Origin of the sequence: Rhodococcus sp. HNM0563 (genome assembly GCF_012726195.1) — a bacterium.
Taxonomy (GTDB): Bacteria; Actinomycetota; Actinomycetes; order Mycobacteriales; family Mycobacteriaceae; genus Rhodococcus.
The window spans coordinates 285,637-342,301 of sequence record NZ_JAASAF010000003.1; the positions used below are offsets into that span (position 1 = coordinate 285,637).

Sequence of the window (56,665 nt, forward strand, 5' to 3'; positions counted from 1 at the left end):
TCAGGAGAGCTCCGACGATTCGTCACCGGGCTGACGCTGAGCGAGATCCCGCTTCCGGAGCATTGAGACGCTGCCGCACCTTCGCAGCTATTGTCCGGTGACGCTGTAGGCGGCGAGGAACATGTCGATGAGTCCGTCGATGACCTGTTCGTCGACCGGTCGCGGGGTCAGGAGCAGCCGATAGTAGAGCGCCCCGGCGAGCACCTCGGCGGGGATCGTCAGGTCTACGCCGGACTCGAGCTCGCCATGTTGCTGTGCGAGCCGGATGCGATCGAGCGTCCTCTGCTCGACTGTCGCAAGGAACCGCTCGTGCAACGTCTTCCGCAGTTCCGGATCGGCCTGGGCCTCGGCGATGACCGCTCGGTAGACGGGGCCGATCGGCGGTGTGGAGAGAGCGTGAACAGACCGGCGGAACTGTTCGCGTAGATCCGCGCGGATGCCGCGCGTCGTGTGGTAGTCGAGTTCGGTGATCCACACGTGGTTCAGTGCGTCCAGGAGCAGCTCGGGCATCGACGACCAGCGGCGGTAGATGGTGTGCTTCCCGACTCCTGCGCGCTGCGCGACCGCTTCGATTGTCAGACCGCGGTAGCCCGCCTCGGTCGCAAGCCCGAGCGTGACATCCAACAACTGACGGGTCAGCGCTTCCCCTCGGCGCCGCGGCGCCCTCGCTTCCGGCGACGAGTGCTCTCGATCATCCATACCCTCATGATATCGGCACGCATCGTGCCGTTGACATCACCCAACCCTCGAGCGCACACTTATCCGTAACGGCACGAACCGTGCCGTTACGAGTCGGAAGCGGAACAACACGGGAGGAACGACGATGAGCACCGACACAAGACACACGACTACCGACGAACAGCAGACATTCACCGCCGAAGAGCGAGCGGCCATGAAAGAGCGTGCGCGCGAGGCACGCGCGTCGACGAAACACGTCTCCGCCGACCGGAAGGCCGCAGAGGACGAACAGGCCGTACTCGCCAAGATCGACGAGATGCAGGGGCGCGATCGTGAGATCGCCGAGAAAATCCACTCACTCGTCACAAAGAGCGCACCGCAGCTCGCACCGAGAACCTGGTACGGCATGCCTGCCTACGCACTCGACGGGAAGATCGTCTGCTTCTTCCAGAACGCCGCGAAATTCAAGGCTCGCTACGCAACTCTCGGGTTCAGCGACGAAGCGCAACTCGACAACGGCGCCATGTGGCCTACAAACTACGCCATCACCGAGATGACCGACGACGTCGAGATGCAGATCATCACACTCGTGCGACGTGCCGTCAGCTGAACCTCCCCCACACCCCACCTCATTCGAAGGAGATCCGATGAAATCCATGACCTGCCGAGAGCTCGGAGGGCCCTGCGACACAGACCTCCACGGCGAAACAGCCGACGAGATCATCAAGGCGCAGGACCGTCACCTACGGGAGTCCGTTCACAGTGGCGACACCGATCACGTTCCGGCACACGAGGAGATGAAGAAGCGGTGGAAGCACCCGATCAAGGCGATGGGCTGGTACAACGACACCAAGAAGGCATTCGCGGCACTCCCCTGATCGGGTGAGCGTCCCTGAACTCCCTTCGTTCAGGCGCGTTCGACCGGCAACCCCGGCTCACCGGTAACGGTGCACCGGAAACCACTGCACATTCGAGGGCGGCGCCGCTCGACGGGTCCGGCGCAACCACCACGGTCGGACGGAATCGCTCCGTCGCGGTCGCCGCCCTCGCCCGGCTGAGGCACGCGACCAGAGCCTTTACTTTGCCTACAAAGTAATATCGTCCCTTATGCCTGATATCCCCCACTCTCCTGGACAGGAGAGTGCCATCGACTATTCGGCGCTTCCCGGGCCGGGCGGAGGCAGATCCAAGATGCCCGCGCTCGATGCGCGGGCGTGGACGCTGAAGGTGGCGCTCTCCCAGCGCCCGTGGAGCTTCGTTGCGTCGGCAGGCATGGCAGCCTCGTTCGTCTGTAACGGTCTGACGCCCGTGGTGGTGGGCAAGGCCGTGGACGAAGCCATCGCCACCTCGTCACTCCACCGGCTGGGTTTCTGGATCCTGATGCTGGGCTGCCTCTTCGTGGTGGCCATCGGCGTGAACTGGATTGCGCGTTTCATGCTGATCCGAAGTCAGCAACTGGTTAGTCATGACCTGCGCACCATGGTGACCGACCGCATCCAGGATCCGCGTGGGTTCGCCGGTCGCGAGCGCACCGCCGGCGGCTTACTGTCGATCGCGTCGTCCGACACCAACCGGGTCGGTGACATCGTCATGATGACGGTCATGCCGGTGGCCGAGGCTGCAGCCATCACCTACGGCGCCATCATGATGTTCACCATCAATCCCTGGCTGAGCCTGGCAACCCTCATCGGCGGGCCCCTCCTCGTGGTCGTTGCGCTCGCGGTGGCCCGGCCGCTGCAGAGTCGTTCGGTGGCACGTCAACACGCAATCGCGCAGGCCGCGGCGACCGCCACAGATGTGGTCCAAGGGCTGCGCATCCTCAAGGGGCTGGGCGCAATCGTCACTGTCCGGAATCGCTATGACGAGGTCTCGGACATCGCCTATCGCAAGACCGTTCGCGCCAACGGGGCTGAGGCGAGCCTCAACGGTGCCACCGAGGCGGCCGGAGCGATCTTCGTCTCCGCCCTCGGCATCGCCACCGGCGCGCTCGCACTCAATGGAAAGGTCACCATCGGTGAACTCATCACGGTCGTGGGCCTGACACAGTTCCTCATCACTCCGATGACGATGTTCGGAAGGAACCTCGCCTCGCGCTGGGCTTCCGCCGAGGCATCCGGGCGGCGCATCCGCGAGGTTCTCGGAGCAGACTTCGAGCGCACCAGCGAGGTCGACGCGGCCGAGGCCACCCGGTTCATGGCGACCCTACCGACCGGCCTCACCGTCGTCCGCGGCACCGATCACGAGCTGGTCGCCCGACTCGAGTCGCTGCCCCGGACCAGGGTGATCGTCGTCCCGCACGCGGCCGACCTGTTCGACGGCAGTGTCGCCGACAACGTCCACCCCGACCGGGCCACGGCCGAGGAAGCACTCCGCGTCGCCTGCTGCAACGACATCCCGGAAGGTCCCGGCAAGCGCGTCGGCGAGAACGGGCGGATGCTGTCCGGCGGTCAGCGCCAGCGCGTGGCCCTGGCGCGCGCAATCGCCTTCGACCCCGAACTCCTCGTACTACAGGATCCGACCACCGCGGTGGATTCGGTGACAGAACAGAACATCGCCGAACAGGTGTCCCGCCACCGGGCGGGCAAGATCACGCTGATATTCAGCGAGGCCCCTGCATGGAACGCTGTCGCTGCCAACCACCTGAGTGCGGAGGATCTGAAGGCCACAACCGAGGAGCTACTGGCAGGGGCCACCGTATGAGTTCGCCGACGAGCCCGACCCCACCCGTCAAGGCCGACACCACCCTTCGATTTCCCCTGGCCACCCTGAGTCAGGTGCGGCGCGAGGTAGCGCACCAGTTGGGGCGGGTCCGCCACGCGAAGCCGTTGTTCCTGCTCGCACTCGTGCTGCTCGGCCTCGGCGCCTACGCCGGAGTGCTGGTGCCGCAGCTGATGGGCCGGATCGTAGACGTGGTGATGGGCGATATCCAGCAATCACTGTGGCCGATCGGCGCAGGCCTGATGTCGGCGGCGATCGCCGGCGCGGTCATGAGCGCCTGCGGTTTCTATCTGGTGGCCCGGCTGTCCGAGCGGGTGATCGCGAACCTCCGCCAGGACATGGTCGGCACCGCCCTCGGGCTGCCCACTCACCGAGTCGAGGATGCAGGCACAGGTGACCTCGTCAGCCGGTCCACCGATGACGTCGCCGAACTGTCGGCTGCCGTCACCGAGACCGTACCGACGCTCTCCACCTCGTTGTTCACGGTCATTGCCACCGTCATCGCCCTGTTCACGCTGGATTGGCAGTTCCTGATCATCCCGGTCATCGTCGCGCCGGTGTACTACCTTGCCGCGCGTCTCTACCTCAGCAAGGCGCCCAGACGCTACGCCGACGAACGCGCGGCAATGGCCGAGCGCGCCCGCCGCGTTCTGGAGGCCATCCGGGGTCGAGCGACAGTGCGTGCGTTCTCGATGGAAGGCCGCATGCACACCGAGATCGGGAACGCCTCGTGGAGCGTGGTCCGCAAAGGGATCAGGGCACGCACCACCATGCTCGGCCTCAACGCCTGGATGCTCGGCGCCGAGTTCCTCATGTTGACGATCGCGCTGTCGATGGGATATCACCTGGTGTCCACAGGCGCCCTTACCGTAGGTGCCGTAACCGGCGCGGTCCTCATGATCATCCGGCTGCGCGGTCCCTTGAACACGTTCATGCGCGTGCTCGACGTCGTACAGTCCGGGTATGCCTCGCTGGCGCGTGTCGTGGGAGTGGTGACGGATCCACCGGTGCCGGTACCCGACAGCGGCGTCGATGCTCCGCAAGGTCGCGTCGAGCTGCGCGCCGTCAGCTTCGGTTACGGCGATTCCTGGGCGGTACGCGATATCGACGTCACCATCGGCCCGGGCGAGACGGTCGCCATTGTCGGTGCATCCGGAGCCGGAAAGACCACGGTGGCAGCGCTTGTGGCGGGACTGCGAGTACCCGATGCCGGTGTGGTGCTCGTCGACGACCGCCCCGTGTCCTCGCTGTCCGACCGTGAGCGCATCGCACGTCTCGCCATGGTCAGCCAGGAAGTGCATGTCTTCTCCGGAACCCTGCGCCAGGACATGACTCTCGCCAAGCCCGATGCCACCGACGCAGAACTCCTTGCGGCACTCGATCTGGTTCATGCGCGCCCGTGGTTCGACCGGCTACCCGAAGGTCTCGACACGGTGGTCGGTGCGCGGGGAATCCAGCTCGATCCGGTGGCCGCGCAACAGCTCGCACTGGCTCGCGTCCTGCTTCTCGACCCGGCCGTCGTCATCATGGACGAGGCAACCGCCGAGGCCGGCTCTGCCGGGGCGGGGGCGTTGGAAGATGCTGCCGACGAAGTGACCCGTGGTCGTTCCGCACTGGTGGTTGCGCACCGCTTGGACCAGGCCGCACGTGCCGACAACATCCTCGTCATGGACTCGGGTCAGGTTGTGGAGCAGGGCACCCATGACCAGCTGCTCGCTCGTGGCGGCATCTATCACCGATTGTGGTCCGCGTGGACTGCCGGTCGGCAGGAGACCGACGACGTGCGCGCGGAGAAAGTACACGCGCACCGCAACTGATCCGCGCGAGGGGGTGGTTGTGTGCGAGATTCCCGTCGGACTCGCACACAACCACCCCCTCGTCGCAATACACAACGGGAGGCGCGTCAACGCTGACGTCGAAGCGGAACTGCCACGGCAGCCGGATCCAATCTGTGTTCCGGTCCAAACCTATTCTCGAATCAGGTCTTTCGCACGATCCGGGCCCTCATGCCGAAACGAGACTGCCGTTCGTGGTTCCATTGACGAATGACCGATTGGGCACAATTGGACGATGCATACGGCTCAGCCGTGCATGTTCCTGCTCTGCTTGCGGCTGCCGAGCAATCCGGCGTCACCTTCGGACCGGCGTGGGACGACGTGTGGAGTCACCTCTGCCACCAAGGAACGGTGTACAGCGCGAGCTATGCGGCCATCCCGCTCCTGGCCGACATGTGTTCGCGACAACCGGTGCGCGGCTTCATCCCTGGACTCCAACTGGCCGGCTCGATCCTTGCTTCCACGGACGGGCCGGCGAACCCGAATGTGATGCGAGCAACCTACGCTCCCGCAATTTCCCGCCTCCGCGACGTTGCTGTCTCGGCGTTGCAACTGGCTGAGAGTGACACCGAGTTCATCTACGGCCTCGAAACGCTCGCAGCCTTCGAAGACCTGGGCGTCTGGCAACGAACTCTCGCCTACCTCGCCGATGGTGAGGCGCCACTCGAGTGTGGAGGCTGTGGGACACAGCTGCTCCTTCGGTTCGATGACAGTCCGCCAAGTGTTACGAGCGGGAACACAGCGGAGGGCAAGCGAGATGTGGTGGGAGCAGAGCCCACCGAGGGAACTCACGAAGCTCGGCTCTCGAGCCTTGCCGACATCCACGGGCGGGCGACTGTGGCCGAGAACCTTCACTACTACTTTGGCGTATCGACTTGCCCCGCGTGTGGTGCGGAGCTGGCAATCGCCGATTCCTTCGCGTGACCTGGTCCGCGCCGTCATGCCACGAGCCGACCAACAGGTCACTTACCGGCGGCTTTGCCACCTGATGTCGTTTGAAAACAGAACTCGACCACGTCGCCACACATAGCAACCTATGACTCGCCGGCTGGAGGCTCGGGTCGATAATCGGCGCGGCCTGCCGACGCAGGAGGACGTGTCCGGGCTTTGGTAATTTGCCGAGATGCTCGATCATGACGAGGTCCTGCGACTGTATGGACCATGGAAGCACCGCACCCCGCAGGACGCCGCCGACCTGCTCCGCGACTATCCCGGCCGATGGTGGATCGCCGGAGGCTGGGCAATCGATGCCTTTGTTGGTTCGGGCCGCGAGCATGGCGACCTCGATCTCGGTGTCCCGCGCGAAGAGGTCGAACAGTTTGTTGACTTCGTCTCATCGCGTCTCGATGTGTGGGCCGCGTCCGGCAGTCTGACTCCGATCCTTCCGAACCGAAGTACACCGATCTTGGACGAGTGCGGAAACCTTTGGCTCCGTGTGAGCGGGGCCGAGCCATGGGAGTACGACGTACTGCTCGAGAATGTCCGAGGCACCACCTGGCACTACAAGCGAGCTCCGCACGTCACGAGGCCACTTGATGAATGCCTCTGGAATCGCGCCGGAATTACTTACCTGCGCCCCGAAGTCCAACTTCTCCTGAAAGCCAAGCATGCTCGAGCCAAGGATACTTTCGACCTCAATCGCTGCCTGCCACTTCTTGATGAAGCGAGCCTCGCATGGCTCGGAGAAGCTCTCCGCGAGGAGAGCCCCGACCACCAGTGGCTCGAGCTTCTCGAGTCCCGCCATCGCGGCAGGGGTTAAAACGCAAGCCGGAACTCGACCGGATTACGCGACCGATAAACGTACGCCGTCAGCGTTCCCCGATCGTGACCGCATAGCTGCGTTGAATGTCGGCGGTGGCCCTTCCCCACTCACTGTTCGCCACTCGCTGCTGGTGGAAGGCGAACGCCGCCTCGTCGACAAATCTCTCGTCAACCCGCCAGACCAGCGGATCGTCGGTCCGGTCGACCACGAAGGACAAACAACCCAGCTCGGCCCGCGTCAGGTCGAGGTGACGCGGTAGGAGCCGTTCGACACAATCGGCCTCGTCGGCGTTCACACAGATCAGGTATCCCGAAAGGAGGACCTCGGCCGTCATGCGGACTCCAGAGGTGAGATCGCGTCGAGTTGTTCGCGCAAAACTCGGCGCGCGATCCGCAACTCGTAGTGCGACTGCAGGTTCATCCAGAACTCGGCGGACGGGCCGAAGTATTTGCTGAGGCGCACGGCTGTATCGGCTGTGATTCCCCGCTTGCCGTGCACGATCTCGTTGATCCGCCGCGGCGGGACGCCGATGGACACGGCGAGCTTGTTCTGAGTGATCCCGAATCCCTCGATGAAATCCTCCATGAGGACTTCGCCCGGGTGGATCGGCTCGATCCTGTCGGTGGTAGTCAACGATCTCCACCTCCTCCGGTCCAGCGTCTGTCCACACGAAACAGATCCGCCACTGGTCATTGATCCTGATGCTGTGTTGTCCGACCGGAACTCCACCGGGTTCCGGCACGGAACAACCTCTGATTCATGACACAGACCTCGAGCATCGGGGATCTTCACCCCTCGAGGCTCGTCAACGTCGGGTAGACGTCACGTCTGTCCCCGCCGAGACGACCATGACGAGGAGTTCGTCATCGTGGATCTCGTAGATGACTCGCCAGTTCCCCGTCCGAACACGCGAGGCGTCACGGCCGGTGAGCTTCTTCGATGCTGGCGGTCGAGGCTCCTCAGCAAGCAGGGAGAGCACGGCAACGATTCGCTCCTGACCATCACGCGGGAGCTTGCGGATCTGGCGACGCGCGGCGGACGCGATGCGAACCGCGTAGGTCACAGGCCAAGCTCGCGCCGGAGCTCGTCCAGCGTGACGCCGCCTCCACCCTCAGCCTTCGCCGCATCATAGGCCGCGACGTCCTCGAGCTCCTCGGCCGCAGCCATCAGCCGATCGAGGGTGTCGGCATCCACGATCGCGCCCACCCGCCGACCATGACGAGTGAGATATACGGGTTCGCTGTGCGCGCGATCAATCAGCCGACCAAGCTGGTCGCGTGCCTTGGTTGCTGTGATCTCCATGACCAGATGGTACCCAGAAATGTACATTCTAGGGGAGTCGATGCCCGGGAGCCGGACTACACATTGAACCGGAACTCCACCGCAGTCCGGCACAGCATCGGAGGGACCGACGAGTCGACCATTGATGGCGTGCTCGGGACGCGAAGGGGATGCAGCGCGAGTGCGGAGCCGGCGCGCATGGAGGCCGGCGGGGGTTGGGTCATTCTCCCACCCGCCGAGGGAGTGCTTGATCTGATCAATGTCGAGCGCTAGCCCGATACCGCTCGCTCAGAGCGTGCGCCACAGCGGATTTCCCCGAACCAGGAGCGCCGTTGATGAGGACGACCCGCGTCATGTGACTCACCCACACTTCCGTGATCTCCGTCTGCACGACCGCTCCCTCTGCCCACCATTGCTCGCTGAGGTGCACTGGCCGGGTTCGTTGGTCAGCTCTCGCGATCAGCGGGACCTTGCCGACGGGGGCTGTCGGCCTTGCGCTCTTTTGACGTGGGCCAGGCGGGTTGCGGCGTTGCGTCGGGTGGACCCCGAGTTGTAGTGGGGGCGAATGCGTCTCGACACTGTGCGGGGTCAGCTGCTACACGCGTCCACATTCCACGGGTCCACCAGTTCGACGCCGGTGTGCTGGAAGTCCTTCACATTGCGCGTAGCGCAGGTTGCCCTGTGTGCCAGGCAGATCGCGGCGATCTGGGCGTCAGCCGTACTGACCGGCGCACCTGCTGCTTCACGAGACGCGAGCACCTCCGCGTATCGCTCCGCCGCTTCTTCATCGAATGCGAGCACCGATCGGCTCCCCCGATACGGCGCGACCGCTTCCTCGATCCCCTGTGCCAGCTCGTCTTTGCGTCGGCCGTCCGGGAGCCTGCGCACACCGGCAAGCAACTCCGCGAGAGCCATAGAGGTGATCGCGACGTCGCCCGTCAGGGACACGAGCCACTCCACGACACGTGGCTCCGGCGAGGGCCGAAAGATCTCCGAGATGACATTCGTGTCGAGGACGATCATTCGAAGTCCACCGCCCTTGCGACGTCATCGCGCGTCGGAATCGGCAGCTCATCGACCCCACCGACGTCCCGCGCCGCAGACAGCAAAGCCATGCCGATGTGCGGCCGTCGAGCGGCCTTCGTCAGGATGTCGCGAACCTCGGCCTCCATGGACCGCCCGTGCTCCTTCGCCTGCGATGCGAGCTGCTGCTTCACGCGGTCATCGAGACCGCGCACGATGATGGATGACATTAGGGCCGCCTCCTTCTGCTATCAACTATGATAGCTCTGATTTCTCGATGCGAAAGACCAGGACGAGACAACGAAGCCCCGCCGATCAAGAAGATCGACGGGGCCCACGAAACAGGATCAGCTCACATCACACGTTGAACCGGAACTCCACCGCGTTCCGCCACCGAGGACCATCATTGACTCCGACGCTCCTCAGCCCCTGATCCCCGGGGAGCCTCCTCAGGGTTCTTCCAGCCGACGTCACCGAGCACTCGTTCGAGAGCATCGTCGGCGCTGATATCCGCACCGAGAACAGCCTCGTCGAGCTCCGGCACGCGATCGATGCTGCGGTACCAGGAGGCGACGGTCTCCTCGGTCACCTCGTCCGCCAGGGTCTTGGTGCGGTGCCTTCTCAATGTCTCGTCCAGCTCGAGTTCATAGCAGTAGGAGCGAGTCACGCCTCGATGGTCGGAGCGCAGGCGCGCGAGCATGGCTCCGTAGATCTCGGAATTCAGGATCCCTTCGACGATGACGTGGAGACCGTGCTCGAGGGCGAAGCGTGCCGACATGTCGATGTAAGGCACGCTCAGGGCACCCGGGTGATCGCGCACGTGCAGGATCTCGCGACGCAGAACGTCGTGACCGATGATCGCCACACCGCGCGGGCGAGCTGCACGGATGGCCTTCGCGAGGCTCGACTTCCCGCTGCCAGAGTTGCCTCGGATGATGATCAGCCGTGAGGCCTCGGAGCCGACGATGGTCGCGACTGTTCCGTTCACGCGGACTGCAACGGGGTGATCGCCTCGACGCTGTCATGGAGCGCCCGCCGCTCCATCCGCAGTTCATAGTGCGACTGCAGGTTCATCCAGAACTCCTCGGACGTCCCGAAGTACCGCGCCAGACGGATCGCCGTATCAGCCGTGATACCCCGCTTGCCGTGAACGATCTCGTTGATACGCCGCGGCGGCACACCGATGGACACGGCGAGCTTGTTCTGTGTGATCCCGAAGCCCTCGATGAAATCCTCCATCAGGATCTCCCCCGGATGGATCGGTTCGATCAGATCGGTCTCAGTGGTAGTCGACGAGTTCGACATCTTCTGCACCTCCATCTCTCCAGACGAAGCAGAGACGCCATTGCGCGTTCACGCGGATGCTGTGCTGGCCACGACGGTCACCGGAGAGCCGCTCCAGGCGGTTCCCCGGCGGGATCCGGAGGTCCTCGACGTCCCTCGCGGCGTGGATCAGCTCGAGCTTCCGCATGGCCGCTCGTTGCACGGTGCGATCAACGCGCTTGACGTACTGCTCATGCCAGATGCGCTCGGTGTCCTTGCAACCGAACGATCTGATCACGGGTTCAGTGTATGACGGAGTCCGTCAATAACGCTAGACGTTAAACCGGAACTCCACCGAGTTCTGGCACATATGCACATCAAGCGCACCACAGGCAAAGCAGCTTGCGCGAGTCGCTCGCCACACCCTGCATCACGGGTACCATGCTCACGGACCGACCTCGTGACCCCACGGGTTGATGACAGCGACTTCGAGAGAGTCGAAGTCTTTGACGTTGCGCGTGACAACAGCAAGTCCGTGGACGGTCGCTGTGGCAGCGATGAGGGCATCGCGCTCCGGCCGAGGATCGGGCACATGCAGTCGGGCAGCACGACGGGCGACCGGCACATCCACAGGCAGGATGCGGTCTGCGAAAGCGTCAAGCAGCTCCTCGTCAAACCACGCCTGCAAACGGTCCGCCTGCGCCGGGTCACGCCTGGAAAGCCGCCCGATACCGACCTCAATCTCGAGCACGGTGATCACTGAGAGGTACAGGTCAGAGGGTGCCCGTGCGGCGACCCAAGTTCGCACGCCGACATCAGCTCGCCGCTCGGACTTGCGCAGCTCGCTGATGACGTTCGTGTCCAGCAGATGGCTCACAGTTCAGGAACCTTGAGCCCGATACCAACGGGCTCGAACTCGATGTCGAGGTCGTCATCCATGCTCAGGCGCTCGATCAGCGACGCACCTCGCTCGCCGAAGCGGCGGTAGTCATCAATGGACAGCAACACATAGGCTGGTTCGCCTCGGTCGGTTATGACGACAGGCCCGCGACTGGCCTCACGCTTGGCGGCACTGACGTCACGGTTGAACTCTCGCGCTGACATCATGGTCATGGTGACCGCCTCCCTGCAAATTGTAGGTACGTACCTACATTACTGTGCCAGAAGGGCAACAGCAAGGGCGAGGCCGACCAAACGACCGCCGGAAGAATATGACGAGCTGTAGACTTAACTCCGCGGGATGCCCCGATGTCACACGTTGAACCGGAACTCAACCACGTCGCCGTCGGCCATGACGTAATCTTTGCCCTCCATGCGGACCTTGCCCTTGGCCTTCGCCTCGGCCATCGATCCGGCCGCGTCGAGATCCGCGAACGATACGATTTCGGCCTTGATGAAGCCCCGCTCGAAGTCGGAGTGGATGACACCGGCCGCCTGCGGCGCGGTCGCGCCCTGCGGGATGGTCCAGGCGCGCGCTTCCTTGGGGCCTGCGGTGAGGTAGGTCTGCAGACCGAGAGTGTGGAAGCCGACGCGCGCGAGCGAGTCGAGTCCGGCTTCGTCCTGGCCGATCGAGTCGAGCAGTTCCTGCGCTTCGTCGGGTTCGAGTTCGATGAGCTCGGACTCGACCTTCGCGTCGAGGAACACGCAGTCGGCGGGCGCCACAGCCGCACGCAGTTCCTGCTTCTTCGCGTCGTCGGTGAGCACCGACTCGTCGGCGTTGAACACGTAGAGGAACGGCTTGGTCGTCATGAGGTTGAGCTCACGCAGCAAGCCGAAATCGAGGGTGTCCTTCTTCGAGAACAGAGTGGCACCCTCGTCGAGCACGGCCTGCGCTTTGAGCGCTTCCTCATGCTGCGGCTTGAGTTCCTTGTTCTTCTTCGCTTCCTTCTCGAGGCGCGGCACAGCCTTCTCGAGGGTCTGAATATCGGCGAGGATGAGCTCGGTCTCGATGATCTCGATATCACCGAGCGGGTCGACGCGCCCGTCGACGTGGACGACGTCGTCGTCGGCGAACACGCGCACGACCTGGCAGATTGCGTCGGCTTCGCGGATGTTGGCAAGGAACTTGTTGCCGAGCCCTGCGCCTTCGGACGCGCCCTTGACGATGCCCGCGATATCGACAAACGACACGGTGGCGGGAAGGATGCGCTGCGAAGTGAAGATTTCGGCGAGCCGATTCAGCCGCGGATCAGGCAGTTCGACGACGCCGACGTTCGGCTCGATCGTCGCGAACGGATAGTTCGCGGCGAGCACATCGTTCTTGGTCAGCGCATTGAAGAGCGTCGACTTGCCGACGTTGGGAAGTCCGACGATTCCGAGGGTAAGGCTCACAGGATCAAGAGTCTACGTGGTCGTCGCGACGCCCATTCATCCGCACGCCACACGCACCAGTTGCGCGATGCGGGCCGCCTGATCTTCGGTGGGAACCGCCGAGCCGTTGGTCGCGAGCTCTCCAACTTTCGCGTTCACCTCGGCGTCGTCGGCGCCGTCTTCGATCAGCGGGCAGGTTTCGGTGACGATCGCTTCGATCGACTGGGTCTCGCGGTCTGCCGACAGGTTCGGGTATGCGGCACGGAATGCAGTGACGAATGCGCCGAGTTTGGCGTCGTCGAACCAGTCCCCTGCCCGTTCGGCAACACTGGACGCTGCGCTCTGCACGGATGAGGCTGCGCCCTCCGCGCCTTCCTGGACGGAAGTGACCGCGACACCAGCCGACGAACGTACGCCCTCCGACGTGGCCGAGTCGTCCTCGCCGCACGCACTGAGGACTCCAGCACATGCGACGGCGGTGATCACACACAAAACCCTGCGAGAAACGAGATTCTCGATGTGCAGAAACATCCATCGAGGATGTCACGTGTTCGCGCTGGACACGGGCGTATCCGGCAAAACCGCATCCCCCGGCAGATCCGGCACTCTGGCCGTAGATTGGCGAATACCGATCGAGGCGATCAATACATTCGCGCGGAAGGACCACCGTTGAGCGAGGCGAAGAACACCTCCGACCACAAGGCAGGCGACAAGGCCGCGAAGCCGGATCGCGGCACCCTACTCGGCGTCGGTGGAATCTGGTTGGCGAAGTGGTCGGGCTGCCTCGTTCTCATCGCGGCCGCGGCTGTAGTGCTCGGCTGGGTCATCGAGAAGATGTGGGTGATCATCCTGCCGGTGGCCCTCGCAATCGTCGTTTCGACGATCCTGTGGCCGCCGACCCGCGGGATGACCAGGCGTGGGGTTCCGCCCGCGGCAGCAGCCGGGCTGACCCTCGTGCTGTTCTTCGCAATCGTCGCCGGGATCATCGCCGGCATCGTCCCGTCCGTCGTGGCGCAGGTTCCCGACCTTGCGAACAAGGCCACCGAGGGCATCAACACCGTGCAGGACTGGGTGCAGGGCCCGCCGATCAACCTGCAGGACGAACAGCTCGACAACGCGGTGCACGTCGTCATCGAACGTCTACAGGGCAGTGCCGCCTCGATTGCCGGCGGCGTGTTCTCCGGGGTGAGCACGGCAGGATCACTGCTGGTGACTCTGGCTCTGGTGCTTGTATTGACGTTCTTCTTCATCAAGGACGGGCCGAGGTTCCTGCCGTGGCTGCACTCGGTCAGTGGCCGCAGGGCAGGTCGTCACCTCGAAGAAGTACTCGAGCGGATGTGGGCCACCCTCGGCGGATTCATCCGCACCCAGGCGTTGGTGAGCTTCATCGATGCATTGTTCATCGGCATCGGCCTCGTCATCCTGGGGGTCCCGCTCGCCCCGGTACTCGCGATCCTGACGTTCATCGGTGGGTTCATACCGATCGTCGGTGCGTTCGTCGCAGGCGCACTCGCGGTATTGGTCGCTTTGGTCGCGAACGGGTTCACCACAGCAGTGATCGTGTTGGTCCTGATCATCGCGGTGCAGCAGATCGAGGGCAACGTACTGCAACCGGTGCTGCAGTCCAAGAGCATGAAATTGCACGCCGTGGTGGTGCTGCTCGCCGTGACGGCCGGCTCGTCGCTGTTCGGGATCATCGGCGCCTTCCTGGCTGTCCCGGTCGCGGCAGTCGGCGCGGTGGTTATCCGCTACATCGGCGAACAGATCGACGCACGATCGGTGGAGCGCGACGACGGCGAGAACGAGGACGAGGACGAGGACGAGGACGACGGAAAGGTCTTGCCTGCGCCGGGCGACACTTCAGCGCCCGACCCGAACTCGTCGCCGTCCAACCCGTAAGAACCGCTCAACCCGCCACCTGCACGGTGGAGCCGGTTCGACCACGCAACACGTGCAGGCGGCTCGGGATTCGTTGCCGCAGTTCGTCGACGTGGCTGACCACACCCACTACGCGCCCACCGGCACGCAGCTCATCGAGGACCCCCATCACGGCATCGAGCGCGTCGGCGTCGAGAGTGCCGAAACCTTCGTCGATGAACATGGTGTCGATCACCACTCCACCGGCCTCTGCTGCGACGACATCCGCGAGCCCGAGTGCCAGCGCCAGGGATGCCTGGAACGATTCGCCACCGGACAGTGTCTTGGTGGACCGCACCGAACCCGTGTACTCGTCGTGGATGTCGAGTCCGAGCCCGCCTCGCTTGCCGTGGCTACCGGCAGCGTCACTGTGCACGAATTCGTAGCGGCCACCGGACATCCTGCGCAGCCGCTCGGACGCCGCCTCCGCCACCTCTTCGAGGCGCGCAGCAAGCACATAGGAACGCAACGACATCTTGCGGTTGTTCGCCCCTCCACCGGCGACGACGTCGGCGAGTGCCGTGAGCTCGGCCTGCTCGTCGCGTAGCGGCACCAGTGCCTCGTAGGCCCGCTCGAGACGGCTCGCGTAGGATGCGATGTCGGCGTGACGGCGGTGTGCCTCCGTCGCGGCAGCGAGTGCGGATTCGAGTGCTGCAGCACCGGAGTCGACCACCGCGCGCGCGGTCTCGACATCGGCGACCTCGTTGCCGGTGAGAGCAGCGATCCCCGGTTCGGCGAGCACGGAGGCGACGATCGCCTTGCGGTTCTCGGCGTCGCGGATCTCGTGATCGATCTCCGCGATTCTCGATGCGGGGCGCATCGCGGCACGCGCGTGTACGAGATCTGCGAATCCGCCGTCGGTTGCGGCGGCCTCCGCTTCACGAGCGCGCTGCTGCGCAACCGAACGCACCTGAACCACCCTGAGCCGGGCATCGAGCCATGCGGTGGCAGCGCGCACCACAGTGGCGAGGTGCTCCCGTTTCGCTGACAACGATTCACTGCCGTCGACTGCCGCCGCGATTCGACGGCCGGTCTCGTCGGCCTCCGATGCGAGTACCGCATCGTCGCGGGCAATGGTTGCCAGGACGGTCTCCGCCTCCCGCTCTCGGGCCTGAAGCGCAACGTCGCGTTCGTGAAGATCAGCGACCGCGCGGCGGCGCCCCTCCAGCTGCGTTGCCGCAGACTCGGCCGTGTCGTGCGCCCGGACGGCGTCCGCGTGCGCCGCGGCCGACTCGTCTTCACAAGAGTCGCCGCTGCGTTGCCGCAGGATCGCCACCGCGCTGGTGGCATCTCCGACCGCTGCACGCACCTCGGTGAGCGCCTTCGCTGCTCGCTGCTCGGCGGCATGGGCGTTCTCTTCGTCGTCCTCGGTCGCGGCGTCCGGTTCGGGCTGTGCCGGCGACGGATGTGCGACTGCTCCGCACACCTCGCAGGGATGCCCCTCGACCAGCCTGGCAGCGAGTTCCGCCGCCATGCCGGCGATTCGGCGAGCACGAATATCGAGCAGGGCCTCGTGCGCCAGATTGTGATCCGAATGGCGCTGCGCCGCCGCCTTCTCGAGTTGGTGAAGTTCTGCACTGCGCGAGCGCAATTCACGAGCAGCGGCAAGCGCGTCGGCGGCGCGGTCGCGGGCATCGCGCAACCCCGGGAGCGACGCTGCAGCCTTCTCCGATTCGGCGACCGCGGCCGCCGCCTCCGTCACCAGGGTGGGCAGGGCAGCACGTTCCGCAACAATACCTTCGAGTTCTTCATCGACGGTCTGCCGTTTTCCCTCCAAGGCCTCACGCCGCGAGACGATCTCGGAAAGACGCCGTTGCTGGTCGATCAAGACGTCGAGTGTGGTTATCTCCCTCGACCACTGCTCGCAGCGGGGACGGATCCGCACGCGGTCGGATTCGTCGGGCGGCCCGGGCACCTCGTCGAGCAGGCCGCGCCCCTCGACCGACTTCGCGAGAACCGATGAAGTGGAGTCGAGTTCAGACTGAGCAGACTCCGATTCAGCAGCAGCCCCTGCCGCTTCACGATCGAGAACCGCCACCAGCTGCGCACGATGCGCTGCGTCGCGTTCGGCGAGAATCGCGCTGCGCTCCGGCTCGGTGACGTCGAGCCGGGCTCGGTCCGCGAGTGCGTCGCCGCGTCGCCGGATTCGTTCTGCCAGCACGACCGCCCGGTCGAGTGCGGCGCGGTTGACGCGATCGGTCTCGCGGGCGTCGGCGTGCACCGCCTCGGCCGAATCCCGGACGTCGGCGGCATCGGCCAGTAACCTGCGGGCCCATTCGACCGGTTCGGCGTCGGCTCCGGCCTCGATCCCCGCAGCTGCCGCCACCTTCGCTGCGAGCACGTCGACGGCCTTCTGCTGTTCGGCAAGCGCTTTCGCGCCGGACCCTCGACGCTCGCGGAACCATTGCTCGACGTCGCCGAACCTGGTGGTGTCGAACAGTCGCTCGAGAAGTTTGCCGCGCTCGTCGCTGGCCGCCCGCAGAAATTTCGCGAATTCCCCCTGCGGCAGCAACACGACCTGGAAGAACTGTTCGGCGCTCATCCCGAGCAGCCCCTTGACCACATCGCCGATCTCGGGGATGCGCGACAGGTTCTCCCCGGTGCCGTCGAGCCACAACAGGGTGGCTTTCGCCTGCTGCTTGACGGTGCCGACCCCGCGCTTTTTCGGGCGTTCGAATTCGGGACTGCGCTCGATGCGTAGTCGCCGACCACCGATCGTCGCCTCGAGGCAGACCTTCGGTGTAGCACCCGTGGGCGCGTGGTCGGACAGCAACCTGCGCCCATCGGCGCGGGCGCCGGGCACCGTGCCGTAGAGCGCGAACGCGACGGCATCGAGGATCGATGTCTTCCCCGCACCGGTCTGTCCGTGCAGGAGGAACAGCCCGTCGGCCCCGAGATCGTCGAAATCGACGGCGACGGTGTCGGCGAACGGCCCGAAGGCGGTGACCTCGATCGAGTGCAATCTCATGCCGGTACGTCTACCCGCTGGTCGTGACCGGAGTCGTTGCCCCGCGACTCATCGCCGACGCCGCGGCGGCGATCCTCGTCGCGGAAGGCCTGTTCGAACCATTCCCTTTCGCGGGTGGACGGCTCGGAGCGGACGTCGGTGAGAAACGACGATGCGATCTCGAGGTCGGTGCGGCCTCGTACCTTCTCCCGGTAGCTGCCGTCGGATCCCGAATCGGGACGTTCCCATTGCACGTGCACAGCATGCGGGAACCGCTCCTGCAGCCGTCGCATCGCGTCGACCGGGCGAGCCCGGTCGGTCAGGACAGCAGCGACGTAGTGGTCCTCGGCGGCCTCGTGAGCCGAATCCGCGAGTAGATCGTCGAGATCGCCGGTGAGCTGGGTCAGCTCGCGCACCACGGGCAGGTCGACGCGGTCGACGGAGGCGAGGCCGGTCTCGTCGAGCTCGACGAGCCACACCGCCTTGCGATGAGAACGCTCACCGAACGAATAGGGCAGCAACGACCCCGAGTACCGGACGTGTTCGGACACCGTCTGCGGCGAATGCAGGTGCCCGAGCGCCACATAGTCGGCGCCGTCGAAAGTGGCCTTGGACACGGTCTCGACCCCACCGACCGAAATCGACCGTTCCGACTCGGTCGGCTCCCCGCCCACGACGAACGCGTGCGCCAGCACCACGGTGCGGACGCCGCGCTGGGCGGCGTCGGTCTGCACCCGGGCCATCGCGGCGTCGAGGATATCCTGATGCGACCGTGCACCGGGGACGTCGAGTTCGGTGCGGGTGATCTCCGGTTCGAGATACGGGATGCCGTAGAACGCGACCGGCCCGTGCTCGTCGTTCAGCACCACGGGCCGATCAACCTGCGAGACCCGTGTGATCAGGTGCAGTCCCCCGTGCGCAGCAAAGGCTGCACCCGCGCCGAGCCGCACGGGCGAGTCGTGGTTGCCGGAGGTAGCGACGATCACTGCACCGGCGGCACGAATGGCCTCGAGCCCGGCATTGCACACTGCGACGGCGTCGGCACTGGGGATGGAGCGGTCGTAGATGTCGCCCGGTACCACCACCACGTCCACCCCACGCTCCGCGACGAGTTCTGCGACGGCGGTGAGCGCGGCGGCCTGGTCGGCGAGCAGGTCGACACCGTGGAAGGTGCGACCGATGTGCCAGTCGGAGGTGTGCAGGATCCGCATGTCGTCAGACGGTAGAGGAAGGGACCGACACGCTCGGGTTCCGGGTAACTGTCACCGCGGTGCGGCATCATGCGGCTCATGTCAGCTCTCACGGCTCTGGGTCTCGTCGTCGCACTCGCCCTCGGGGTGGTGCTCGGCTGGCTGCTGCACGCATCGCGCAGCGGCGACCGCGCAGCGCGTGCCGAAGCGCAGCTCGCTGCCCTCGAGGCCAACGAGTCGCAGTTGCGGCAATCGTTGAGCGCAGTGAACGAGGATGCCGCGCGTCGGCATTCCGGCGCCGTCGGCGAGCAGGTATCGCGGTTGGTCGGGCCCCTGCACGAGGCAGTCGGGGCGCTGTCGAGGCAGGTCGAGAACGTCGAGCGGAGCCGGATCCACGCGTATGCCGGTCTGACCGAGCAAGTGGAAGGGATGCACCGCGCCTCCCAGTCACTGTCGACGCAGACCCAGCAACTCGTCACGGCGTTGCGAGCGCCGCAGGTGCGCGGCAGGTGGGGCGAGATCCAGCTGGAGCGGGTCGTCGAGCTGGCCGGGATGGTTCGGCACTGCGACTTCGACACGCAGGTATCGAAGGAGGGCGTACGCCCCGACCTGTTGGTCTACCTCGCAGGCGGCAAACAGATCGTGGTGGACGCCAAGGTGCCGTTCGCCGCCTATCTCGACGCGGCGCAGGAGGAGGACCCGGCTCAGCGCGAGCGACATCTGACCCGCCACGCACGTCAGTTGCGCACCCACATCGACCAGCTTTCCGCGAAGTCGTACTGGGAGTCGTTCGATCCGACACCGGAGTTCGTGGTGCTGTTCGTACCGGGCGACCCGTTCCTCGATGCAGCCCTCGGCGCCGACTCGGATCTGCTCGAGTACGCGTTCGCACGAAACGTGATCCTCGCCACCCCGACCACGCTCGTCGCTCTGCTGCGCACGATCGCCTTCACATGGCGCCAAGAGGCCCTGTCGCGAGACGCCGCGACCATCCACAGGCTGGGTAGAGAGCTGTATCAGCGCCTCGGCACCGTGGGCGATCACCTCGATCGGCTCGGCGGACAATTGGGCAAAGCAGTCGATTCGTTCAACCTCACGGTGTCGTCGATGGAGACACGGGTGGGAGTCACCGCCCGAAAGCTCGATGAGCTGGAACTTTTCGATGGCGACGTGCCCGAGGTCCGGCGTGTCGACTCGTGGCCGCGACGCAGCACACTCGCAGAAACTGCGGAATCCGACGGTCCTGTCGACGAAGCAAGCTGATTCCGTCGGGTTACTGTTTACCTTGTGTCTGCATCCCAACGCGCTCGCTCGGCAGTGCCGCTCGATATGCGGTCGTTGGTCCCGTCGCTTCCCGGTGTCCCCTGGTGGGGTGCACCGCTCATCGCTGTCGGTGTCACCCTTGTCGGGCTGCTGATCGATGCAACCGGCGGCGACCAACTGACGTCCACATTCACTGTCTTCTATGTCCTCGGATGCATCGCGGCGGTAGCCGCGGTCCGCTATCGCGGATTGTTCACCGCGATGGCCCAGCCGCCGTTGTTGCTGCTGCTGGCTGTACCGATCGGTCAGGAGATCCTGGCCTCGGGCAGCACGAGCGGCCTCAAGGAATTGGCGTTAAACGTCGCATATCCACTGGTCAATCGGTTCCCGGCCATGTTGCTGGCCACCGTGGCGGTGTTGGTGATCGGCGCCGCACGGATCTTCCTCGCCAAGCAGAACGTCGGTGTTCGCGCGCGCGCCCCGCGGTCCCGTCGAGCGGCGCCTGCGCGCGGCGCCGCCGCAACCGCACGCCGACGCAGTACCGCGCAGCGTCCCGCACCGGAGGAACCGAATCGGGCCGAGGCTCCCCGCAAGGCTTCCTCGCCGCGCACCTCCGCGGTGCGCAGCCCCTCGGCACGCGCGGAGCAGGGAGAACCGCCGAGGGCGAAGGCCTCGGTCCGCGACGTCGCCGATTCACGCGGCCGTGCCGCAGCACCGCGGCGGCGGAGCACCCCGCCACCGGTGAGCGACCCGGTGGCGCGCGCAACACCTGCGCCGCGCCGTGGCGATATCGATCCGAGGCGCGACGCCCCCCAGCGGCGACGACCCCGACCCGAGGACGCCTCCTTCCGCACACCACAGCCCACACCCATGGCCGGCGCTCCGAGGCAGGTCCCCGGGTACCGGCCACCGGCGGTGCGCTACCGGGATCGCGTCGACGACTGAGGTGCGCGAAGTCCGCTCAGCGGCGGGCGTCCCTCAGCTCGCGTGGCAGCGCGAACACGAGGGTCTCGTTGGCGGTGGTCACCGACTGCACAGTGTGGAATCCGTGCTCGTCCAGTAGATCGATCACGCCACGCACGAGGATCTCCGGCACGGATGCACCCGAGGTGATACCGATCGTCTCGACGCCGTCGAGCCATGCGGGGTCGACTTCGCGGGCGTAGTCCACCAAGTGCGCGGCCTTCGCGCCTGCGCCGAGCGCGACCTCCACCAGGCGGACCGAGTTCGAGGAGTTCCGAGAGCCGACCACGATCACCAGGTCGCATTCGGGTGCCATCGCCTTGACCGCGACCTGACGATTCTGGGTCGCATAGCAGATGTCGTCGCTCGGCGGATCCTGCAACTGCGGGAACTTCTCGCGCAACCGCTGCACGGTGGTCATCGTCTCGTCGACACTCAGGGTGGTCTGCGACAGCCAGATCACCTTCGACGGGTCTCGTACCGTCACGGCATCGACCGCCTCGGGGCCGTCGACGAGCTGAACGTGGTCGGGGGCCTCTCCCGCAGTACCTTCGACCTCCTCGTGGCCTTCGTGGCCGATGAGCAGGATGTCGAAATCGTCGCGGGCGAAACGCTTCGCTTCCTGGTGCACCTTCGTCACCAACGGGCAGGTCGCGTCGATCGTGTGGAGGTTGCGGACGGCCGCGGCCTCGTGCACCGCGGGCGAGACGCCGTGCGCCGAGAACACGAGGACCGATCCCTCCGGGACCTCGTCGGTCTCGTCGACGAACACGACACCTTGCTCGGCAAGGGTCTCCACGACGTGCCGATTGTGCACAATCTCTTTGCGGACGTAGATCGGAGCACCGTGCTTCTCGAGAGACTTCTCGACGGTCTCCACTGCACGGTCCACACCGGCGCAGTATCCTCTCGGCTCGGCGAGAAGGACGCGCTTCCCCGGCGTCGATGTGCCGGGTGACCGTGTGATTCCTAGTTCGAGCGGGACAGGCGCAGACATGTCTCCAGAGTACGGGCCGAGCGGTCACACCGACCTGCTCGGCTACCAAAGACACCGATCGTGAGGCAGGGTGAGGGAATGATCCGTCCACCGTTCATGGCACGGGTGGCCGCCGGCGTGGCCGTCACCGCGTACGAAGAAACTCTCCGACTTCCGAGTACTGCGGTTGCGCTCCCGATGACCACGGTGAGCCAGATCCTGCAGACTGCGATGCGGATGCAGCAAGTGATGACCGGCCTGGCGATCAAGGGCGATCAGCTTTTCGAGGTGTTCGCGTCGACGCCCTCCGAGGAACCCGAGTGGGCAGTGTTCGACGAGGACAAAGAGCCTCCCACCAGCGCAGAGGAACCTGCGAAGCGCGCCGATACCCCGGCCCCCGCCACACCTGCGGCTTCGGCGTCCGGCCGGTTCGCGCTGTATTCGGTGCCGCCGGGTGAGGCTGCGGGCAGCCCTGCCGTGACCCCCGCCTCGACGGAGGCGCCCGTCGCGACCCCCGCACCGTCCGCTTCGTCCACCGCCGAGTCGAAGGCTCCCGCTGCTGCCGGGGCGAAGAAAGCGCCTGCGAAGAAGACGGCCGCCAAGAAGGCCCCTGCGAAGAAGGCCTCGGCCCCGCGCCCCTCCGCCGCGAAGGCGACTGTGACGAAAACCTCACCGGCGAAGAAGTCGGCGGCCGCGAAGTCTGCGTCGAAGTCCACACCCGCCTCTGCGCCCAAGCCCACGCAGCCGGCCGAGATCGCCGAGTACCTCGACTACGGCACGTTGACCCTCGCGCAGCTGCGTGCTCGTCTCCGCACGTTGTCGGTAGAAGACCTCACCGCGCTCCTCGCCTACGAGAACGCGAACGCCGGGCGCGCACCGTTCGTCACGATGCTGTCCAACCGGATCTCCAGCGCCGAACGCAAGTGAGCACAGATCGGACCGGTGGTCGCACCAACTCGGCGGAGAACCCGTGGCCGGTGCGCACCGTGTCACAGAAAATCTCCGGCTGGATCGACAAACTCGGCACCGTATGGGTGGAAGGACAGCTCACCCAGATCAATGCCCGGCCGGGGACCCGGACTGCGTTCCTGACCCTGCGCGACCCGTCGGTGGACATGTCGTTGCAGCTCACCTGCGACCCGCAGCTGCTTCGCGCATCCGAGGTGCCGCTCACCGAGGGCACCAGCGTCGTGGTGTTCGGCAAGATCACCTTCTGGCCGGGTCGCGGCAGCCTGGCGTTGCGGATCACCGAGATCCGTCCCGTCGGAATCGGCGAGCTTCTCGCACGCCTCGAGCGATTACGCAAACTTCTCGCGGCGGAAGGTCTTTTCGATGAGCGGCTCAAGCGCCCCTTGCCGTTCCTGCCCCAACGCATCGGGCTGATCACCGGCCGGGCCAGTGCCGCCGAACGCGACGTGTTGTCGGTTGCGGAGCGACGGTGGCCGGCCGTTCAGTTCGACGTGCGCAACACCCCGGTTCAGGGGCCGACCGCGGTGCCACAGATCCTCGAGGCGCTCGCCGCGCTGGACAAGGACCCCGACGTGGATGTGATCATCCTCGCGCGCGGCGGTGGCAGCCCCGAGGATCTGCTGCCGTTCTCCGACGAGGCGCTGTGCCGCGCGATCGTCGCGTGCACGACCCCCGTCGTCAGTGCGATCGGGCACGAACCCGACAGCCCGCTGTCCGATTACGTCGCGGACCTGCGGGCCGCGACACCCACCGACGCTGCGAAGTGTGTGGTGCCGGACGCCGTCGCCGAACAGGATCTCGTCGACGAACTCCGGTCGCGATCTGCCGGTGCGCTGCGGAACTGGGTGCGACGGGAAGAACATGTGATCGCACAGCTGCGCGACCGGCCCGTGTTGGCCGATCCGTTCGACGCACTCGACCGGCGTGCTGACGAGATCGAACGACTCCGAGTGGCCGCACGCCGTGACATTTCACGGACGGTTGCGGCCGAGGCAACGACCGTCGAGCATCTGCGTGCACGCCTGTCCACACTCGGACCTGCGGCCACCCTCGCTCGCGGCTACGCCGTGGTGCAGCGGGTCGTGGCCGACGGCGATCACGAGGTGGTGCGGTCGGTGGACGATGCCCCGCCGGGCACTCAGCTGCGGGTACGAGTGGGTGACGGCGCGGTGCGAGCGGTCGTCATGAGTCGAGAAAAGTAGAGGATGACGCTGTGAGCGACACGAATTCCGACGTTGCCGAACTCGGCTACGAACGCGCGCGCGACGAGCTGGTGAACGTCGTCAAGATGCTCGAGCAGGGCGGGCTGGATCTGGACGATTCACTCGCGTTGTGGGAGCGGGGTGAAGCACTGGCCAAGCGGTGTGAGCAGCACCTCGCAGGCGCACGTCAGCGGGTAGAGAACGCCCTGGCGCACGCCGACGACGAAGACGACAGCGAGGAAGACTAGCCGGTCAGGGCTCCAGCGGCTCGGCAACTCCGACCGCGGTGGCGAGTTCGGTGAACTCTTCGTCGGTGCCCGAACCACCGACCAGGATGCGGACGTCGCCGAAGTCCGATACCCACAGCGCTTCGACGCCTTCGCCCCCGTAGACGGTCCAGTCCCGGGTACCGATCTGCTGCGCGCCGGTGACGCGACGCGATTCGCCTGCCACGAACCGGACGAGTTCGTCCTCGCCCGCGTCGGACTGCGTGAAACGCACATAGCGTCCGCCGGCGGTGACGAACCCCACGGTGCTCGAATCGCCGCCTGCGTTTCCGGAGATGATGCTGCGGCTCCCCGAGTTGGACTGCCAACCCTCCGGCACTTCGGGGTGCCGGATCGGGAAACCGAGTTCCTTCGCGTCGTACTTCAGGCCTGCATCGAGATCGAAGGTCGGCACCGGACCCGCAGTCGGCCCCCCGGGATTGAATGAGCACTGGCTCGCGACCCCGGCAATGAACAGCATTGCGACAACCAGCGGAATCAGCGACCAGGCCATATCGCGGGTGTCGTTCAGGATGCGAGGTTTCTTGGGAGCCACATAACCAGTCTGACAGCCCACGCCGAGGTGCGGTGCGCCCGCCCTGGGTCCCACACGTCATCGAGGCCCGGGTGATGAGACAATGACCACGCGATACACCCATCCGCTCGTGCGGCCCCGATCCCGGTGGCCACATCTGCGCCGGCGCGACTCGAGCGCCGACCGACTTTCATCAGGAGGCAGTAGCCCATGACGGCCAGCACCCCACAGCGCCGCGAAGCTCCCGACCGCAACCTCGCGCTCGAACTGGTGCGCGTCACCGAGGCCGCAGCGATGGCAGCAGGCCGCTGGGTCGGACGCGGCGACAAGGAGGGCGGCGACGGGGCCGCCGTCGATGCCATGCGCCACATGGTGAGTTCGGTGTCGATGCAGGGCGTCGTCGTGATCGGTGAGGGCGAGAAGGACGAAGCGCCCATGCTCTACAACGGCGAGGAAGTCGGCAACGGCGACGGACCGCTGTGCGATGTCGCTGTGGATCCGATCGACGGCACCACGCTCATGTCGAAGGGCGCGCCCGGCGCGATCGCTGTCCTCGCGGTCGCCGAACGCGGCGCCATGTTCGATCCGTCGGCCGTGTTCTACATGGAGAAGATCGCGGTCGGCCCCGAGGCAGCGGATGTCATCGATATCACCGTCCCCGTTGCGGAGAACATCCGCCGCGTGGCGAAGGCCAAGAGCATCGCGATCCCGGACCTGACGGTCACGATCCTCGATCGCGAGCGTCACGCAGGCATCATCAGTGAGGTGCGCGAGGCCGGGGCCCGCATCCGATTGATCTCCGACGGCGACGTTGCCGGCGCCATCGCCGCGGCACGGCCCGGCTCGGGTGTCGACATGCTGCTCGGTATCGGTGGCACCCCCGAGGGCATCATCGCTGCAGCCGCCATGCGGTGCATGGGTGGCGCGCTGCAGGGCCGGCTCGCCCCGAAGGACGACGCCGAGCGCCAGAAGGCCATCGACGCCGGACACGACCTCGACCGCGTGCTCACCACGACCGACCTCGTGACCGGCGAGAACATCTTCTTCTGCGCGACCGGTGTCACCGACGGTGAATTGCTGCGTGGTGTCCGGTACACCCCGGGCGGAGCCGAAACGCAGTCGATCGTGATGCGCAGCAAGTCCGGCACCGTCCGCATGGTCGAGGCCTATCACCGCCTCAAGAAGCTCGGCGAGTTCTCGTCGATCGATTTCCAGGGGGTCGACGGCGCCGCGCCGCCGCTGCCGTGACCTGACACGCATTTGTGGGGTGCAGGAACGTTTTCTTGCACCCCACAAATGTGCTCGGCGGGCCTACCGTGGACGGCATGACCGACACTTCCGAGCAGTCTTCCCCTCAGTACCGCATCGAGCACGACACCATGGGCGAGGTCCGGGTCCCGGTCGACGCCCTCTGGCGCGCACAGACCCAGCGCGCCGTGGAGAATTTCCCGATCTCCGGACGCGGCCTCGACCGCGCGCAGATCCGCGCTCTCGGACTTCTCAAAGGCGCATGCGCACAGGTCAACAAGGATCTCGGCCTCCTCGACGCCGAGAAGGCGGAGGCGATCATTGCCGCCGCCCGCGAGATCGCCGACGGCAAGCACGACGACCAGTTTCCGATCGACGTGTTCCAAACCGGTTCGGGCACAAGCTCGAACATGAACACCAACGAGGTCATCGCGTCGATCGCCGCGCAGGCCGGTGTCACCGTTCACCCGAACGACCACGTCAACATGTCGCAGTCGTCGAACGACACATTCCCCACCGCAACGCATGTCGCCGCCACCGAAGCGGCCGTCTCCGATCTCGTTCCGGCGCTGGAGCAATTGCAGAGCGCGCTCAGCGACAAGGCCACCGAGTGGCGCACTGTCGTCAAATCGGGCCGAACGCACCTGATGGACGCCGTACCCGTAACTCTCGGTCAGGAGTTCGGTGGGTACGCACGCCAGATCGAAGCGGGGATCGAACGAGTGCAGGCCACCTTGCCGCGCCTCGGCGAACTGCCCATCGGCGGGACCGCCGTCGGCACCGGCCTCAACGCCCCGGACGACTTCGGGCCGCGTGTGGTCGCCGAACTCGTCGAGGCCACCGGTGTCGATGCGCTGACACCCGCCCGGAACCGGTTCGAAGCGCAGGCCGCGCGGGATGGTCTCGTCGAGGTATCCGGAGCGTTGCGCACGATCGCGGTGTCGCTGACCAAGATCGCGAACGACGTCCGCTGGATGGGGTCGGGTCCGTTGACGGGGCTTGCCGAGATCCAGCTACCCGATCTGCAGCCCGGAAGCTCCATCATGCCGGGGAAGGTCAACCCTGTTCTGCCCGAAGCGGTTACGCAGGTCGCGGCACAGGTCGTCGGCAACGACGCCGCGGTCGCTTGGGGAGGCGCAGCGGGTGCATTCGAACTCAACGTCTACATCCCGATGATGGCGCGGAACGTGCTGGAGTCGATTCGGCTGCTCGCCAACGTCTCGCGGCTTTTCGCGGACCGGTGCATCGCGGGCCTGGTCGCGAATGTCGAGCATCTGCGCACCCTCGCCGAGTCGTCGCCGTCGATCGTGACCCCGTTGAACTCGGCGATCGGCTACGAGGAGGCTGCCGCAGTCGCGAAGGAAGCCTTGAAGGAGGGCAAGACCATCCGGCAGACGGTGGTCGACCGCGGACTCATCGGCGAGAAACTCAGTGAGGACGAGCTCGACCGTCGCCTCGATGTTCTCGCGATGGCGAAGGTCGAACCCGAACGGTGATGCCCGACCCCGGCCCCCATGCTCGAGGGCCGGGGAGGGTGTCAGTCCATCACCACCTCGGTCTGGCCGTCGATGTAGGTGATATGGCCGTTCTCGAAGTCGCTCTGCAGACCCCCGTCGATTGGATGCTCATCGCTGACCGGGAAACCTAGTTCGCCGCCTGCCCCGTCTTCTGCCTCCCACGCAACGCGGATCTCGCCCCACACGATGTGGGCGTCGGTGTCCGGGCTCCACGCGATGATGCCTCCGTCGAATTCGGCGATGTTGCCGTCGCCGACGTCCTCCTGGTTTCCGGTTGCCATGCCGAGCGGGCTGGACTCACCGCCGACCTCGTTGTATTTGGCGAGGATCTGACCGCTCAGCTCGACCGATTCGCCGTCCGGTCCGGGTACCGCGCTGGTCTGCTCGTCAGCAGGCTCGGTGCCGGTCTCTTCCGCACCCTCGGTTCCTTCGGCGCCGGTGGTCTCCTCAGCGCCGGTGGTTTCATCAGAGCCCTGCACCTCGGACGCCACACTTTCGGCTGCGGACTCGACGGCGCTCGTAGCGCTACCGACTACATCTTCTGCACTGGTGTCGTCGCCGCATGCCGAGGCGACCAGGCCGACGGCAGCGAGCGCGGCCACTGTAGTTGCCATTCGACGGTTGATTCGGTTCATGGATCTTCTCCTGTCGGACTTCCCGCACCGGTGGTCGCGCACGGGATAGGACAAGCGGACGCCCCGAACGTAACCGCGCGGAACCGGTGTTCGTAGCCGTTCCACCTGGATAAGTCCACTTTCTTCGAAGTGAACCGATTCATGGAGCCACGTGCAGATCGATTCGATTCCGAGAAGGTCGTTCTCGTCGACACGCCGGGAACGACGCCGTACCATCCCCGCAATCGACAAAAGGGGGAGCACATGAATGCCATCGCCACGACACCGACCACACCCGACACCGCCATCACGGTAGTCAGGGAGTTCCTCGAAGCCCTTGCCGAAAGCCGGCCACGCGACGCCGCCCGCCACATGGATGACGACATGTCGTGGCACAACACCTCGCTGCCCACCCTGCGTGGCGCTCGGAGGATCGGCTCCGTGCTCGCGGGCCTCGAGAAGCAATCGCTCGGTTTCGATGTGGTGGTACACCATATCGCCGCCGAAAGCGCCGAGGTCGTGCTCATCGAACGCACCGACGTGCTCCGCTTCGGCCGCATCGAGATCGTCTTCCCGGTGTGCGGCACATTCGAACTACGCGACGGACGCATCGTTGTCTGGCGCGACCATTTCGATGTTCTCGGCTTCCTCGGTGCCACCGCACTCGGTCTCGTCCGGGCCGCGATCCGCCGGCCGTAAACTCTCTGCGGCGGCCGAACGGTTCGGTGGCCATCGAACAGGGAGCATTGACATGTCCGACGCCGAGCACAGCCCTGGGTTCGAAGCGGGACTCGAGATCCGGCGAGAAGTCATGGGAGACGACTTCGTCGAGCGAGCCTTCGACCGCGCGCGAGGCACCGACTCGGAGGAAATCCAGGAGTTCGTCACCGAACATGCCTGGGGCGCAGTGTGGTCGAGGCCCGGCCTCGACCGTCGTAGCCGAAGCCTGCTCAACCTCGGCATGCTCATCGCGCTGCGCGCCGAGAACGAGTTGCGCGGTCACGTACGAGGCGCTCTGCGCAACGGCTTGACCCGCACCGAGATCGTCGAATCCGTGATCCATTGCAGCGCCTACTGCGGCGCCCCCGCGGCACTCGCCGCGATGCGTGTCGTTCAGGAGGTACTCGAGACCGAACTCGGCCCGCTCCCCGACTCCGAATAGACCATGGCCCCATTGACCGAACGTCACCTTCGGCTAGCTCAGCGCGCCGAAGGTGACGTTCGGTCAATGTGTTAGGCGCCCGGCGCGAACTCTTCGAGCATCTCGGTGACGAGCGCCGCGATCGGCGAACGCTCGCTGCGCGTCAGTGTGATGTGCGCGAACAGCGGGTGCCCCTTGAGCTTCTCGATCACCGCTGCCACGCCGTCGTACCGCCCGACACGGAGGTTGTCGCGCTGCGCGACATCGTGGGTGAGCACCACCCGCGACCCGGTACCGAGGCGCGACAGTACCGTCAGCAGCACATTGCGTTCGAGGGACTGTGCCTCGTCGACGATCACGAACGAGTCGTGCAGCGACCGGCCGCGAATATGGGTGAGCGGCAATACTTCCAGCATCCCTCTCGCGATGACCTCTTCCATCACCTGCGGGCTCGCAAGCCCCTCGAGGGTGTCGAACACTGCCTGTCCCCAGGGGTTCATCTTCTCGGCCTCTGTCCCGGGGAGATAGCCCAGTTCCTGACCGCCGACGGCGTAGAGCGGCCGGAACACGACGACCTTGCGGTGGGACCGCTTCTCGAGCACCGCTTCCAGACCCGCCGTCAGAGCAAGTGCCGACTTGCCTGTTCCCGCCTTACCCCCGAGTGACACGATGCCGACGGATTCGTCGAGCAACAGATCGAGTGCGACGCGCTGCTCGGCCGAGCGGCCGTGCAGACCGAATGCCTCGCGATCGCCGCGGACCAGCTGCACCTGCTTGTCCGCGGTGACGCGGCCGAGTGCGCTCGAGGATCCGCCGAGAAGCCGGATACCGGTGTGACACGGAAGATCCCGGGCCGTTTCGAGGTCGACGACGCCCGCGGCGAACAGTTCGTCGATCAGCGACTTGTCTACCTCGAGTTCGGTCATGCCGCTCCAGCCGGAGGTGACGACGTCCTGTGCGTGGTATTCGTCCGCGGTCAGGCCGACCGCACCGGCCTTGACCCGCAGCGGTGTGTCCTTGCTGACGAGCACCACATCGCGACCCTCCGCCGCCAGATTCATCGCGCACGCAAGAATTCTCGAGTCGTTCGAATCAGTGCGGAAACCGGAGGGCAGGACCATCGGATCGGTGTGGTTGAGCTCCACGTGCAGCATTCCACCGGACTCGCCTACCGGGATGGGGCGGTCGAGCCGACCGTGGCGTTGCCGCAGGTCGTCGAGCAACCGCAGTGACTCCCGCGCAAACCACCCGAGTTCGTGGTGGTGGCGCTTGCCTTCGAGCTCGCCGATCACCACCAGGGGCAGTACGACCTCGTGTTCGGCGAATCTCGTGACCGCCCACGGATCGGAGAGCAGGACGGAAGTATCCAGCACGTAGGTGCGTACGGCTGGAACGGAGCGTGTTGCGTTCACGTGAGGCTCCTCGACCTGCGCGGCACCGCGCAGATTGTTCGGTGGCCGGTCGTTCCCCGGTGGTCCTCACGGACACGAGGGCCGGGTGCCGGCCCCTCGCTCGGACTGTTCTGCCGCACGATCAGGGACCTCCCGCGTAGTCGGCACTGCGCCGCCTACACACTCGACGCTAACCCCGATACGGTGGGTTCGCTCGGTACAGGCAAGGCGTGTCGATGAAGTTCAGGTGAACCACAGCTGTCCGCCTGCACGCATCACGACAACGTCGCGGCCAACTGCTCGTCGTGAGGCACGTTGCGGTGGGCCGTCGCTTCGAGAGCGCCGATGATCGCGTCGGTCGTTTCGACCCTGCCGACCCGCTTGGCAACGTAGTCGAGTGCCATCACATGCTCGTTGCGGGAGAAGTCGGCGGTGCCGTCGACCACCATGAACGGGGCCACGTCGCTCATGAAGGCATCGGCGGCACTGAGCATGCACCCCATGTGTGCGTAGACGCCGGTGACGATCAGCTGGTCGCGGCCGTAGTGCGCGAGCAGCTGCCGAAAATCGGTGCGCTGGAAGGCCGAGTACCGCCACTTGGTGACCTGGATGTCGGAGGCGTCGGGGGTCAGTTCGTCGATCACCTCCGTGTCGCGTCCGCTGGTCAGCCCTGTGCCCCAGAAGTCGGCGAGGATGCCTCGGCGCGACGGGTGCTGATCGCCCGGCTGCATCGTGTACACGACGGGCACTCCCGCAGCCTTGCATGCCTCGCGGATACGGACGATGTTGGGCACCACAACGGACAGCGGCTCGACGTCCGGTCGGTAGGCGTCGATGAAGTACTTCTGCATGTCGTGGATCAGCAGGACGGAACGCGAGGCGTCGAGAGCCCACTCCACCCTGGCGTCCGGGAGTTCGTCGCGGGTGGGCATCGAGTACGGGGAGATGGCGGGAATGGCCATGCAGCGTCGTCCTTCTGGTCTCGGGGCACGGAGGTCGTCGTTAACGTGTGCAGCCATCGAACCGGCCACAACGGAGCATAGGCTACCCTAATCCGACGGCGGAGTGGTCGTCGACACTCACAGCCTCAGCGAGATACGAGATGAGCCCGTTCCGCACCGAATTCGGTGCGGAACGGGCTCACGAGAAGAGCGGATCGCGACCGGGAACCCGGCCTGCGAAACTCAGATCAAGGGCCAATCCTCCAGGCCCTCGTACAGCGGGATGTCCTGCGCCAGCTTGCTCACGCGAGCACGCAGCGCATCGAGATCGGCGCCACCGATGAGAGTCTGCGCGATGACGTCGGCGACCTCGGTGAACTGCTCGTCGCCGAAGCCGCGGGTCGCGAGCGCCGGGGTACCGATGCGCAGGCCCGAGGTGGTCATCGGCGGGCGCGGATCGAACGGCACTGCATTGCGGTTTACGGTGATACCGACCTCGTGCAGCGCGTCCTCACCCTGCTGTCCGTCGAGCTGCGAGTTGCGCAGGTCGACGAGAACCAGGTGGACGTCGGTGCCGCCGGTCAGGACCGAGATGCCCTTGTCGGCCACATCGGCCTGCGACAGCCGCTCGGCCAGGATGCGAGCACCCGACAACGTGCGCTGCTGACGGTCCTTGAACTCCTCACCCGCGGCGATCTTCAGCGCCACGGCCTTCGCGGCGATCGCGTGCATGAGCGGACCGCCCTGCTGGCCGGGGAAGACCGCCGAGTTGAGCTTCTTGGCCCAGTCCTTCTTGGCGAGGATCAGGCCGGAGCGGGGGCCACCGAGGGTCTTGTGCACGGTGGTGGACACGACGTCGGCGTACGGCACGGGCGACGGGTGCAGACCCGCAGCAACCAGGCCTGCGAAGTGAGCCATGTCGACCCACAGGTAGGCGCCGACCTCATCGGCGATCGCGCGGAACGCCGCGAAATCCTCGTGCCGCGGGTACGCCGACCAGCCGGCGACGATGACCTTCGGCTTCTCGCGAAGCGCGATGTCGCGGACCTCGTCCATGTCGATGCGGTGATCATCTTTGCTGACACCGTAGGACGCGACGTCGTACAACTTGCCGGAGAAGTTGAGCTTCATGCCGTGCGTGAGGTGACCACCGTGCGCGAGATCGAGACCGAGGAGCTTCTCCCCCGGCGTCATGAGCGCCATCAGCACCGCGGCGTTGGCCTGCGCACCCGAGTGCGGCTGGACGTTCGCGAACTCGGCGCCGAACAGTTCCTTCGCGCGGTTGCGGGCGAGGTCCTCGATGACGTCGACGTGCTCGCAACCACCGTAGTAGCGGCGACCGGGGTAGCCCTCGGCGTATTTGTTGGTCAGGACACTGCCCTGGGCCTGCAGAACCGCACGCGGCACGAAGTTCTCCGACGCGATCATCTCGAGGGTGTCGCGCTGACGAGACAACTCACCGGCCATCGCCTGTGCGACCTCCGGATCGAGATCGGCGAGTGAAGCGGTGTTGACGTCAGTGCCGGGCACAGTTGTCATCGAGGATTCTCCAAGCTGAGGGCGGCAGGATACGACGTCCAGTCTACGAACCGCGCCTCCATTCGAGGAACCCGGTCCCCGCAGGTGACCGGGCTCACCGCAGCGAACTCGGCACGAGCGGCTCGTCGAGCAGGCGCTGGAAGCGTTCGGAACGCGCGTCGCCGACCGGAACCTGAGCGAGCCAACCCCCGAGCAGCCGGTAGCCCTCCACGTAGGTGCTGATGTAGGCGCGCCACAGCGGCGACGACAGGAACCGCAACGATTGCCGCGCGCGTTCCGGACTCGACAGCGACCAGCGTTGAAGGAACCCGGCGACATCGTCGTGACTGCGCCCGCGGTCGTGCAGCAGCAGTGCGGCATCCTGACGCACCGAAAGCAACCCGGCGGATGCCTGTCCCAGCTGCTCTGCGAGTTCCCCGTCGAATCGGAGTCCGAGATCCGCGTAGATCTCCTGCGCCCAGAGCCCCCACCCCGGCCCGACGATCGCCTCGAGCGCGAGGTCGGCGAGCCCCTCGGCCATGAGGCACTGCGGGGTGTTGACGAGGAACAACGTCTGCTCACCTTGCCCGCCCGCGACGAGGCCCGCCTCCTTCCTGCAGTGTTCGGTGTGATGCCCGGGGTAGGCCTCGTGCGCGATCAGCCTCGGCAGATTCGACATCTGCTGCTCGAGGTCGGAGTTGATCGCGACCCGCGACCGGTAGTCGCCGAGGTAGTAGTTGAACCCGGACCACGGCTTGTCGCCGACCACCTCGTATTCGACGTGCTCGGTCTCGGGCAGCGGGTAGACCGCGCGGACTCTGTCGCGCAGCGCACTCGAAAAAGCCTCGATGCATTCGGCAAGCCGGTCGGCGGGAATCACCTCGGTCTTGCGATGAGCCTGCAGCCGTTCGGCCAGCGACGTTCCACTGCCCCCTCCCGGCGGCAGGAGCGCGTCGAGACGACGATGTGCGTCGCGGTAGTCGTCTTCGTTTCCGGGCTCGATGTGCACATCGAAATAGGCCTCGACCTCGTCGACGAATCCGATGTCGTCGCCTGCGAACTTGCGGGCGGAGCAGTCCAGTGCCCGCAGGTGGGCGTCGAGAAACCGGGTCCGCTCGTCGGAGAGTCCCGCAGCCGGAAGCTCGCGGCGGAGCCGTTGCGCGGTGTGTGATAGATCACGAGGCGCTGGCGGCGGCGCGTTCTCCGTTCGGTGTCGCAACTCCGGGTCGCCGGTGTAGGCGTCGACGAATCCCTCTTCGAGACGGTCGAAAGCCAGCCCCAACAGCAGGTATTCCCGTACGAATGCGTCCGATCCCATACCCGGCAACACTAGTCGCTCCCCCGGCGGCACAACGCGCGGTTCCGCCACGCGCGGGGACCCCGACGACGCATCATCCTGTGTCAGCGAGCACAATCCCCTCCATGGACACGCAGCGCCACGACCCACGCAGGGGCCGCATCGACCGAATGTGCGTCATCGGGGGGACGTACCGATGGCGCGTTTGAGCGAACCCAGCCCGTACGTCGAGTTCGACCGCAAGCAGTGGCGAACACTGCGTAAGTCCACACCGCTCGTGCTCACCGAGGACGAACTCGTAGGGCTACGCGGGCTTGGTGAGCAGATCGACCTCGCCGAGGTGGCCGAGGTGTACCTGCCCCTCGCTCGCCTGATCCACCTCCAGGTCGCAGCGCGACAACGCCTGTTCGCAGCGACCGCAACCTTCCTCGGGGAGAAGCATCCCGACCGCCAGGTGCCGTTCGTGATCGGTGTCGCGGGCTCGGTTGCCGTGGGCAAATCCACCACCGCGCGCGTACTTCAAGCCCTGCTGGCGCGATGGGAGCATCATCCCCGCGTCGATCTGGTGACCACCGACGGTTTCCTGTATCCGTCGAAGGAACTGATCCGCCGGAACATCATGCATCGGAAGGGCTTCCCGGAAAGCTACGACCGGCGCAAGCTGCTGCGCTTCGTCACCGAGGTCAAGTCGGGGGCCGAAGAGGTTGCAGCCCCGCTCTATTCACACATCTCGTACGACGTCGTCCCGGGCCAGTACCATGTGGTCCGGCAGCCGGACATCCTCATCATCGAGGGCCTCAACGTCCTGCAGACCGGACCCCGCCTGATGGTGTCCGACCTGTTCGATTTCTCCATCTACGTCGATGCCCGCATCGAGGACATCGAGAAGTGGTATGTAGACAGGTTTCTCGCCCTGCGGAAGACGTCGTTCTCGAATCCCGACGCACATTTCCACCACTACGCGGGACTGTCCGATCGTGATGCGATGAGCGCCGCGAAAGAGCTCTGGCACTCGATCAACCTGCCGAATCTGGTGGAGAACATCCTGCCGACCCGGCCGCGCGCGACTCTCGTACTCCGCAAGGACACCAACCACTCCATCAACAGGCTGCGGCTGCGAAAGATCTGACCGGCCCGGTCAGACCCCGAAACGACGATGCCGGGCCGCGAAGTCGCGGAGGGCGCGAAGGAAGTCGACTCGCCGGAACTCGGGCCAGTATGCCTCGGTGAACCAGATCTCCGAGTACGCGCTCTGCCACAGCAGGAAGCCCGAGAGGCGCTGCTCACCGGAGGTGCGGATCACGAGATCCGGATCGGGCTGCCCCGAGGTGTAGAGGTGGCTGCCGACGCCTTCGACGGTGACCGCGTCGATCAACTCGTCGGCCGAGAGCCCTTCTGCCCGCTTCTTGCGCAGCAGCGCCTGCACAGCGTCGACGATCTCCTGCCGGCCGCCGTATCCGACGGCGACGTTGACGTGTGTGCCGGTACGGCCCGCGGTCCCGGCCGCGGCTTCACGCAACCGGGTCGCGTGATCGTCCGGAAGCAGTTCGGGAGTGCCGACGATCTTGACGCTCCAGTTCTGGTCCGGCGCCGAGATCTCCTCGACGACGTCGGCGATGATCTCTAGGAGGGCGTCGAGCTCCTCGGGGTCGCGACGGAGGTTCTCGGTGGACAGCAGATAGATCGTCGCGGTTTCGATACCCGCGGCGTCGCACCAGCTCAGCAATTCGGCGATCTTGCGGGCACCCATGCGGTGACCGTGCGCGACGTCCGTGAACCCGTTCTCTCGTGCCCATCGGCGGTTCCCGTCGCACATCACCGCGACGTGTCGCGGTTGGCGAGCTCCTTCGAGCTCTCTGAGCAATCGCCGTTCGTAGAGCCCGTACAGCACGCCGCTGAGCCTCACCGCGTCATCACCACGTGAGTCACATTACGCCCACGAGTTGTCGCGGTTGCGACGGTGGGCAACAACACTCGCGCGCTCCTCCCCCGCCCCGGTAGCGTGACATCCATTGAACCTACGCAACCGTAGGTTACTGTCCGGTCGGGAAGGATCCACCCAGATGACGGCCTTCGGAATCGACGAGCTGCCCGTCAAACCTCGCATGCGCGGGTGGATCCACCTGTGGGCATTCGGGGCCGCGGTGATCGCGGGCATCGTTCTGGTGTACGCCGCCACGATGATGCATCCCACCGCGACGTGGCCGACCCTGATCTACAGCATCACGGTGTGCGGCCTCTTCGGAATCAGTGCCCTCTACCACCGCGTCCACTGGCACAACCCCCGGCACAGAATGTGGATGAAGCGAGCCGACCATTCGATGATCTTCGTCTTCATCGCAGGCAGCTACACCCCGTTCGCGACCCTCGCTTTGCCACCCGAGACCGGGCGGACACTTCTGACGATCGTCTGGGCGGGCGCAGCGGGTGGCGTCGCACTGAAGATGCTGTGGCCGACCGCACCGCGATGGGTGGGCGTGCCCCTCTATCTCCTACTCGGATGGGCGATCGTTCCCGTCGCCGGCGACCTCGTATCCGAAGTGGGCGTCGCCCCGATGGTCCTGCTCGTCGTGGGCGGACTGTTCTACAGCGCCGGAGCGATTCTGTACGCGACGAAATGGCCCGACCCGTGGCCCTCGACGTTCGGGCACCATGAGTTCTTCCACGCCGCTACCGTCATCGCGGCGGCGTGTCACGCAGTTGCGGTCTGGCTCGTCGTGTTCACCTGAATCGTTCGATCGGACTCATCACACCCTGCAGCACCAATGGTCACGATTCGGTAACCTCGCGTGCAATGTCTATCTCGCTTCTCGCCTTCGAATTGACCGACACGAATCGCGAGTGGCTGATCCACAAGCCACTCGCGATCGTCAGCTACATCGTTGTCGCAGTGGTGCTCAGATATGTGCTGCACAAACTGATCGACCGCATGACGCTGCCCCGCGATCCCGCCCGGCCACCCAAGCGGTCGATCCTGCGCCCCCTGCAGGATCGCGCGGGCAAGCCCCTCGGCGATCCGGCCGCACGCGAGCGACGCGCTCAGCGCGCCCAGACCATCGGATCCGTTTTCAAATCCGGCGTGTCCATCATCGTGCTGGGATGGGTCGTGTTGCAGACCCTCGACAGGCTCGGCTTCAACGTCGCACCGTTCATCGCCTCGGCCGGTATCGCCGGTGTCGCGCTCGGTTTCGGCGCTCAGAACCTGGTCCGGGATTTCATCTCCGGCATGTTCATGCTGCTCGAGGACCAATACGGAGTGGGTGACGTGGTCGATGTGGGAGATGCCATCGGCACGGTCGAATCCGTCGGACTCCGGGTGACGACGATCCGCGACATCGACGGGACACTGTGGTACTGCCGCAACGGGGAGATTCTGCGAGTCGGCAACATGAGCCAGGGTCACGCGGTCGCGGTCGTCGATGTGCCGATCGCCCCCACGGCGAACGTCGACCGCGCGCAACAGGTCGCATTCCGTGCGGTGATCGAAACGGCCGACCGCGACGACATCGCACCCTACGTTCTGGAAAAACCCGAACTGCTCGGCGTGAACTCGGTCACCGCCGGCGCGGTCACCCTCCGCATGACCGTGCGGGTGCGAGCCGGCAAGCAGTGGGCGGTCCGCCGCGCCCTGACCGGCGCGGTACTCGAGTCGTTCGATTCGAACGGAATCGAGTCGCCGTCGCTGATGCTCGCGCCGGTCGCGACGTAGCCGGGCTGCGGGCACCTCGGTGACGGCCGTCCTCAACCCCGGTAGCGCACCGGCTCCCCGCGATCGACCCGTTCACGCTGCGGAACGACGGTGTACTTCGGGTCTTTCGCCGAGGCGATACCCGCCTCGTAGACGCCGAGGCGAGTGCACAGCGAGCCCGCCATGAGTGCGGCACCGGACACCATCGACAACACTCGGCTGCGACGCCCGGCGAATGCTCCGATGGCACCCAGCGCCGTCAGGGCCTTGCTGACCCTCATGAACTGTCCGGTCCTGCCCCGATGAAGTGTCTCGGCGGGCAGACCCATCGATTGTTCCATCCGATGTTCTGTTGCGAGCTCGACGAACGCGCCGCCGACTGCGAACGCGCGCGCAGGACCGGCCTCGTCGACGGGCGCGCCCAGGAGACCGAGACCGCCGGACGCCGCGGCAGCCGACCCACAGAACACGAAGGGAAGCTCCTTGTAGGCCGAATGCCAGGCCGGGGTGGCGGTGTCGGAGAGCAGCACTCCCGTGTAGGAAGCCACCGGTGCTGCGGTCAGGGCCCCCGCAATCCCGGCGGGCCGACCGAGGGCGAGCAGTAGCCGGACCGGACCCCGCTTCCAGCCGTCGGGCAACATTCCGGCCACTTCCGCCGCCGCGGCGATACCCGCGAACGGACCGTGCAGAGACAGGATCCAGGTACCGACCGACATCGGCGACGTCGGCTTCACGACCCGCAGCATGTTGAGGAAACGGCTCGGCCTGCCCAGGTCGCGAACGAGGGCGCCGACACTGACGAGCAGGGACACGAGCGACCCCAACCGGGCGACGCGACGCAGTGCAGGGCGACCGGTCAGGTCCGCGCCCGCGGCGAGCAGAGAAGATCCGGCCGCCACGCCACCGGTGAACAGGTAGACAGCGATGTCGTGCTCCCACGGCGCGGGCTTCACGATGGGGCGCCCGTAATAGGACTCGAAGTCGGCTTCCGGCACCATCACCCGGTCGCCGCCCCGAGCGCCACCCGACCGATGGGGATTGCCCGGACTGCCGCCGTGCTGCACCTGGGTCATCCGCGCCTCCTCAGGAACGACACGGCAGCACCCGCCAGCATCGCGACCGCCGCGACGGCGGCCCGACCCCACATCTCCGGTAGGTCCTTGGTGGTCACCACCGGGTCCGGAGGCAGTCCGTAGACCTCCGGCTCGTCGAGCAGCAGGAAGAAGGCGCCGGTTCCGCCGACCCCATCCTCCGGATCGTTGCCGTAGAGACGTGCCTCCGATACCCCCCGCTCGTGCAACAACGCCAGTCGCTCGTCGGCCCGCGCACGCAACTCCTCGACGTCGCCGAACTGGATCGACTCGGTGGGGCAGGCCTGCGCACACGAGGGTGTCTGGCCGTCGGTGAGCCGGTCGTAGCAGAGCGTGCACTTCTGGGCGATTCCGACCTTCGGGTCGTCCTCCGGTCCCTTGCGACGGTCGATGACACCGTACGGACAGGCGGCCACGCAGTAGCCGCAGCCGTTGCAGATCTCGTCCTGCACGACCACGGTGCCGAACTCGCTTCGGAACAGGGAACCGGTGGGGCAGACGTCGAGACAGGCCGCGTGGGTGCAGTGCTTGCACACGTCCGAGGACATCAGCCACTGGAAGTCGGGTTTCTCCTCATCCGGCCGATCACTCGGTGCCGCACCGACGGAGGGCATGCCCAACGACACCGCGGCCGGCTTCTCCACCGGGCGTTCGATGAAGGCGACGTGCCGCCACTGATTGGCGTTGAGCGAGTGGCTGTTGTCGTAGGAGGTGCCCAGCATCTGAAACAGGTTCTCGGGGACGTCGTTCCATTCCTTGCATGCGACCTCGCAGGCCTTGCATCCGATGCACACGCTCGTGTCGGTGAAGAAGCCCTTCCGTGGCGGCGAATCCTCGTACCCGGCATCGGGTGCCGGGTCGAGCGGTCCGAAGAGACTGTTGCGGCCGATCACTCGTCGTCCTCCTCCTCTTGGGTACCTGTGTCTTCCGAGGCGGTGACAATGTCGTCCGAGACGGTGACGATGGGTGGGTACTCGGCGTCGGTTACCCCGGCCCTGCTCGTGTACTCCTCGACGTACTGTCGCATCGCCGCTCCGGTCGGGCGCCGTCCTGGCTGGACATCGCACGTACCGACCTTGGATTCTTGAATGAGCACGTTCGGGTCGAGCGTGATGCCGAACAGGTCGTTGGCGGAATCACCCTTGACCAGGCCGCCGCTGCCCCAGTGGTAGGGCATCCAGACCTGGTGGACGGTACGTCCTTCGACCTTCAGCGGCCGCAGTCGCTCCGTCACCAGTACCCGGCCCTCGACCACCGAACGTGCGGTGACGACGTGGCACCACCCCATGTGCTCGAGGCCACGCTCGGCTGCCAGTGCAGGCGAGACCTCTACGAACATCTCCGGTTGAAGCTCGGCGAGATGTTCGAGGTACCGGCTCATCCCGCCCGCGGTGTGGTGCTCGGTGAGCCGACTGGTCGTGAACACGAACGGGAAGACGTCGACGTGCTCCTCGGGCGGGGCGGGGTTCATCGGGTTGTCGTCGCGGCGGTACTCGACGCGCGTCGGGTTGGCCTGCTGCCCGTAGAGCTGGTTCCGGAACGGCGACTCCACAGGTTCGTAGTGGGTCGGCATCGGGCCGTCGACCAGTCCCTGCGGTGCGTAGAGGGCGCCCTTGCCGTCGCCCTGCATGATGAACGGATCGATTCCCTCGATCGCCTCGACACCGTCGGCACCCGCCGGCGCGCGGTAGCTCGGCGGCTTGGTCTTCTCGAAGTCGGGCACGTCCTCGCCGGTCCACTGTTGCGCGTCGGCGTCCCACCACACATAGGCCTTGCGTTCGCTCCACGGTCTGCCCTCGGGATCGGCGGACGCCCGGTTGTAGAGGATGCGACGGTTCATCGGCCACGCCCAACCCCACTCCGGAGCCACGAACGACTGCTCGTGACGGGACTTGCGGCGGTTGGCCTGGTTGACGCCGTCGGCATAGACACCGGTGTAGATCCAGCAGCCACCCAGGGTGGAGCCGTCGTCCTTCATCTCGGTGAACGACGACAGCGGCCGGCGCGTCGCCACGTCGTAGCCGTTGATCTCCATCAGCACGGCTTCGGCGCTGGGCTCGTCGTGCTCGCCGTGCACTGGATAATCCCATGCCAGGTCGAGCAGCGGCCGGTCGCGCTCGTCGGTCGACTCGGCCAGACGCTCCCGCATCATGCGGCCGAGGTGGTAGAAGAACCACAGTTCCGAGCGGCAGTCCTCCGGTGGTTCGACGGCCTTCTCCCGCCACTGCAGCATCCGCTGGGTCTGCGTGAAGGTGCCTTCCTTCTCGGCGTAGGAGGCCGCCGGGAAGAGGAACACCTCGGTGGGGCACTCCTCGGTCACGATCTCCCCGGTCTCGATTTCCGGGGAGTCCTTCCAGAAGTTGGCGCTCTCGATCTCGAACAGGTCGCGCACGACGAGCCAGTCGAGGTTCGCCATCCCGAGCCGCTGGGCGCGCCCGTGGGCGGAGCCGACGGCCGGGTTCTGCCCGAGGAGGAAGTAGCCCTTGACCTTTCCGTCGATCATGTCGAGCACCGAACGATAGGTGCCGTGGTCGCCGGTGATCTTCGGCATGTAGTCGAAGCAGTAGTCGTTGTCGGCGGTCGCCGCGTCGCCCCAGTAGGCCTTGAGCAGGTTCACCGCGTAGGCGTCGGCCTTCGACCAGAAACCCTTGCTGCCCGGGTTGCGCACGCTGTCGACCCAGTCCGTGAACGAATGGTGCTTGTTCGCGTCGGGCATCGGCAGGTAGCCGGGCAACAGGTTGAACAGTGTCGGAATGTCGGTCGAGCCCTGGATGCTGGCGTGACCACGCAGCGCCATGATGCCTCCGCCGGGGCGGCCCATGTTGCCGAGCAGCAACTGCAGGATCGCGCCGGTGCGGATGTACTGCACGCCCACACTGTGCTGGGTCCAGCCCACGCTGTAGACGAGCGCCGTCGTCCGCTCCCGGCCGGAGTTCTCGGTCCACGCGCGGCAGACGTCGAGGAAGTCCTCCTGCGAGACGCCGCACACCTGCTCGACGACCTCGGGCGTATAGCGCGCGAAGTGTCGCTTGAGCACCTGGTACACGCAACGCGGATGCTGCAGGGTCTCGTCGCGCTTCGGGTGACCCGAGATCTGGATGCCGTGCGCCTCGTGTTGCATACCCGCGGCGGTGGCCCGGTGCTTCGCGTGGTCCCCGGAGTTCTCGGCCTGGGAGTCGTGCAGATCTCCCGGCTCGTCCTCGACGTCGTATTGCCAGCTCGTCGGATCGTAGGTACGCGTCTCGGGGTCGAAGCCCGAGAAGAGCCCGTCGAGGTCGTCGGTGTCCTCGAACTTGTCGCTGACGAGCATCGCCGCGTTGGTGTAATTGACGACGTATTCGCGGAAGTCCAGCTCGTTGCTCAAGACATAGTTGATGACGCCACCGAGGAAGGCGATGTCGCTGCCGACCCGGATGGGCACATGCTTGTCCGCCACTGCGCTGGTGCGTGTGAAGCGCGGATCGACGTGGATGATGCGGGCACCGCGCATCTGGGCCTCCACGACCCACTGGAAGCCCACGGGGTGGGCCTCGGCCATGTTGGAGCCCTGAATGACGATGCAGTCAGCGTTGGCCAGGTCGGCTGTGTAGCCGGTGGCGCCGCCGCGCCCGAAGCTGGTCCCCAGACCGGGGACGGTGGCGGAGTGTCATATGCGGGCCTGATTCTCGACCTGGATCGCCCCCATCGCCGTGAACAGCTTCTTGATGAGGTAGTTCTCCTCGTTGTCCAGCGTCGCACCGCCGAGGCTTGCGATGCCCATCGTGCGCCGGACGCGGCGACCCTTCTCGTCGAGTTCCTGCCAGGTGTCGCGCCGGGTCTGCAACACACGGTCGACGACCATCTCCATGGCCGTGTCCAGGTCGAGGTCTTCCCATTCGGTGCCGTAGGGCCGGCGGTAGCGGACCTTGGTCTCACGCAGCTCGCTGGTGACGAGATTCTTGCTCGCCGAACCCTTCGGACAGAGCCGTCCACGGTTCACCGGGCTGTCGGGATTGCCCTCGATCTGGACGATCTTCTCGTCCTTGACGAAGATGTTCTGTCCGCAGCCGACTGCGCAATAGGGGCACACGCTGTGCGCCACCCGATCGGCGGTAGAGGTGCGTGGTTCGACCTCGTCGGTGCGCCGGGATCGAGCTGCCTTGCCACGTCCGAGCAGATCTCGGCCGAGAAGCTGGCGCAGGACGGGCCACGGAAGAGACGCGCCGTTCTCTGCCATGGGACCTCCTCCGCTGCACTATTGATCACGAATCCTATCGGCCGAGTGGGTTCCGCGCCGAGGAACCGCGTGCGATGCAGGTCGGCCGGGATGTCCCCTCGCGCGAGCCGTCAGCGCACCCGGATCGCGTGCGCGCCGGCCGGAACCACCTCGCCGATCACCGGGTGGCCCGGCAGCTCCCCGACGACCAGAAGACCGCCGGACGTCTGCGCGTCGGCGAGCAGGATCAGCTCGTCCTCGCCCAACTCGGAATCCACCTCGTCACGGACCCACTCGAGATTCCGGCGGCTCCCGCCCGGTACGAACCCCTCCGCGAGGGATTCCCTTGCCCCCGCGACATACGGCACGTTCGAGGCGTCGAGCACCGCGGTCGTGCCGCTGGCACGCATCATCTTCATCAGGTGTCCCAGCAAGCCGAAACCCGTCACGTCGGTGGCGGCACGGACCCCGGCCGCATGGGCGAGTTGCGCCGCGTCGCGGTTGAGAGTCGTCATCACCGCGACCGCTTCCTCGAACCGCTCGCCGGTGGCCTTGTGGCGGTTGTTGAGGATGCCGAGTCCGAGCGGTTTGGTCAGGGTGAGCGGCAGGCCCGGCGCGGCAGCATCATTGCGCAGCAGGCGGTCCGGGTCGCCCAGCCCGGTGACCGCGAGCCCGTACTTCGGCTCCCGATCGTCGATGCTGTGCCCGCCGGCGAGATGAGCACCGGCCTCGGCACACGCGTCGGCACCGCCCCGCATCACCTCGGCGGCCAGCTCGAAGGGAATGAGTTCCCGCGGCCAGCCGAGCAGGTTCACCGCGACGATCGGCGTGCCTCCCATCGCATAGACGTCGGACATGGCGTTGGTGGCGGCGATTCGTCCCCAGTCGTAGGGGTCGTCGACGACCGGGGTGAAGAAGTCGGCGGTCACGATCAGCGCTCGGCCGCTGCCGTCGGGTGCCGCGTCGATCCGGACCGCCGCACCGTCGTCTCCGTTTTCGACACCGACCAGCAGGTCGCCTCCGGCACGGCCGCCCTGCAGACCACCGAGCACCCGCTCGAGCTCACCCGGCGGAACCTTGCAAGCGCAGCCACCGCCCGCTGCGTACTGGGTGAGTCTGATGCCCTCGGGAAGGTGGACGTGTGTGGTCATGGGCCCAACATACGGGCGAGCCGTAACACGGGACTCGACTTCGGTTAGGGTGAGCGCGGAGGCGGTTCTCGTCTGGTGATGGACGCGGTCTTCAAAACCGTTGTGGCCCAGTATCTGGGTCAGGCGGGTTCGATTCCCGTCCGCCTCCGCCGGATTTCAGGTCAGCCGTGGGATGAGGAGGGGCGTGCCGGACCCGAGACGGGGCACCCCCCGCACCGACCAGATCCTCGCGGACCCGCGACTGCGTGAAGCCGTCGACCGGCTCGGCACCCGCCTGGTCAAGCAGACGGTGACCGCGGCCCAGCAGCGGTGCCGCGCCGGCGAGATCGAACCGGCCGCCGTCGCCGACGAAGCGGTCGCATCGTTGCCCGACGGGGCGACCACCCTGCGCCGCGTCGTCAACGCGACCGGGGTGGTGGTGCACACCAATCTCGGCCGCGCCCCGCTCTCCCGCGCGGCGGTGGACGCCGTGACCGCGGCGGCAGGCGCGACCGATGTCGAACTGGACCTGGCCACGGGTCGGCGCGGCCGGCGCGGGCGTGGCGCCCTCCAGGCCCTCGCAGAGCAGGTGCCCGACGCCGGAGGCGTCCACGTGGTGAACAACGGCGCAGCCGCGCTCGCACTGGTCGCCCGGGTGCTTGCGCGCGGTGGCCGCTCGATCGTGATCGCGCGGGGCGAGCTGGTCGAGATCGGCGACGGCTTCCGGATCCCGGAACTGCTGGAGTCCGTGGGCGCCAGGTTGCGGGAGGTCGGTACCACCAACCGGGTGCGTCTGAGCGACTATGCCGCGGCGGTCGACGACGACACCGCCTTCGTTCTCAAGGTGCATCCGTCGAACTTCACGGTCAGCGGCTTCACGTCGTCGGTGCCGGTCCGGGAGCTGGCGGGGTTGGGCCTGCCGGTGGTGGTCGACATCGGGTCGGGGCTGCTGGCCCCACATCCGCGTCTGCCGAACGAGCCGGACGCCGCCAGTGCGCTGCGCGCCGGAGCCGAACTCGTGACCGCCTCGGGCGACAAGTTGCTCGGAGGTCCGCAGGCCGGACTGCTGCTCGGCGAGTCGGGGCTGGTGGAGCGGCTTCGCCGCGACCCGTTCGCTCGTGCACTTCGCGTCGACAAGCTCACTTTGGCGGCGCTGGAGGCGACCCTGGCGGGGCCGACCCCTCCGGTGCCGGCCGCATTGGCCGTTCGGCCGGACGATCTCCGCACCCGGGCGCGGACGATCTGCGCCGGGCTCCCGGCCGAGTTGAAGCCGGAAGTGGTCGACTCCGACGGTGTTGTGGGAGGCGGCGGTGCCCCGGACGTCATCCTGCCCAGCGTCGCGATCGCCCTGCCCGAACGCCTCGCCGGCCCATTGCGACTCGGCGCGAAACCTGTCGTCGGACGAGTCGAGCGCGCCCGGCTGTTGCTCGACCTGCTGACGGTCGCTCCCGACGAGGACGCCGACCTGATCGACGCCGTAAGGTGCGCGGCCGGCCGCGAAGAACGCTGATGCACGTCATCGCGACCGCCGGCCACGTCGACCACGGGAAGTCCACGCTGGTCGAAGCGCTCACCGGCGCCGACCCCGATCGGCTCGCCGAGGAACGGCGGCGAGGGCTGACCATCGAGCTCGGCTACTGCTGGACGTCCTGGCCGGACGTGGGAGAGGTCGCTTTCGTCGACGTCCCCGGACACGAGCGCTTCCTGACGACGATGCTCGCCGGAGTGGGACCGGTCCCGGCCGTGTTGTTCGTGGTGGCCGCCGACGACCCGTGGATGCCGCAAGCGGCAGAACACCTCGCCGCGCTCGACGCTCTCGGAGTGCGGCACGCCGTCGTCGCGGTAACCCGCGCCGACCTCATCGATCCGGGTCCCGCTGTCGCGCGGGCCACCGCGGAAATTGCCCGCACCGGTTTGGCGGGGGCTCGCGTCGTCGCCGTGAGCGGCCACACCGGGATGGGGCTCGACGACCTCCGCTCGGCTTTGGTGGCGATGGTCGCCGAGCTGCCCGATCCGGATCCGGACGCCGACGTCCGGCTCTGGGTCGACCGCCGGTTCACCGTGCGAGGAGCGGGGACCGTCGTCACCGGGACGCTGCCCGCCGGGACGGTCCGCGTCGGAGACACACTCGCCGTCGGCGACACGCCTGTGCGGGTGCGCGGTGTCCAGGCGCTCGGTAGCGACGAGACAGCAGTGAGCGGCGTGGCCAGGGTCGCGCTCAATCTGAGCGGCCGGGTCGACGACGTGGTCCGGGGCAGTGTGCTCGTGACACCCGGCGCATGGCACCACACCTCCGTCGTGGACGTGCGGATCACCGGAACGGACCGGCCTCCGGTCGCTCCGGTGCTGCATATCGGGGCGGTGGATGTCGCAGTCCGGTGCCGCCCTCTCGGGGACGATCTCGTCAGGCTCACCCTCGACCGGGCGCTGCCTCTCCGCATCGGCGACCGCGCCCTGCTTCGCGACCCCGGACGCCGGATGATCTGGCGTGCCGACGTGCTCGATCCCGACCCGCCACGCCTCCGGCGACGCGGTGCCGCGGCACGCCGGGCCCGGCAGCTCGCGGGCGCAGACGGCACTGCGAGGCTGGCGGACGAACTCGCCCGCCGCGGACTTCTGCACCGAGAGCAGCTGCGTCGATTGGGCATCCCCGAGGAGGCCGGCGACCACCTGGCCATAGGACCGTGGCTCGTCGCACCCGCCCTCGCAAGAGCGGTCGCCGATCGGCTGCCCGCACTCGTCCAGCAGCATGCTCACGCGCATCCGCTGGATCCGGCCGTCCCGCTGACCGTTCTGGCGTCACAGCTGCGACTTCCGACTTCCGATGTGGTCCGGGCGCTGGTACGCCCACCCCTCCGCGTGGTCGGGGGCCGGGTCGCCGGACCTGCAACAGAGGTACTGCCGAGCAAGGTCCGGACGGCCGTCGACGTGGTACGCCGCGATCTCCTCGCGGCGCCGTTCGTCGCCCCGACAGCCGACCGGCTCCGCGAGCTCGGCCTGGACGACCGGGCTCTGGGAGCGGCCGACCGCAGCGGGCAACTGTGGCGGGTCGGCCCGGGGATCGTCCTGCTTCCCGACGCCGCCGACGCAGCCGTGACACTGCTTCGGGAGCTGGAGCAGCCGTTCACGACCAGTGCCGCGCGGGAGCGGCTGGGGACGACCCGACGTGTGGTGCTGCCGTTGCTCGATCAGCTCGACCGTGCAGGCCGCACACGGCGGCTCGCCGACGACCGTCGCGAGGTGGCCCGATAAGAGCCGAAACCCGCTGACCGGACCAGCACAGCGAATCGACGGGTGCGGGACGCTAGACCTCGGCCTCCTGCACGGGCTTACCAGCGCGAACCAGGTCGACCGCGATCACGCATACGAGCGAGACGACACCCCAGATCACGAACGTCACCAGGTGGCCGCCGACGTTGTCCGCACCGAAGTACATGATCGACCGGACCGACTCCACCGCCGCGGGCATCGGCAGGACGTCGTGCAGCACCCGGAAGATCTCCGGGCTCATGAAGATCGACATTGCGCCGTTCGACGCGGGCACACCCAGGAACATCAGGACTGCGACTGCCGGGACCACGGCGAGCATGCCGAACAACCTCGTGAGGAACGTGGCGAACATCGACGTCGTGAAGATCGCCAGCACTCCGGTACCGAACAGTTGCAGGAAGTGCCCGTCGACGGCGCCGGTGAGCGGAGCAGCAATCACCCACACGACCAGCGACATGAACACCGAGAAGCCTGCGGCGATCGGCAGCAGCGTCTTGAGCCGCATGGCCGCCGGAGCGGCACTGTTGCCCACGACGGCGAGCATGAAGCCCGACATGATCCAGCCCATCGCGACGTACATCGCGACCGTGCCCATGGTGTCGGACCCCGGCAGCGGGGCGATGTCCTCGATCGTCAGCGGGACCTGCTGGCCTGCGGCCACCTGCTCGAACGTCATCGACACGACCTGCTGCTGGCTCATCCCTGCCGACTGGTTCGCGATCAACGTCGCGGTGGGCGAATCGGCCGACGGCAGCACGTATGCCGAGACGACGCTGCGATCCTGCACGGCGGCACGCGCTTCGTCTACGGATGCCGACGCGGTGAACTCGAAGAGGCCGTCCATGTTCTGTTCGAGGCCTGCGACCGCCTGCTCTGCCACATCCTCGGTAGCGGCCACTACTGTCACGGGCATCTCACGGGGTGCCGGCTGGTACATCGCACCGAGCATGATCGAGAACATCATGACGACCATGGCGAGCGGGAAGGCTGCGAGCGTCACGTACCGGACCCAATTGCGTTGCGGGCGCGGTCCTGCAGTGAGTGAGGCGACCGTGATCTCAGGGTCGCCGGCATCCGGATTCCGCTTGCGTTTGATCGCGTCGATCCCGAATACCGCAGCGAGCGCAAGAATTGCACCGATCACCATCACGAGAATGTGAGAACCGAGCCCGACGCCGTCGAAATACAGGACGGAGCGGAGCGCTTCGCCGGTGGCCGCGGTGGGCAGGAACGAGTGCAAGTTCACGTACATCGAGGGCAGCGTGTAGATCGACATGCCCATGTTGGATGCGGGCACACCGAGCACCATGACGAAGAGCATGCCGACGAGCACCGCCATCGGACCGAAGATCCGGGTGAGGAAGAACTGCACCGACCCCACCGCGAACACTGCGAGCCAGGAGATTCCGAGAACCGCTGCGGTGTGCCCCTCGACGGCGCCGAGCACCGGATCGGCGACGAACCACACGAGGGCGGCAATCAGCGCGGACCAGCCGGCCAGCAGAGGGATCGCGCGTCGCTTTCGGAGCAGCTCGGGCGAGTTCGACAGCGTGATGCTCCACGGCATGTACCCGGCGAGCATCAGACCGGTCGCCATGAACATCGCCGCCAGACCGGCGGTGTCGTGGTCGGGCAGCGGTGCCAGGTCCTCGGTGACGAGGTCGAGACCCTGGCCGATCACGTGGGGAGCCACCAGGCCGGTGACCGTGGACGACTGGGATGCTCCTGCCGCTCCGGCGGTGTACAGCGTGGCGGAGCCGGTGTCCGACAACGAGACGGCGCCTGCAACTTCACGGTCGAAAACAAGATCGCGGGCCTGTTCGTCGCTCGTAACGATGCGCACGTCGACGGCATCGGGGTCGGCATCCTCGAGCGACCGAGCGAACTGTTCCACCTGCTGGCTCGTACCGGCAACGGCGATGGGCATGTTGTTCGGAGCCGGGGCGTGCATCGCGAAGAGGTACCCGGTGATCATCATCCCGACCATCAGGAAGGGCATGACGAAGATCGCGACTACACGTCCGATCTGTTCTTTGCGTGCACGAGCAAGGTCGGCTTCTGCAGCCTCGTCATCGCCCGGCGGACCGCTGACAGATTGCTCGAGGAAGGTTGTGGACATCTGCAATACTCCTCGAATAATTACGTTGAGTGACTTAAAAATGCTACGCTAGGTGTCTTAAATCCCCCAAGCTGCAAGACTGGTGACGTTCGTCCCACATACCGCGGGGACCATCGATCGACACAGGAAGTGACGGAAGCGGACATGGGCAGCTACGGCGATCGAGTTCGGCAGACCCTGCTCGACTCCGCTGAAGAACTCTTCGCCGAACACGGCATCGACGCAGTGTCGAACCGGCGCATCGCGGAACACGCAGGCAACTCCAACCACTCCGCAGTCAACTACCACTTCGGCGGACGCGACGAACTCATCCGCGCCATGCTGCATCGGTTCTCCGAAGACACCCACGCCCGACGACGCGAGCTCGTCTCGATGCTCGCCCCGGAATCCGGCCTACGAGATCTCTTGAGCTGCCTGATCGTTCCGTTCACCGACCAGCTCGCATCGATGCCTGTCCCAGGTTGGCGTGCAAGATTCCTCCGCCAGATGCGAAGCGTTCCGTCGGTCACCGAGACCGTGGCCGGCGCCATCACGGCCGATCCGGTCGTGGACGATCTCATCCAGCGCGTGCGTGCGCTACTCACCGAGATCCCGCCTTCGGTCCTCACCGGCCGATCCTGGATTCTCGGTCGCATCGTCACCGATCTCTGTGCCGACTACGAGGCGCGCCTCGAGTCCGAGAAGACCCCGCCCAACTGGACTGGCTTCGCCAATTTCCTCATCGACGCGTGCGCGGGACTACTCGAGGCACCGGTGACCAGTGAGGGCGATTTCCTCGGAGCACGCAGCTCTCTGGTGTGGCCCTAGCGTCTGGTGCTGCCGCGAACCCGGTCAGCGGGCCAGCGCTTCGCGTAACGCGGACACCGAACCGACCGGCCGGTCACACACGAACCCTCGGCAGACATAGGCGGCGGGCTCTCCGTCGACGAGGGGGCGGTCGCGCAGAAGTGGAGACGAGTCCGGCTCGCCGCCGACCACGATCGATCCACCCGGGGCCTCCCGTCGCGCGGCCCGGAGCAGCTCACCCTCGCCGGCCACTGCCACCTGGATCGGACCACGCACCGCGGCCTCGGCGACAGTGAGCCAATGTCCGGCCGAGCGCGGAGCGCGGTCGAGCAGCAGCGACGCATCACTCAACGACGCGTGTGCGGCCTCCGCGTAGCGGTCCCCGTCGTCGACCACCGCGGCCAGGGAAAGCATCGCCTCGGTGATCAGCGAGGCACCGGACGGTGTCGCGCCGTCGACGGGATCGCGCGGCCGCGTCACGAGCTGTTGGGCGTCGTGAGCGGTATCGAACCAGCTGCCCGGCCTGTCCGGATCGGCGAAGTAGGTCAGCGCGGCGTCGGCCGACTGCCGGGCAGGGTCGAGCCACCGCACCTCACCGGTGGCCTGATACAACGCGAGAAGAGCGGTGATCAAGGCGCCGTGGTCTTCGAGCACACCGGCGGGCGCTCCCACCGACCCGCCGAGCGATGCGCGCCGGAGGCGGCCGTCGACCAGATGCAGATTCAGTAGCCCACGCGCACAGTCTGCGGCAGCGTCCACCCAGTCCGGCCTTCCCAACGCAAGGCCCGCCTCGACGAGACCGGTGATCGCCAAGGCGTTCCATGCGGTGACCACCTTGTCGTCGCGACCCGGCTGCGGCCTGACCGACCGCGCCCTGAACAGACGCACACGAACCGAATCCGTACGAACCTGATCGTCCGGATCGGCAGGTAGCTGCAGGACTGACGTCCCGGCTTCGAACATCCCGGTGTCGGTGACGGCGAACACTTCCGCTGCCCACGCTCCGTCCTCGTCGCCGAGAACGTCGACAAGTTGCTGCGGCGTCCACACATAGGTCAGGCCTTCGACGCCGTCGGTATCGGCGTCGAGGGCGGACGCGAAACACCCCTCTTCGGTACGGAGATCGCGGAGCAGGAAGCCGGCGATGCCCTTCGTGACACGGCGCGGCAGAGCCGCATCGGTGATCCGAGCCAGGTGCGCATACACGCGCAGAAGCATCGCGTTGTCGTAGAGCATTTTCTCGAAATGCGGCACGACCCAACCGGTATCGACGCTGTAGCGGGCGAATCCGCCGCCGAGCTGGTCGTGGATGCCTCCGCGCGCCATGGCTTCGGCGGTGCGTTCGACGAGCCGCAGCGTCGCTGCGTCCCTCGTGCGTTCGTATCCGCGGAGCAAGCCCTCCAACAGGTTCGACGGCGGGAACTTCGGTGCACCACCGAAACCGCCGTGAACCTTGTCCTCGTCCGACGCGACCGTCGCCGCAGCCGCGTCGAGAAGCTCCGGGCCGACCATCCGGGTGCCCGGCGGCAGCCCGCCACTACTGCGCTGGAGTTCGGCAACGATCGCCGCAGCAGCCTTCGCAACGTCGTCGCGGCGGTTTCGCCACGTGTCAGTGATCGCACCGAGCAACTGGACGAACGACGGCATCCCACCCCGCGGCATTTTCGGGTAGTAGGTGCCGCAGTAGAACGGCTCCCCGCCGGGGGTGAGGAAGCAGGTCATGGGCCATCCACCCTGCCCCGTCATCGCAACCGTTGCGTTCATGTACACCGCGTCGATGTCGGGACGTTCCTCCCGATCGACCTTGATGCACACGAAATGCTCGTTCATCAGCGCAGCGGTGTGGTCGTCCTCGAACGACTCGTGCGCCATGACGTGACACCAGTGACACGCGGCGTAGCCGACGGACAGAAGGATCGGCACATCCCGGTCGCGGGCCTCGGCGAGCGCGTCGCCGCCCCATTCCTGCCAGTGCACGGGATTGTCCGCGTGCTGACGGAGGTATGGGCTGAGAGACTCGGCAAGCCTGTTCGCCATCCCCTCACGCTACGTGCGATCAGCTCGTCTCGGGGGTGCTGTGTCCCGTCTTGTTCGCCTTGTCCGTCTCTGCAGAAGCCTCGTCCGTCTTCGTCGTTTTCGCAGCGGCGGCGCCGCGGTCGGTGCCTTCGTCTGCCGCCTGGTCTGCCTCTGGGCTGTCCGTATCGAAACTTTCGGGAAGGTTGCTCAGCCGCTTGTTCATATTCCAGATGAGCAGGGCGATGGCCACGAGCAGTACCAGCACAAGTGCCAACCCGACCGGCGATGCCTTACCGAACTCGGGGCCGGTGGGTTCCTGTGCGAGAACCTCGATTGCCAGCGTGCCTAACGTCATCTCACCTGTCCGTCCTCGATACCCGCGAAAAGATCCGACTCGGGGATCGTCGTGGTGACGCGGGTCTTTGCCAACTCGAACTCTTCGGTCGGCCACACCTTCTGCTGGATGTCCAGCGGAACCGCGAAGAACGACCCGTTCGGATCGATCTGGGTGGCGTGTGCCCGAAGCGCGTCGTCGCGGTTCGGGAAGTAGTCACCACAGGTTATCTGCGTGGTGACCCGTGCCATGAGGTCGCCCTGCTCAGTGCGCCACCGGCTGAGCCACTCCTCCATCGGGAACGGTTCGCCTCGGCGTTCGTACTCGTCGCGGAACAGTTCGATGCGCTTGCGGATGAAGCCGTGCGAGTAGTAGACCTTCTTCACTTCCCACGGCTCGCCGAGTTCGGGATGGTAGTTCGGATCTGCCGCCGCCTCGTATGCCGCCATCGACACCTCGTGGCAACGGATGTGATCGGGGTGCGGATAGCCGCCGTTCTCGTCGTACGTGGTCATGACGTGCGGGCGGAACTCTCGTATGACCTCGACGAGCTTGCGGGTGGGCTCGTCGAGTGGCACCACCGCGAAGCACCCGTCGGGCAGCGGCGGCTTGGGATCACCCTCAGGAAGGCCGGAGTCGATGAAACCGAGCCAGCGATGCTGCACGCCGAGATGACGCGCTGCCGTCGCCATCTCCTCGCGACGAACCTCGGGCATACGATCCCGGATACCGGGCACGTCCATCGCAGGATTGAGGATGTCTCCTCGTTCGCCACCGGTGAGGGTCACGACGAGCACGTCGTTCCCCTCTGCCGCGTAGCGGGCCGTCGTGGCGGCACCCTTGCTCGACTCGTCATCGGGATGGGCATGCACGGCCATGAGCCGTAGTCCGCTCACGTGTTTCCTCCACCTCACCGTCGTGTACATCTCGGGACCGGGCGGCGACCGCCGGTGCGGGCCGTCCGAATCCCTCCCCTATAGTTCCACCTGAGCGCTCCTCCGTCAGCCGTGGCCCCACGGGAGCACCCGAACTTCGACCCGGGCCTGAAAGAAAATGATGACCGATACTGCAGAACAACCCCGACGCAGCGCGAGATACCCGTCGAAGACACGGACGACTCGCGGCAAGAAGTGGGGCTTCACCGCCCTCGGCGTCCTCGCTGGAATCGGGCTCGGATTCGTGATGTACCAGCAGTTCGGACCTGCCGAGATCGAATACGAAGTGGTGGCGTTCAACGTCGTCGACGACGACACCCTCGATATCAAGCTGTCGGTCACGCGACAGGACCCGTCGCAGGAGGCTGTGTGCATCGTCCGTGCGCGATCGCGGGACGGCAGCGAAACCGGACGACGTGAAGTCCTCATCCCGGCGTCGGACTCATCGACGGTGGTTCTGGAGTCGACGGTCAAGACGTCACAGCGCCCCGGCATGGGCGACGGCTACGGCTGCAGCTTCAACGTTCCGGAATACCTCCGCGCACCCTGATCTGATGCCGTTACGCTGCGCTTTCCGCGCGTAATCCAGATCTGATGCTAGAATAGGCCGATACACGGTTCCACCCATTGGGGCCGTGTATTGCTGCATTAGAGACAGTACGACCCCGTTCGCCACATTCCAGGGGGGAACGACGCGGGTCGTGCTGTTGCGGTCGTTGCGTATGCACGACTTGTCCACGGAGCCGGGGGCTCCAACCCGAAGGAAGTGATCGATGATGACCGAGACCCAGGTGACATGGCTGACACAGGAGTCCCACGACCGCCTCAAGGCGGAACTGGACCAGCTCATCGCCAATCGTCCCGTCATCGCGGCCGAGATCAACGAGCGGCGTGAAGAAGGTGACCTCAAGGAAAACGGTGGTTACCACGCCGCCCGCGAAGAACAGGGTCAGCAGGAAGCACGCATCCGTCAGCTGCAGGAGCTGCTGAGCGCCGCGAAGGTCGGCGTCGCACCTACGCAGTCCGGTGTCGCGCTGCCCGGCTCGGTCGTCACGGTGTACTACGACGGCGACGAATCCGACAAGGAAACGTTCCTCATCGCGACCCGCGAAGAGGGCGCGCGCAACAGCGAGCTCGAGACCTACTCGCCCAGCTCCCCGCTCGGCAATGCCCTCATCGAGGCCAAGGTCGGCGAGACACGTGAGTACGCGCTGCCCAACGGCAAGACGATGAAGGTGACGCTGGTTTCCGCAGAGCCGTACCACGGCTGATTCCGACGTTCACGCAGCGTCAGATGATCCGACGCGCCTTCATGTCGGGGAACACCGTGCCGACACGCACCACGTCACCGGTGGTCGGGGCGTGCACCATCTGGCCGCCGCCGATGTAGATCGCGACGTGGCCCGGGCCGCCGGCCTGCCAGTTGCCGAACAGGAGGTCGCCCGGGCGGGCGAGCTCGAGCGGAATCTCGGTGCCCACGTGCCACTGGGTTTCCGAGGTGCGGGGCAGGGTGATGCCGGTCGCAGCGTGCACCGCGTACGACGTCAGGCCCGAGCAGTCGAAACCGCCCCCGGACGGGCCGTGGATGTTGCCTCCACCCCAGACGTACGGCAGACCCAAAAACTTGAAGGCGAGATCGACCACACGGTTGCCGACGTCGCTCGTACCACCCAGACCGAGGCCGAAGAACGGCGACAGCAGTCGGGAGAACGCTGCCTCGGTGGCACGGATCTTCGCGACATACGGCTTGGTCTGGTTCTCGTAGTCGGGCGACCCGGATGGCATGCCGCCCGACCGACGGACGGCACCCGCACCCGCGTTGTAGGCCGCGAGCGTGAGATCCAACGTGTTGCCCTCGACGAGTCCGCGCTTCTTCCAATCGTCGATCTGCTTGTAGTTGTCGCACAGCAGGTTGCCGGAGGCCATGACGGGGTCGGCGATACCGAGGATGTCGATCTTGCCGTCCCCGTCGGCGTCCTTGCCGTACTCGCGCCACGTGCCGGGCATGAACTGTCCCGGCCCCTTCGCGCCCACGGGAGACACGGGCGCGGTAGCTCCGAACCGGAAGCCGTTCTCTGCCGAGTACAAAGCTGCGAGGACCGGCGCGGTGATCCCGTCGCAGATTTCCCCGGCTTTGCGCAGCCACGGGGCGAACACCGCGATCGCACCGATGGGCGCCAGACCTGTGCCGGGCAGGATCGCCGGGATCGAGGGCAGGGTGACGCCACCGATCGTGGCAGTGGGTTGCGGGCCGAGTACCGGCGCCTGTGGCACCGGCGCGATTCCGAACGCGCTCGGTCGCGGGGCAGGGGCCGCCGGTGCGATCGGAGATTCCG

58 protein-coding genes, 1 tRNA gene and 1 pseudogene (2 of these 60 running past the window's edge) are annotated in these 56,665 nt (G+C 66.2%); 26 read left to right on the top strand and 34 right to left on the bottom strand.

The annotated features are described in order from the left end of the window. Positions 1-66: the 3' portion of a pseudouridine synthase gene (locus HCA61_RS08290; protein ID WP_169687979.1), read on the top strand. It extends 894 nt beyond the left edge of the window; the window shows 66 of its 960 coding nt (coding positions 895-960); the start codon falls outside the window, past its left edge; its stop codon occupies positions 64-66. A gap of 21 nt (positions 67-87) precedes the next feature. Here the strand turns inward: HCA61_RS08290 and HCA61_RS08295 are convergent, their stop codons facing one another. Further along, positions 88-699 (bottom strand): TetR/AcrR family transcriptional regulator, encoded by a 612-nt coding sequence (locus HCA61_RS08295; RefSeq protein WP_169687683.1) that lies wholly within the window; start codon positions 697-699, stop codon positions 88-90. 124 nt (positions 700-823) lie between these two features. On the opposite strand from HCA61_RS08295, the gene HCA61_RS08300 reads away from it, so the two are divergent. From HCA61_RS08300 to HCA61_RS08325, 6 genes are all read left to right on the top strand, one after another. Further along, positions 824-1,288 (top strand): DUF1801 domain-containing protein, encoded by a 465-nt coding sequence (locus tag HCA61_RS08300; protein WP_169687684.1) that lies wholly within the window; start codon positions 824-826, stop codon positions 1,286-1,288. Positions 1,289-1,325: 37 nt separating this feature from the next. Beyond that, entirely contained in the window at positions 1,326-1,556 is a 231-nt protein-coding gene (locus HCA61_RS08305) for a DUF1059 domain-containing protein (protein WP_169687685.1), read from the top strand. A gap of 229 nt (positions 1,557-1,785) precedes the next feature. Next, complete coding sequence (locus tag HCA61_RS08310) at positions 1,786-3,378, top strand: ABC transporter ATP-binding protein (protein ID WP_206039789.1); 1,593 nt, start codon at positions 1,786-1,788, stop codon at positions 3,376-3,378. Continuing rightward, entirely contained in the window at positions 3,375-5,213 is a 1,839-nt protein-coding gene (locus HCA61_RS08315) for an ABC transporter ATP-binding protein (protein ID WP_169687686.1), read from the top strand. Before HCA61_RS08310 ends, HCA61_RS08315 begins: the two co-directional genes overlap by 4 nt. Positions 5,214-5,582: 369 nt before the next feature. After that, complete coding sequence (locus tag HCA61_RS08320) at positions 5,583-6,155, top strand: hypothetical protein (protein ID WP_169687687.1); 573 nt, start codon at positions 5,583-5,585, stop codon at positions 6,153-6,155. Positions 6,156-6,354: 199 nt separating this feature from the next. Further along, positions 6,355-6,990 carry a hypothetical protein gene (locus tag HCA61_RS08325; RefSeq protein WP_169687688.1) on the top strand — a complete coding sequence of 212 codons (636 nt, stop codon included), beginning with the start codon at positions 6,355-6,357 and terminating at the stop codon, positions 6,988-6,990. A gap of 49 nt (positions 6,991-7,039) precedes the next feature. Here the strand turns inward: HCA61_RS08325 and HCA61_RS08330 are convergent, their stop codons facing one another. The 14 genes and pseudogenes from HCA61_RS08330 to HCA61_RS08395 form a co-directional block, all read right to left on the bottom strand. Further along, positions 7,040-7,327, bottom strand: coding sequence for an antibiotic biosynthesis monooxygenase (locus tag HCA61_RS08330; protein ID WP_169687981.1), 288 nt, complete (start codon positions 7,325-7,327; stop codon positions 7,040-7,042). Then, on the bottom strand, positions 7,324-7,626 hold the full coding sequence (locus HCA61_RS08335; protein ID WP_169687689.1) for a HigA family addiction module antitoxin: 303 nt from the start codon (positions 7,624-7,626) through the stop codon (positions 7,324-7,326). Before HCA61_RS08335 ends, HCA61_RS08330 begins: the two co-directional genes overlap by 4 nt. Then, positions 7,616-7,708: pseudogene (locus tag HCA61_RS08340) on the bottom strand (plasmid maintenance system killer); the annotation flags it as partial. The gene HCA61_RS08335 and the pseudogene HCA61_RS08340, both read right to left, overlap by 11 nt. A gap of 90 nt (positions 7,709-7,798) precedes the next feature. Beyond that, positions 7,799-8,056 carry a type II toxin-antitoxin system RelE/ParE family toxin gene (locus HCA61_RS08345; RefSeq protein ID WP_169687690.1) on the bottom strand — a complete coding sequence of 86 codons (258 nt, stop codon included), beginning with the start codon at positions 8,054-8,056 and terminating at the stop codon, positions 7,799-7,801. Continuing rightward, complete coding sequence (locus HCA61_RS08350; protein ID WP_206039790.1) at positions 8,053-8,295, bottom strand: type II toxin-antitoxin system Phd/YefM family antitoxin; 243 nt, start codon at positions 8,293-8,295, stop codon at positions 8,053-8,055. The genes HCA61_RS08345 and HCA61_RS08350 overlap by 4 nt, the downstream gene beginning before the upstream one ends. Before the next feature lie 567 nt (positions 8,296-8,862). After that, positions 8,863-9,297, bottom strand: coding sequence for a type II toxin-antitoxin system VapC family toxin (locus HCA61_RS08355; protein ID WP_169687692.1), 435 nt, complete (start codon positions 9,295-9,297; stop codon positions 8,863-8,865). Beyond that, positions 9,294-9,527, bottom strand: coding sequence for a toxin-antitoxin system (locus HCA61_RS08360; protein WP_169687693.1), 234 nt, complete (start codon positions 9,525-9,527; stop codon positions 9,294-9,296). Before HCA61_RS08360 ends, HCA61_RS08355 begins: the two co-directional genes overlap by 4 nt. 173 nt (positions 9,528-9,700) lie before the next feature. Then, the gene (locus HCA61_RS08365) at positions 9,701-10,285 is read right to left on the bottom strand and encodes a kinase (protein ID WP_206039791.1); all 585 of its coding nucleotides are present in this window, start codon (positions 10,283-10,285) and stop codon (positions 9,701-9,703) included. Then, a complete protein-coding gene (locus HCA61_RS08370) occupies positions 10,282-10,602 on the bottom strand; it encodes a HigA family addiction module antitoxin (protein ID WP_169687694.1) in 321 nt (106 codons plus the stop codon). Before HCA61_RS08370 ends, HCA61_RS08365 begins: the two co-directional genes overlap by 4 nt. Further along, positions 10,577-10,858: a type II toxin-antitoxin system RelE/ParE family toxin gene (locus HCA61_RS08375; RefSeq protein WP_169687695.1), complete on the bottom strand. Its 282-nt coding sequence runs from the start codon at positions 10,856-10,858 to the stop codon at positions 10,577-10,579. Before HCA61_RS08375 ends, HCA61_RS08370 begins: the two co-directional genes overlap by 26 nt. A gap of 147 nt (positions 10,859-11,005) precedes the next feature. After that, entirely contained in the window at positions 11,006-11,437 is a 432-nt protein-coding gene (locus HCA61_RS08380; protein ID WP_169687696.1) for a type II toxin-antitoxin system VapC family toxin, read from the bottom strand. Next, positions 11,434-11,673, bottom strand: a complete 240-nt coding sequence (locus tag HCA61_RS08385; protein WP_169687697.1) for a type II toxin-antitoxin system Phd/YefM family antitoxin — start codon at positions 11,671-11,673, stop codon at positions 11,434-11,436. The genes HCA61_RS08380 and HCA61_RS08385 overlap by 4 nt, the downstream gene beginning before the upstream one ends. Before the next feature lie 138 nt (positions 11,674-11,811). After that, positions 11,812-12,891: a redox-regulated ATPase YchF gene (gene ychF / locus HCA61_RS08390; RefSeq protein ID WP_169687698.1), complete on the bottom strand. Its 1,080-nt coding sequence runs from the start codon at positions 12,889-12,891 to the stop codon at positions 11,812-11,814. 36 nt (positions 12,892-12,927) lie between these two features. Beyond that, entirely contained in the window at positions 12,928-13,356 is a 429-nt protein-coding gene (locus HCA61_RS08395; RefSeq protein ID WP_346777518.1) for a hypothetical protein, read from the bottom strand. Positions 13,357-13,539: 183 nt separating this feature from the next. Here HCA61_RS08395 and HCA61_RS08400 point away from each other — a divergent pair, with 183 nt between their 5' ends. Continuing rightward, entirely contained in the window at positions 13,540-14,769 is a 1,230-nt protein-coding gene (locus HCA61_RS08400) for an AI-2E family transporter (protein ID WP_240959039.1), read from the top strand. Positions 14,770-14,776: 7 nt separating this feature from the next. Here HCA61_RS08400 and HCA61_RS08405 read toward each other — a convergent pair whose 3' ends face one another. Both HCA61_RS08405 and HCA61_RS08410 read right to left on the bottom strand, forming a co-directional pair. Next, positions 14,777-17,755 carry an SMC family ATPase gene (locus HCA61_RS08405; protein ID WP_169687701.1) on the bottom strand — a complete coding sequence of 993 codons (2,979 nt, stop codon included), beginning with the start codon at positions 17,753-17,755 and terminating at the stop codon, positions 14,777-14,779. Next, a complete protein-coding gene (locus HCA61_RS08410) occupies positions 17,752-18,945 on the bottom strand; it encodes an exonuclease SbcCD subunit D (RefSeq protein ID WP_169687702.1) in 1,194 nt (397 codons plus the stop codon). Before HCA61_RS08410 ends, HCA61_RS08405 begins: the two co-directional genes overlap by 4 nt. A gap of 78 nt (positions 18,946-19,023) precedes the next feature. On the opposite strand from HCA61_RS08410, the gene HCA61_RS08415 reads away from it, so the two are divergent. Together HCA61_RS08415 and HCA61_RS08420 are read left to right on the top strand one after the other, a co-directional pair. Then, a complete protein-coding gene (locus HCA61_RS08415) occupies positions 19,024-20,187 on the top strand; it encodes a DNA recombination protein RmuC (RefSeq protein ID WP_169687703.1) in 1,164 nt (387 codons plus the stop codon). Positions 20,188-20,211: 24 nt separating this feature from the next. Further along, positions 20,212-21,132 carry a DUF6542 domain-containing protein gene (locus HCA61_RS08420; protein ID WP_308198752.1) on the top strand — a complete coding sequence of 307 codons (921 nt, stop codon included), beginning with the start codon at positions 20,212-20,214 and terminating at the stop codon, positions 21,130-21,132. 16 nt (positions 21,133-21,148) lie between these two features. Here the strand turns inward: HCA61_RS08420 and HCA61_RS08425 are convergent, their stop codons facing one another. Further along, entirely contained in the window at positions 21,149-22,147 is a 999-nt protein-coding gene (locus tag HCA61_RS08425) for a 4-hydroxy-3-methylbut-2-enyl diphosphate reductase (protein ID WP_169687704.1), read from the bottom strand. A gap of 78 nt (positions 22,148-22,225) precedes the next feature. On the opposite strand from HCA61_RS08425, the gene HCA61_RS08430 reads away from it, so the two are divergent. Genes HCA61_RS08430 through HCA61_RS08440 form a run of 3 tightly spaced genes read left to right on the top strand, consistent with a single transcriptional unit; the run spans position 22,226 to position 24,545 of the window. Then, the gene (locus HCA61_RS08430; protein ID WP_169687705.1) at positions 22,226-23,053 is read left to right on the top strand and encodes a lipid droplet-associated protein; all 828 of its coding nucleotides are present in this window, start codon (positions 22,226-22,228) and stop codon (positions 23,051-23,053) included. Beyond that, positions 23,050-24,297, top strand: a complete 1,248-nt coding sequence (gene xseA / locus HCA61_RS08435) for an exodeoxyribonuclease VII large subunit (protein WP_169687706.1) — start codon at positions 23,050-23,052, stop codon at positions 24,295-24,297. The genes HCA61_RS08430 and xseA overlap by 4 nt, the downstream gene beginning before the upstream one ends. Before the next feature lie 11 nt (positions 24,298-24,308). Continuing rightward, positions 24,309-24,545 (top strand): exodeoxyribonuclease VII small subunit, encoded by a 237-nt coding sequence (locus tag HCA61_RS08440; protein WP_169687707.1) that lies wholly within the window; start codon positions 24,309-24,311, stop codon positions 24,543-24,545. Positions 24,546-24,549: 4 nt separating this feature from the next. On the opposite strand, the gene HCA61_RS08445 is transcribed toward HCA61_RS08440, so the two are convergent. Continuing rightward, a complete protein-coding gene (locus tag HCA61_RS08445) occupies positions 24,550-25,119 on the bottom strand; it encodes a DUF4245 domain-containing protein (RefSeq protein WP_169687708.1) in 570 nt (189 codons plus the stop codon). A 189-nt stretch (positions 25,120-25,308) separates the two neighbouring features. Between HCA61_RS08445 and glpX the strand changes: the two genes are divergently transcribed. Further along, positions 25,309-26,346 (top strand): class II fructose-bisphosphatase, encoded by a 1,038-nt coding sequence (gene glpX, locus HCA61_RS08450; RefSeq protein WP_169687709.1) that lies wholly within the window; start codon positions 25,309-25,311, stop codon positions 26,344-26,346. A gap of 77 nt (positions 26,347-26,423) precedes the next feature. Further along, positions 26,424-27,842: a class II fumarate hydratase gene (locus HCA61_RS08455; RefSeq protein ID WP_169687710.1), complete on the top strand. Its 1,419-nt coding sequence runs from the start codon at positions 26,424-26,426 to the stop codon at positions 27,840-27,842. A 41-nt stretch (positions 27,843-27,883) separates the two neighbouring features. Here the strand turns inward: HCA61_RS08455 and HCA61_RS08460 are convergent, their stop codons facing one another. Then, positions 27,884-28,477 carry an esterase gene (locus HCA61_RS08460; RefSeq protein WP_240959040.1) on the bottom strand — a complete coding sequence of 198 codons (594 nt, stop codon included), beginning with the start codon at positions 28,475-28,477 and terminating at the stop codon, positions 27,884-27,886. A 264-nt stretch (positions 28,478-28,741) separates the two neighbouring features. Here HCA61_RS08460 and HCA61_RS08465 point away from each other — a divergent pair, with 264 nt between their 5' ends. Then, a complete protein-coding gene (locus tag HCA61_RS08465; protein ID WP_169687711.1) occupies positions 28,742-29,176 on the top strand; it encodes a limonene-1,2-epoxide hydrolase family protein in 435 nt (144 codons plus the stop codon). 52 nt (positions 29,177-29,228) lie between these two features. Next, positions 29,229-29,639: a carboxymuconolactone decarboxylase family protein gene (locus tag HCA61_RS08470; RefSeq protein WP_169687712.1), complete on the top strand. Its 411-nt coding sequence runs from the start codon at positions 29,229-29,231 to the stop codon at positions 29,637-29,639. Between the two features lie 71 nt (positions 29,640-29,710). Here the strand turns inward: HCA61_RS08470 and HCA61_RS08475 are convergent, their stop codons facing one another. The 4 genes from HCA61_RS08475 to HCA61_RS08490 form a co-directional block, all read right to left on the bottom strand. Further along, entirely contained in the window at positions 29,711-30,991 is a 1,281-nt protein-coding gene (locus HCA61_RS08475; RefSeq protein WP_346777534.1) for a PhoH family protein, read from the bottom strand. A 293-nt stretch (positions 30,992-31,284) separates the two neighbouring features. Further along, on the bottom strand, positions 31,285-31,971 hold the full coding sequence (locus tag HCA61_RS08480; RefSeq protein WP_169687714.1) for an isochorismatase family protein: 687 nt from the start codon (positions 31,969-31,971) through the stop codon (positions 31,285-31,287). Between the two features lie 222 nt (positions 31,972-32,193). After that, the gene (glyA, locus tag HCA61_RS08485) at positions 32,194-33,489 is read right to left on the bottom strand and encodes a serine hydroxymethyltransferase (protein WP_169687715.1); all 1,296 of its coding nucleotides are present in this window, start codon (positions 33,487-33,489) and stop codon (positions 32,194-32,196) included. A 94-nt stretch (positions 33,490-33,583) separates the two neighbouring features. Then, entirely contained in the window at positions 33,584-34,786 is a 1,203-nt protein-coding gene (locus HCA61_RS08490) for a DUF885 domain-containing protein (RefSeq protein WP_169687716.1), read from the bottom strand. Positions 34,787-34,961: 175 nt separating this feature from the next. Here HCA61_RS08490 and coaA point away from each other — a divergent pair, with 175 nt between their 5' ends. Beyond that, positions 34,962-35,894: a type I pantothenate kinase gene (gene coaA, locus HCA61_RS08495; protein WP_169687717.1), complete on the top strand. Its 933-nt coding sequence runs from the start codon at positions 34,962-34,964 to the stop codon at positions 35,892-35,894. A 9-nt stretch (positions 35,895-35,903) separates the two neighbouring features. On the opposite strand, the gene HCA61_RS08500 is transcribed toward coaA, so the two are convergent. Beyond that, on the bottom strand, positions 35,904-36,671 hold the full coding sequence (locus tag HCA61_RS08500; RefSeq protein ID WP_169687718.1) for an isoprenyl transferase: 768 nt from the start codon (positions 36,669-36,671) through the stop codon (positions 35,904-35,906). Positions 36,672-36,828: 157 nt separating this feature from the next. Here HCA61_RS08500 and HCA61_RS08505 point away from each other — a divergent pair, with 157 nt between their 5' ends. Together HCA61_RS08505 and HCA61_RS08510 are read left to right on the top strand one after the other, a co-directional pair. Continuing rightward, positions 36,829-37,494 (top strand): hemolysin III family protein, encoded by a 666-nt coding sequence (locus HCA61_RS08505; protein WP_169687719.1) that lies wholly within the window; start codon positions 36,829-36,831, stop codon positions 37,492-37,494. Positions 37,495-37,559: 65 nt separating this feature from the next. Next, entirely contained in the window at positions 37,560-38,474 is a 915-nt protein-coding gene (locus HCA61_RS08510; RefSeq protein ID WP_169687720.1) for a mechanosensitive ion channel domain-containing protein, read from the top strand. Between the two features lie 32 nt (positions 38,475-38,506). Here the strand turns inward: HCA61_RS08510 and nrfD are convergent, their stop codons facing one another. The 4 genes from nrfD to selD form a co-directional block, all read right to left on the bottom strand. Further along, positions 38,507-39,526, bottom strand: a complete 1,020-nt coding sequence (gene nrfD / locus HCA61_RS08515) for an NrfD/PsrC family molybdoenzyme membrane anchor subunit (RefSeq protein WP_169687721.1) — start codon at positions 39,524-39,526, stop codon at positions 38,507-38,509. Then, positions 39,523-40,437: a 4Fe-4S dicluster domain-containing protein gene (locus HCA61_RS08520; RefSeq protein WP_169687722.1), complete on the bottom strand. Its 915-nt coding sequence runs from the start codon at positions 40,435-40,437 to the stop codon at positions 39,523-39,525. Before HCA61_RS08520 ends, nrfD begins: the two co-directional genes overlap by 4 nt. Continuing rightward, positions 40,434-43,760: a formate dehydrogenase gene (gene fdh / locus HCA61_RS08525; protein WP_240959041.1), complete on the bottom strand. Its 3,327-nt coding sequence runs from the start codon at positions 43,758-43,760 to the stop codon at positions 40,434-40,436. Before fdh ends, HCA61_RS08520 begins: the two co-directional genes overlap by 4 nt. Positions 43,761-43,870: 110 nt before the next feature. Next, complete coding sequence (gene selD / locus HCA61_RS08535; protein ID WP_169687725.1) at positions 43,871-44,890, bottom strand: selenide, water dikinase SelD; 1,020 nt, start codon at positions 44,888-44,890, stop codon at positions 43,871-43,873. A gap of 57 nt (positions 44,891-44,947) precedes the next feature. Between selD and HCA61_RS08540 the strand changes: the two genes are divergently transcribed. From HCA61_RS08540 to selB, 3 genes are all read left to right on the top strand, one after another. Next, positions 44,948-45,039: transfer RNA gene (locus tag HCA61_RS08540), tRNA-Sec, on the top strand. Positions 45,040-45,074: 35 nt separating this feature from the next. Further along, complete coding sequence (selA, locus tag HCA61_RS08545) at positions 45,075-46,379, top strand: L-seryl-tRNA(Sec) selenium transferase (protein WP_169687726.1); 1,305 nt, start codon at positions 45,075-45,077, stop codon at positions 46,377-46,379. Next, the gene (gene selB, locus HCA61_RS08550; protein WP_169687727.1) at positions 46,379-48,121 is read left to right on the top strand and encodes a selenocysteine-specific translation elongation factor; all 1,743 of its coding nucleotides are present in this window, start codon (positions 46,379-46,381) and stop codon (positions 48,119-48,121) included. The genes selA and selB overlap by 1 nt, the downstream gene beginning before the upstream one ends. A gap of 52 nt (positions 48,122-48,173) precedes the next feature. On the opposite strand, the gene HCA61_RS08555 is transcribed toward selB, so the two are convergent. Continuing rightward, a complete protein-coding gene (locus tag HCA61_RS08555; RefSeq protein WP_169687728.1) occupies positions 48,174-50,258 on the bottom strand; it encodes an ABC transporter permease in 2,085 nt (694 codons plus the stop codon). Positions 50,259-50,402: 144 nt separating this feature from the next. On the opposite strand from HCA61_RS08555, the gene HCA61_RS08560 reads away from it, so the two are divergent. Further along, on the top strand, positions 50,403-51,065 hold the full coding sequence (locus tag HCA61_RS08560) for a TetR family transcriptional regulator (RefSeq protein ID WP_169687729.1): 663 nt from the start codon (positions 50,403-50,405) through the stop codon (positions 51,063-51,065). A gap of 24 nt (positions 51,066-51,089) precedes the next feature. Here HCA61_RS08560 and HCA61_RS08565 read toward each other — a convergent pair whose 3' ends face one another. The 3 genes from HCA61_RS08565 to mca are packed head-to-tail and all read right to left on the bottom strand — an operon-like array spanning position 51,090 to position 54,290. Continuing rightward, complete coding sequence (locus HCA61_RS08565) at positions 51,090-53,081, bottom strand: thioredoxin domain-containing protein (protein ID WP_169687730.1); 1,992 nt, start codon at positions 53,079-53,081, stop codon at positions 51,090-51,092. Between the two features lie 19 nt (positions 53,082-53,100). After that, positions 53,101-53,415: a hypothetical protein gene (locus HCA61_RS08570; RefSeq protein ID WP_240959042.1), complete on the bottom strand. Its 315-nt coding sequence runs from the start codon at positions 53,413-53,415 to the stop codon at positions 53,101-53,103. Next, positions 53,412-54,290 carry a mycothiol conjugate amidase Mca gene (mca, locus tag HCA61_RS08575; protein WP_169687731.1) on the bottom strand — a complete coding sequence of 293 codons (879 nt, stop codon included), beginning with the start codon at positions 54,288-54,290 and terminating at the stop codon, positions 53,412-53,414. The genes HCA61_RS08570 and mca overlap by 4 nt, the downstream gene beginning before the upstream one ends. Before the next feature lie 160 nt (positions 54,291-54,450). Between mca and HCA61_RS08580 the strand changes: the two genes are divergently transcribed. Further along, a complete protein-coding gene (locus HCA61_RS08580; protein ID WP_169687732.1) occupies positions 54,451-54,879 on the top strand; it encodes a DUF4307 domain-containing protein in 429 nt (142 codons plus the stop codon). A 226-nt stretch (positions 54,880-55,105) separates the two neighbouring features. Then, the gene (greA, locus tag HCA61_RS08585) at positions 55,106-55,600 is read left to right on the top strand and encodes a transcription elongation factor GreA (RefSeq protein WP_169687985.1); all 495 of its coding nucleotides are present in this window, start codon (positions 55,106-55,108) and stop codon (positions 55,598-55,600) included. Between the two features lie 19 nt (positions 55,601-55,619). Here the strand turns inward: greA and HCA61_RS08590 are convergent, their stop codons facing one another. Then, positions 55,620-56,665 carry the 3' portion of an NlpC/P60 family protein gene (locus HCA61_RS08590; protein WP_169687733.1) on the bottom strand. The gene runs 298 nt beyond the window's last position, so the window shows 1,046 of its 1,344 coding nt (coding positions 299-1,344); its start codon lies off the right edge, out of view; the stop codon is at positions 55,620-55,622.

Coding starts and splice junctions, on each gene's coding strand:
- HCA61_RS08295 (WP_169687683.1), bottom strand. CDS start 699: ATGGATGATCGAGAGCACTCGTCGCCGGAAGCGAGGGCGCCGCGGCGC.
- HCA61_RS08300 (WP_169687684.1), top strand. CDS start 824: ATGAGCACCGACACAAGACACACGACTACCGACGAACAGCAGACATTC.
- HCA61_RS08305 (WP_169687685.1), top strand. CDS start 1,326: ATGAAATCCATGACCTGCCGAGAGCTCGGAGGGCCCTGCGACACAGAC.
- HCA61_RS08310 (WP_206039789.1), top strand. CDS start 1,786: ATGCCTGATATCCCCCACTCTCCTGGACAGGAGAGTGCCATCGACTAT.
- HCA61_RS08315 (WP_169687686.1), top strand. CDS start 3,375: ATGAGTTCGCCGACGAGCCCGACCCCACCCGTCAAGGCCGACACCACC.
- HCA61_RS08325 (WP_169687688.1), top strand. CDS start 6,355: ATGCTCGATCATGACGAGGTCCTGCGACTGTATGGACCATGGAAGCAC.
- HCA61_RS08330 (WP_169687981.1), bottom strand. CDS start 7,327: ATGACGGCCGAGGTCCTCCTTTCGGGATACCTGATCTGTGTGAACGCC.
- HCA61_RS08350 (WP_206039790.1), bottom strand. CDS start 8,295: ATGGAGATCACAGCAACCAAGGCACGCGACCAGCTTGGTCGGCTGATT.
- HCA61_RS08355 (WP_169687692.1), bottom strand. CDS start 9,297: ATGATCGTCCTCGACACGAATGTCATCTCGGAGATCTTTCGGCCCTCG.
- HCA61_RS08360 (WP_169687693.1), bottom strand. CDS start 9,527: ATGTCATCCATCATCGTGCGCGGTCTCGATGACCGCGTGAAGCAGCAG.
- HCA61_RS08370 (WP_169687694.1), bottom strand. CDS start 10,602: ATGTCGAACTCGTCGACTACCACTGAGACCGATCTGATCGAACCGATC.
- HCA61_RS08385 (WP_169687697.1), bottom strand. CDS start 11,673: ATGACCATGATGTCAGCGCGAGAGTTCAACCGTGACGTCAGTGCCGCC.
- HCA61_RS08405 (WP_169687701.1), bottom strand. CDS start 17,755: ATGAGATTGCACTCGATCGAGGTCACCGCCTTCGGGCCGTTCGCCGAC.
- HCA61_RS08410 (WP_169687702.1), bottom strand. CDS start 18,945: ATGCGGATCCTGCACACCTCCGACTGGCACATCGGTCGCACCTTCCAC.
- HCA61_RS08415 (WP_169687703.1), top strand. CDS start 19,024: ATGTCAGCTCTCACGGCTCTGGGTCTCGTCGTCGCACTCGCCCTCGGG.
- HCA61_RS08425 (WP_169687704.1), bottom strand. CDS start 22,147: ATGTCTGCGCCTGTCCCGCTCGAACTAGGAATCACACGGTCACCCGGC.
- HCA61_RS08430 (WP_169687705.1), top strand. CDS start 22,226: ATGATCCGTCCACCGTTCATGGCACGGGTGGCCGCCGGCGTGGCCGTC.
- glpX (WP_169687709.1), top strand. CDS start 25,309: ATGACGGCCAGCACCCCACAGCGCCGCGAAGCTCCCGACCGCAACCTC.
- HCA61_RS08455 (WP_169687710.1), top strand. CDS start 26,424: ATGACCGACACTTCCGAGCAGTCTTCCCCTCAGTACCGCATCGAGCAC.
- HCA61_RS08460 (WP_240959040.1), bottom strand. CDS start 28,477: ATGGCAACTACAGTGGCCGCGCTCGCTGCCGTCGGCCTGGTCGCCTCG.
- HCA61_RS08465 (WP_169687711.1), top strand. CDS start 28,742: ATGAATGCCATCGCCACGACACCGACCACACCCGACACCGCCATCACG.
- HCA61_RS08470 (WP_169687712.1), top strand. CDS start 29,229: ATGTCCGACGCCGAGCACAGCCCTGGGTTCGAAGCGGGACTCGAGATC.
- HCA61_RS08480 (WP_169687714.1), bottom strand. CDS start 31,971: ATGGCCATTCCCGCCATCTCCCCGTACTCGATGCCCACCCGCGACGAA.
- glyA (WP_169687715.1), bottom strand. CDS start 33,489: ATGACAACTGTGCCCGGCACTGACGTCAACACCGCTTCACTCGCCGAT.
- HCA61_RS08490 (WP_169687716.1), bottom strand. CDS start 34,786: ATGGGATCGGACGCATTCGTACGGGAATACCTGCTGTTGGGGCTGGCT.
- coaA (WP_169687717.1), top strand. CDS start 34,962: ATGGCGCGTTTGAGCGAACCCAGCCCGTACGTCGAGTTCGACCGCAAG.
- HCA61_RS08505 (WP_169687719.1), top strand. CDS start 36,829: ATGACGGCCTTCGGAATCGACGAGCTGCCCGTCAAACCTCGCATGCGC.
- HCA61_RS08510 (WP_169687720.1), top strand. CDS start 37,560: ATGTCTATCTCGCTTCTCGCCTTCGAATTGACCGACACGAATCGCGAG.
- nrfD (WP_169687721.1), bottom strand. CDS start 39,526: ATGACCCAGGTGCAGCACGGCGGCAGTCCGGGCAATCCCCATCGGTCG.
- selD (WP_169687725.1), bottom strand. CDS start 44,890: ATGACCACACACGTCCACCTTCCCGAGGGCATCAGACTCACCCAGTAC.
- selB (WP_169687727.1), top strand. CDS start 46,379: ATGCACGTCATCGCGACCGCCGGCCACGTCGACCACGGGAAGTCCACG.
- HCA61_RS08555 (WP_169687728.1), bottom strand. CDS start 50,258: ATGTCCACAACCTTCCTCGAGCAATCTGTCAGCGGTCCGCCGGGCGAT.
- HCA61_RS08560 (WP_169687729.1), top strand. CDS start 50,403: ATGGGCAGCTACGGCGATCGAGTTCGGCAGACCCTGCTCGACTCCGCT.
- HCA61_RS08565 (WP_169687730.1), bottom strand. CDS start 53,081: ATGGCGAACAGGCTTGCCGAGTCTCTCAGCCCATACCTCCGTCAGCAC.
- HCA61_RS08570 (WP_240959042.1), bottom strand. CDS start 53,415: ATGACGTTAGGCACGCTGGCAATCGAGGTTCTCGCACAGGAACCCACC.
- HCA61_RS08580 (WP_169687732.1), top strand. CDS start 54,451: ATGACCGATACTGCAGAACAACCCCGACGCAGCGCGAGATACCCGTCG.
- greA (WP_169687985.1), top strand. CDS start 55,106: ATGACCGAGACCCAGGTGACATGGCTGACACAGGAGTCCCACGACCGC.